At 64.8% G+C, this 42,800-nt stretch carries 38 protein-coding genes, 1 tRNA gene and 3 pseudogenes; 20 read left to right on the top strand and 22 right to left on the bottom strand.

What is annotated here, in order from left to right; all coding sequences use genetic code 11:
* The 5 genes and pseudogenes from ACPGXI_RS11600 to ACPGXI_RS11580 all read right to left on the bottom strand — a co-directional run.
* Positions 1 to 188, bottom strand: a pseudogene (locus ACPGXI_RS11600) (magnesium chelatase); the annotation flags it as partial.
* Positions 189 to 288: 100 nt separating this feature from the next.
* Positions 289 to 1,878, bottom strand: coding sequence for a bifunctional phosphoribosylaminoimidazolecarboxamide formyltransferase/IMP cyclohydrolase (gene purH / locus ACPGXI_RS11595; protein WP_526652939.1), 1,590 nt, complete (start codon positions 1,876 to 1,878; stop codon positions 289 to 291).
* The gene (gene purN / locus ACPGXI_RS11590) at positions 1,875 to 2,504 is read right to left on the bottom strand and encodes a phosphoribosylglycinamide formyltransferase (protein WP_526652937.1); all 630 of its coding nucleotides are present in this window, start codon (positions 2,502 to 2,504) and stop codon (positions 1,875 to 1,877) included. The genes purH and purN overlap by 4 nt, the downstream gene beginning before the upstream one ends.
* Positions 2,505 to 2,540: 36 nt before the next feature.
* Positions 2,541 to 4,040: a cell division protein PerM gene (locus ACPGXI_RS11585; RefSeq protein ID WP_526652935.1), complete on the bottom strand. Its 1,500-nt coding sequence runs from the start codon at positions 4,038 to 4,040 to the stop codon at positions 2,541 to 2,543.
* 60 nt (positions 4,041 to 4,100) lie between these two features.
* The gene (locus ACPGXI_RS11580) at positions 4,101 to 4,982 is read right to left on the bottom strand and encodes a DUF5336 domain-containing protein (protein ID WP_526652934.1); all 882 of its coding nucleotides are present in this window, start codon (positions 4,980 to 4,982) and stop codon (positions 4,101 to 4,103) included.
* A 235-nt stretch (positions 4,983 to 5,217) separates the two neighbouring features.
* On the opposite strand from ACPGXI_RS11580, the gene ACPGXI_RS11575 reads away from it, so the two are divergent.
* Entirely contained in the window at positions 5,218 to 6,066 is an 849-nt protein-coding gene (locus tag ACPGXI_RS11575) for an LLM class F420-dependent oxidoreductase (protein WP_526652932.1), read from the top strand.
* Between the two features lie 144 nt (positions 6,067 to 6,210).
* Positions 6,211 to 6,831, top strand: a complete 621-nt coding sequence (locus tag ACPGXI_RS11570) for a hypothetical protein (RefSeq protein ID WP_526652930.1) — start codon at positions 6,211 to 6,213, stop codon at positions 6,829 to 6,831.
* Positions 6,832 to 6,878: 47 nt separating this feature from the next.
* Here the strand turns inward: ACPGXI_RS11570 and ACPGXI_RS11565 are convergent, their stop codons facing one another.
* The 4 genes from ACPGXI_RS11565 to sucC form a co-directional block, all read right to left on the bottom strand.
* Complete coding sequence (locus ACPGXI_RS11565) at positions 6,879 to 7,709, bottom strand: lysophospholipid acyltransferase family protein (RefSeq protein ID WP_526652928.1); 831 nt, start codon at positions 7,707 to 7,709, stop codon at positions 6,879 to 6,881.
* A gap of 142 nt (positions 7,710 to 7,851) precedes the next feature.
* Positions 7,852 to 9,381 carry an acetyl-CoA acetyltransferase gene (locus ACPGXI_RS11560; protein ID WP_526652926.1) on the bottom strand — a complete coding sequence of 510 codons (1,530 nt, stop codon included), beginning with the start codon at positions 9,379 to 9,381 and terminating at the stop codon, positions 7,852 to 7,854.
* A gap of 132 nt (positions 9,382 to 9,513) precedes the next feature.
* Positions 9,514 to 10,416: a succinate--CoA ligase subunit alpha gene (gene sucD, locus ACPGXI_RS11555; RefSeq protein ID WP_526652925.1), complete on the bottom strand. Its 903-nt coding sequence runs from the start codon at positions 10,414 to 10,416 to the stop codon at positions 9,514 to 9,516.
* A gap of 18 nt (positions 10,417 to 10,434) precedes the next feature.
* A complete protein-coding gene (gene sucC, locus ACPGXI_RS11550) occupies positions 10,435 to 11,598 on the bottom strand; it encodes an ADP-forming succinate--CoA ligase subunit beta (RefSeq protein WP_526652923.1) in 1,164 nt (387 codons plus the stop codon).
* Positions 11,599 to 11,883: 285 nt separating this feature from the next.
* Between sucC and ACPGXI_RS11545 the strand changes: the two genes are divergently transcribed.
* Both ACPGXI_RS11545 and ACPGXI_RS11540 read left to right on the top strand, forming a co-directional pair.
* On the top strand, positions 11,884 to 12,972 hold the full coding sequence (locus ACPGXI_RS11545) for a M23 family metallopeptidase (protein ID WP_526652921.1): 1,089 nt from the start codon (positions 11,884 to 11,886) through the stop codon (positions 12,970 to 12,972).
* Between the two features lie 93 nt (positions 12,973 to 13,065).
* Positions 13,066 to 13,683: a hypothetical protein gene (locus ACPGXI_RS11540; RefSeq protein ID WP_526652949.1), complete on the top strand. Its 618-nt coding sequence runs from the start codon at positions 13,066 to 13,068 to the stop codon at positions 13,681 to 13,683.
* Positions 13,684 to 13,713: 30 nt separating this feature from the next.
* Here the strand turns inward: ACPGXI_RS11540 and ACPGXI_RS11535 are convergent, their stop codons facing one another.
* Entirely contained in the window at positions 13,714 to 16,092 is a 2,379-nt protein-coding gene (locus ACPGXI_RS11535) for a UvrD-helicase domain-containing protein (protein WP_526652919.1), read from the bottom strand.
* A gap of 201 nt (positions 16,093 to 16,293) precedes the next feature.
* On the opposite strand from ACPGXI_RS11535, the gene ACPGXI_RS11530 reads away from it, so the two are divergent.
* Positions 16,294 to 16,632: a chorismate mutase gene (locus tag ACPGXI_RS11530; RefSeq protein WP_526652917.1), complete on the top strand. Its 339-nt coding sequence runs from the start codon at positions 16,294 to 16,296 to the stop codon at positions 16,630 to 16,632.
* 78 nt (positions 16,633 to 16,710) lie between these two features.
* On the opposite strand, the gene ACPGXI_RS11525 is transcribed toward ACPGXI_RS11530, so the two are convergent.
* On the bottom strand, positions 16,711 to 18,735 hold the full coding sequence (locus tag ACPGXI_RS11525; protein WP_526652915.1) for an SGNH/GDSL hydrolase family protein: 2,025 nt from the start codon (positions 18,733 to 18,735) through the stop codon (positions 16,711 to 16,713).
* Between the two features lie 127 nt (positions 18,736 to 18,862).
* A complete protein-coding gene (locus ACPGXI_RS11520; RefSeq protein ID WP_526652913.1) occupies positions 18,863 to 20,311 on the bottom strand; it encodes an NAD-dependent succinate-semialdehyde dehydrogenase in 1,449 nt (482 codons plus the stop codon).
* A gap of 50 nt (positions 20,312 to 20,361) precedes the next feature.
* Between ACPGXI_RS11520 and pgi the strand changes: the two genes are divergently transcribed.
* Positions 20,362 to 22,044, top strand: a complete 1,683-nt coding sequence (gene pgi, locus ACPGXI_RS11515) for a glucose-6-phosphate isomerase (RefSeq protein ID WP_526652911.1) — start codon at positions 20,362 to 20,364, stop codon at positions 22,042 to 22,044.
* Between the two features lie 181 nt (positions 22,045 to 22,225).
* Here the strand turns inward: pgi and ACPGXI_RS11510 are convergent, their stop codons facing one another.
* The 4 genes and pseudogenes from ACPGXI_RS11510 to ACPGXI_RS11495 all read right to left on the bottom strand — a co-directional run bounded on the left by ACPGXI_RS11510 (position 22,226) and on the right by ACPGXI_RS11495 (position 24,337).
* Positions 22,226 to 22,975: an SDR family oxidoreductase gene (locus ACPGXI_RS11510; RefSeq protein ID WP_526652909.1), complete on the bottom strand. Its 750-nt coding sequence runs from the start codon at positions 22,973 to 22,975 to the stop codon at positions 22,226 to 22,228.
* Positions 22,976 to 23,054: 79 nt separating this feature from the next.
* On the bottom strand, positions 23,055 to 23,528 hold the full coding sequence (locus tag ACPGXI_RS11505) for a zinc finger domain-containing protein (RefSeq protein ID WP_526652947.1): 474 nt from the start codon (positions 23,526 to 23,528) through the stop codon (positions 23,055 to 23,057).
* A gap of 177 nt (positions 23,529 to 23,705) precedes the next feature.
* Positions 23,706 to 23,948: pseudogene (locus tag ACPGXI_RS11500) on the bottom strand (DNA-formamidopyrimidine glycosylase family protein); the annotation flags it as partial.
* Between the two features lie 5 nt (positions 23,949 to 23,953).
* Complete coding sequence (locus ACPGXI_RS11495; RefSeq protein WP_526652907.1) at positions 23,954 to 24,337, bottom strand: phage holin family protein; 384 nt, start codon at positions 24,335 to 24,337, stop codon at positions 23,954 to 23,956.
* A gap of 506 nt (positions 24,338 to 24,843) precedes the next feature.
* Here ACPGXI_RS11495 and ACPGXI_RS11490 point away from each other — a divergent pair.
* Complete coding sequence (locus ACPGXI_RS11490) at positions 24,844 to 25,719, top strand: LLM class flavin-dependent oxidoreductase (protein WP_526652905.1); 876 nt, start codon at positions 24,844 to 24,846, stop codon at positions 25,717 to 25,719.
* Positions 25,720 to 25,795: 76 nt separating this feature from the next.
* Positions 25,796 to 26,254, top strand: a complete 459-nt coding sequence (gene rnhA, locus ACPGXI_RS11485; RefSeq protein ID WP_526652945.1) for a ribonuclease HI — start codon at positions 25,796 to 25,798, stop codon at positions 26,252 to 26,254.
* On the opposite strand, the gene ACPGXI_RS11480 is transcribed toward rnhA, so the two are convergent.
* Positions 26,241 to 28,538: an ATP-dependent DNA ligase gene (locus ACPGXI_RS11480; protein WP_526652943.1), complete on the bottom strand. Its 2,298-nt coding sequence runs from the start codon at positions 28,536 to 28,538 to the stop codon at positions 26,241 to 26,243. The genes rnhA and ACPGXI_RS11480 overlap by 14 nt on opposite strands.
* Before the next feature lie 62 nt (positions 28,539 to 28,600).
* Between ACPGXI_RS11480 and ACPGXI_RS11475 the strand changes: the two genes are divergently transcribed.
* The 12 genes and pseudogenes from ACPGXI_RS11475 (at position 28,601) to ACPGXI_RS11420 (ending at position 37,363) form a co-directional block, all read left to right on the top strand.
* Positions 28,601 to 29,539, top strand: coding sequence for a carbohydrate kinase family protein (locus ACPGXI_RS11475; protein WP_526652903.1), 939 nt, complete (start codon positions 28,601 to 28,603; stop codon positions 29,537 to 29,539).
* Positions 29,539 to 30,357: a non-homologous end joining protein Ku gene (ku, locus tag ACPGXI_RS11470; RefSeq protein WP_526652901.1), complete on the top strand. Its 819-nt coding sequence runs from the start codon at positions 29,539 to 29,541 to the stop codon at positions 30,355 to 30,357. The genes ACPGXI_RS11475 and ku overlap by 1 nt, the downstream gene beginning before the upstream one ends.
* A 79-nt stretch (positions 30,358 to 30,436) precedes the next feature.
* A complete protein-coding gene (locus ACPGXI_RS11465) occupies positions 30,437 to 31,225 on the top strand; it encodes an SDR family oxidoreductase (RefSeq protein ID WP_526652899.1) in 789 nt (262 codons plus the stop codon).
* 53 nt (positions 31,226 to 31,278) lie between these two features.
* Complete coding sequence (locus tag ACPGXI_RS11460) at positions 31,279 to 32,349, top strand: NAD(P)H-dependent amine dehydrogenase family protein (RefSeq protein ID WP_526652941.1); 1,071 nt, start codon at positions 31,279 to 31,281, stop codon at positions 32,347 to 32,349.
* A gap of 21 nt (positions 32,350 to 32,370) precedes the next feature.
* Entirely contained in the window at positions 32,371 to 32,640 is a 270-nt protein-coding gene (locus ACPGXI_RS11455; RefSeq protein ID WP_526652897.1) for a hypothetical protein, read from the top strand.
* Between the two features lie 233 nt (positions 32,641 to 32,873).
* On the top strand, positions 32,874 to 33,947 hold the full coding sequence (locus ACPGXI_RS11450) for a poly-gamma-glutamate hydrolase family protein (RefSeq protein ID WP_526652895.1): 1,074 nt from the start codon (positions 32,874 to 32,876) through the stop codon (positions 33,945 to 33,947).
* A 110-nt stretch (positions 33,948 to 34,057) separates the two neighbouring features.
* Positions 34,058 to 34,165, top strand: a pseudogene (locus ACPGXI_RS11445) (hypothetical protein); the annotation flags it as partial.
* 68 nt (positions 34,166 to 34,233) lie between these two features.
* Positions 34,234 to 34,980 (top strand): DUF1365 domain-containing protein, encoded by a 747-nt coding sequence (locus ACPGXI_RS11440; RefSeq protein WP_526652893.1) that lies wholly within the window; start codon positions 34,234 to 34,236, stop codon positions 34,978 to 34,980.
* 127 nt (positions 34,981 to 35,107) lie between these two features.
* Complete coding sequence (locus ACPGXI_RS11435) at positions 35,108 to 35,893, top strand: DUF1295 domain-containing protein (RefSeq protein WP_526652891.1); 786 nt, start codon at positions 35,108 to 35,110, stop codon at positions 35,891 to 35,893.
* Entirely contained in the window at positions 35,890 to 36,471 is a 582-nt protein-coding gene (locus tag ACPGXI_RS11430) for an RNA polymerase sigma factor (protein WP_526652889.1), read from the top strand. The genes ACPGXI_RS11435 and ACPGXI_RS11430 overlap by 4 nt, the downstream gene beginning before the upstream one ends.
* Positions 36,468 to 37,214 (top strand): anti-sigma factor, encoded by a 747-nt coding sequence (locus ACPGXI_RS11425; RefSeq protein WP_526652887.1) that lies wholly within the window; start codon positions 36,468 to 36,470, stop codon positions 37,212 to 37,214. The genes ACPGXI_RS11430 and ACPGXI_RS11425 overlap by 4 nt, the downstream gene beginning before the upstream one ends.
* A gap of 73 nt (positions 37,215 to 37,287) precedes the next feature.
* Positions 37,288 to 37,363, top strand: a tRNA-Arg gene (locus ACPGXI_RS11420).
* 24 nt (positions 37,364 to 37,387) lie between these two features.
* Here ACPGXI_RS11420 and ACPGXI_RS11415 read toward each other — a convergent pair.
* The 5 genes from ACPGXI_RS11415 to ACPGXI_RS11395 form a co-directional block, all read right to left on the bottom strand.
* Positions 37,388 to 37,846, bottom strand: coding sequence for a DUF5078 domain-containing protein (locus tag ACPGXI_RS11415; RefSeq protein WP_526652885.1), 459 nt, complete (start codon positions 37,844 to 37,846; stop codon positions 37,388 to 37,390).
* Positions 37,847 to 37,859: 13 nt separating this feature from the next.
* Entirely contained in the window at positions 37,860 to 40,760 is a 2,901-nt protein-coding gene (locus tag ACPGXI_RS11410) for an MMPL/RND family transporter (RefSeq protein WP_526652883.1), read from the bottom strand.
* Positions 40,757 to 41,185, bottom strand: coding sequence for an MmpS family transport accessory protein (locus ACPGXI_RS11405; RefSeq protein WP_526652881.1), 429 nt, complete (start codon positions 41,183 to 41,185; stop codon positions 40,757 to 40,759). The genes ACPGXI_RS11410 and ACPGXI_RS11405 overlap by 4 nt, the downstream gene beginning before the upstream one ends.
* A gap of 293 nt (positions 41,186 to 41,478) precedes the next feature.
* Positions 41,479 to 42,249, bottom strand: a complete 771-nt coding sequence (locus tag ACPGXI_RS11400; RefSeq protein WP_526652879.1) for an STAS/SEC14 domain-containing protein — start codon at positions 42,247 to 42,249, stop codon at positions 41,479 to 41,481.
* A gap of 192 nt (positions 42,250 to 42,441) precedes the next feature.
* A partial coding sequence (locus tag ACPGXI_RS11395; protein ID WP_526652877.1) for an SCP2 sterol-binding domain-containing protein occupies positions 42,442 to 42,800 on the bottom strand: 359 nt, incomplete at its 5' end.

Here is a 42,800-nt window from a genome sequence, read left to right as displayed (position 1 = left end):
GCGATGAGCGCACGTTCCAGCTGTGGGATGACGGTGTCATCGAAACCCAGGATGCCGGCCCATGGACGCCGACCGTCAGCCAACGCGGCCAGCAGATTGTCGCGCATCTCGGCCTTGATGCTGCGTTCCTGATGCCCAGTCGCCCGCAGTTCGCCGATCGTACGAGGGAGGTCGTTAGGTGGAGTCACGTCTCCACGCTACGACCCCTGCCCGCGGGAGCGCGTGTCTGCACCCGACGCACCGCCACAAGCTGGCATTTTGGGCGCGCTCACCAGCGGCCCCGAACCCTCAGTGCGCGAAGTGACGCGCTCCTGTGAGATACAGCGTGATCCCGGCCGCTTCGGCAGCAGCGGTCACTTCGTCGTCGCGCACCGACCCGCCGGGATGCACCACTGCCTTCACGCCGGCTCGCATCAATGTCTCCAGGCCATCGGGGAAGGGGAAGAACGCATCGGATGCCCCGACCCCGTCCGCGCTGCGGTCACCGGCCCGATCGACCGCCAGACGAGCCGCATCCACCCGGTTGACCTGACCCATCCCGACGCCGACCGTCGCCCCGTCTTTGGCGATCACAATCGCGTTGGACTTGACCGCCCGGCAGGTCCGCCAGGCGAACACGAGATCGGCGATCGTCGACGGGTCGGCCGGCGACCCGGCGGCCAGGGTCCAGTTGTCGACATCGTCGCCGGCGGCATCGATGGCGTCGCGCTGTTGGACCAGGAGGCCACCGCTGACCTGCCGGAACTCGGTCCCACGCTGTCGCGGCTCGGAGGCGAGGAGCACGCGGATGTTCTTCTTGGCGGCCAGGACCTCCACCGCTCCTGGCTCATAGGCCGGCGCGATGATCACCTCGGTGAAGATGCCGGCGACGGTCTGGGCCATCTCGACGCTGACCTCGGTGTTCGCCGCGATCACACCGCCGAAGGCAGACAGTGGATCACAGTCGTGGGCCTTTCGATGGGCGTCGGCCACCGAAGACGACGACACCGCGATGCCGCACGGGTTGGCATGCTTGATTATCGCGACGCAGATGTCCTCGTGGTCAAACGCCGCACGCCACGCTGCGTCGGCGTCGGTGTAGTTGTTGTAGGACATCTCTTTTCCATGCAACTGCTCGGCCTGTGCCAGCCCCGGCCACCCGCCGTCGTCACAGTAGAGTGCGGCCTGCTGGTGCGGGTTCTCGCCGTAACGCAACACGGCAGCGCGCCGGAACGTCGCCCCGAGCCATGGCGGCAGCGACGCCGGCGCTTTCGCAACGCCATTCTCGGGCGCCAGTACCGACTCCATCCAGGACGCGACGGCTACGTCGTAATCGGCGCTGTGCCGGAATGCCAACGCCGCCAGTTTCTTTCGCTCTTCTAGAGTGAATCCACCGGCTCGCACCGCCGCCAACACACCGTCATAGCCCAGCGGATCGACGACCACGGCGACGCTCGGATGGTTCTTGGCGGCCGCACGCACCATGGACGGCCCACCGATGTCGATCTGTTCCACGCACTCGTCGACGCCGGCGCCAGAGTTGACGGTCTGAGCGAATGGGTAGAGGTTCACCACGACGAGCTCGAACGCCGACACGCCGAGTTCGACGAGGGCCGCAACATGCTCGGACTTGCGCTGATCGGCCAGCAGTCCGGCGTGCACGTGCGGATGCAGGGTCTTCACCCGACCATCGAGAACTTCGGGGAAGCCGGTGACCTCCTCCACCTCCGTTACCGGAATACCGGCTTCGGCAATGTTTTTCGCCGTCGATCCGGTCGACACGATATCCACACCGGCAGCGTGCAGGCCTTGGGCCAGCGGAACGAGACCGGATTTGTCGTAGACGCTGATCAGCGCACGGCGGATTCGCCGCCGGAACAGGCTGTCGTTCTCGCTCATCCTAGGTTCGCCTTTCGTCCTGTCCACGTCACGCCGCGGATTGCCAACGCCTCCAGTACATCCACCAGCATCTGGCGCTCGATCACTTTGATCCGTTCGTGCAGGGTCACCTCATCGTCGTCGTCAAGCACCGAAACAGCCTGCTGCGCGAGGATCGGGCCGGTGTCAGTCCCGGCATCGACGACGTGCACCGTGCACCCGGTGACCGTGACTCCGTAGGCCAGTGCGTCACGGACCGCGTGAGCGCCGGGGAACGCGGGCAACAACGCGGGATGGGTGTTGATGACCCGCCCGGGAAACATCGAAAGGAACTTGGGTCCAAGAATTTTCATGAACCCAGCCGACACCACCAGGTCGGGTTGGTAGATGTCTGTCGCCTCGGCGATAGCGGCGTCGAAGGCAGCACGGCTTGGGTGGTCGGCGAGCCGGACAGTGAAAACCGGTACCGACGCGGCCGCGGCAATGTCCACGGCGGCGCAAACCCGGTCGGTTCCGACCGCCACCACTCTGGCGGGGAAGTCGCCGACTGCGGATTTCAGCAACGAAGCGAGCAGCGACCCGGTACCCGAAGCGAGCACCACCACCCGCGCGGGCGCGCTCGGGGGCACACGGACCGCTGGTTGCACGCCTGAGAGCCTAATGGGTGGCTTGCCGGCGGCACCTCAACGGTCGCCGTTGCCCTCGGACTCCAGTTCCGCTGGTTCGTCTGCGACGAGGTGGTCCGCTGGTTCGTCCACGACGAAGTGCTCCTCGGGGTCAAGCTCTTCACGGGGTAGCCCGTCGCCGGTCGCCGGTTGCGAACCGAGGTCTTCGTCGACCACGGGAGCGGTTTCGATCTCCGCATCTATCGGGATCTCGGCATCCTTGGGCACGGACTCGGCATCCTCGGGGACGGACTCGACGATTTCGGGGTCGGTGTCGACCGACTCGACCTGTTCATCGGCAGCCACCGCCGCTGTCTCGGTGACCGACTCGCCGGCTGCGGTATCGGTGGCGGCTTCGACGTCAGGAACCTTGGGAACCTTGGGGCGGCGCGGCCGCGCCTGGATTCCGCCCGACATCGCGACGGTCAGCGCACCGATACCGGCGAACCACAGGAAGACGGCGGGGCCGAACGTCGTCTGATCGACGCCGACGTCACCGAAATTGCCCAGGGCCCCACTTCCGGCCAAAGCCAGCAGCGCCATCGTCACAGCCGCGATTGCCGCAGCCACGACCACCTTGGCCAGCGCGGACAACAGCGGCAGCGGACGTCGTGCGCATTGCTGCCCGACCGCGACGCCGGAAACGGCGCCCACAATCAGCAGGGCGACCCAGATCGGTCCGAGAGGCGGGGTCGGTGCCGCCGCCAATACCGGCAGTGCGGGGATGTCACCACCGAAAACCGTGAACGCGCTGAACGTCGCCAGGCCCACGTGGGCGCTGGAGCCGACCGCGACGGCCGCAGCACCAACCATCACATTGGGCAGATAGAGCACCGACAGCACCGTCAGGCTCAACTGCCCGAACATCGAATCGGTGATTGCGTACAACTCATGCATGGTCGACCAGTGCACGATCAGCGATCCTGCGACAACCGCGCCGGACAGGCCCATCAGGGCTATCACGCCAACCGCAGCCGCCCGGAGGGCATCGGGCAACCACTTCGGCAGCGGCGAGGCGACCAGCAACCGCCGGCCCACCTGCGAACCCACGCCGAGCAGCGCGCCGATCAAGTGCACGAGGAACACGCTGCCGAAGGCGAGCAGCGCGTCGGGCGTCTGAAGTTCGGTCAGCACTGACGCGGCGTCGTGGATGACTGCGAGGCAGATGGCCGCAATCAGCACCGGACCACCCAGCGCGGAGGCCACGATCCAGCGGGTGACGAACCACGATGAACTGGTGGTGGCCCTCGCCGTGGTGCGTGCGGTGCCGTAGATCATGGCCAGCACCGGGAAAAGCGGCATCACGCCGAGCGCACTGCCGGCGATCGACACCGGGACCTGATGTACACCGAGCCACAGGCTGGCGACGGCACCGAGCGCGCCGGTCATGTCGCTGTTGGCCATCAGCAACTGCAGCAGGACCACCGCGGCGATGATGATCAGCGCGACCAGGGACGGCCCGAACGCTACCCGGAGCAGGTCACGCGCTTGGCGCGTCCCGACTGGTCGGTTGTCCACGGGTTGGGCCGCTCCTCGCACACGCCTGGGCGCGCGACGTTCGCGCACGCGCGGCTCAGACTACGACGATGACTGATCCGACTGCGACTGGTGTTGCGTCGGCCCCTGGGCCGCCTGTTGGGTCGGCGTCTGGGACGTTTGTTGCGCGGAGGACGCCTGGGGAGCCGGGGCGTTGCCCGGCGACGGCCGGCTGTAGGTGGGGAAACCGGTGGGTGGGGTCGGTGACCCGGAATCTCCGGACGGCGCGGCCGCCGGGAACCCGCCGGTGGACGGCCCGTTGCCAGGACCGCCCCCGCCGTACTGCGACGGGTAGCCAGGCCGCGGCTGAAGAGGCCCCTGCTGATACGCCGGTGCGCCGGGCTGAGGCTGTCCGGGCGGCTGACCGTAATACGCAGCGGGGTATTGGCCGTACTGCTGCGGCTGCTCGTACCTGGGTCGCGGCGCCGAAGCGCTGACTACCCCCGCGCCGAGAAGCAGAGCCCCGACCCCGACTATGGCCTGGATCGCGGTGCAGGCAACAACGAGATACATGCCCCAGCCGATGGTCACAGCCCTGGGAGCGGTAAGCAGGATCGAGATGACGAGAAGGAAGCTCAGCAGTGAGAGCACCCCGACCAACGTCGGTCGCGCCGTCTGCCTCGGTAGCAATCCCGCCCCGGCGATCAGGCCAGCTAGGAGGGATGCGACCACCGCGAGGTCGATCCGAAAGGGAGTGATGAAAAACTCGGCGCCCGCGGTGAACTGCGGGCCGAAGCTCGCTAGGTAGACCAGAAGGCCGAGGGCGCAAACAGCCGCTGCGAGGTATGCCGGCAGCCTGTCCAGGCCTGCGGCGTCGCTTTCGGGGAGCTTGGCGAACTGTTGAGTCGGCGCGGCGAACTGAGGGTTCGGCTGCTGCGAGGGTGGGTAACCGGGGCCTCCGGGCACGCCTTGTGGGTACGACATGAACTCTCCTGTGCTGTCCGGACCGTCGGATCGACGGTGACATCGACTGTGACGACATCTACGACGTTGACGACATCTACGACGTGGTCTGACCGCGTTGGCCGACGGACCGCTTCAACGATTCGATGATCCACGCTAGCGCACCCTCGGATATCGCCGGCACGCCTCGGCGCCAGCCGGGCGCTGCAGGGTCCCGCCTTGCACCCGCAGATTGAAACACGTTCTAATTCTCCATATGGATTTCGGGTTGGTGTTGTTCACTTCGGATCGCGGGATAACCCCGGCAGCGGCGGCCGCGCTGGCTGACGACCACGGCTTCACGACGTTCTACGTACCCGAGCACACCCACATCCCGGTCAAACGCCAGGCCGCCCACCCCACCACCGGTGACGGGTCGCTTCCCGATGACCGCTACATGCGCACCCTGGACCCCTGGGTGTCCCTTGGCGCCGCCGCCGCGGTCACCACAAAGGTTCGGCTGTCCACCGCGGTCGCCCTGCCCGTCGAGCACGACCCCATCACCCTGGCCAAATCCATCGCCTCCCTCGACCACCTCTCCGGTGGCCGGGTCTCGCTGGGCGTCGGGTTCGGCTGGAACATCGATGAACTGGCCGACCATAACGTCCCGCCCGCGCGCCGACGCACCATGCTGCGCGAGTACCTCGAAGCCATGCGCGCCCTGTGGACCCAGGAAGAAGCCGAGTACCGCGGCGAATTCGTCAACTTCGGGCCCAGCTGGGCCTGGCCCAAACCCGTCCAAGCTCATATCCCGGTCCTCGTCGGCGCCGCAGGCACCGAAAAGAATTTCAGATGGATCGCCCGCTCGGCCGACGGCTGGATCACCACTCCCCGCGACATCACCATAGACGAACCCGTCAAACTCCTGCAGGACACCTGGGCCGCCGCCGGCCGTGACGGTGCCCCTCAGATCGTGGCCCTGGACTTCAAACCCGACCCCGACAAACTCGCCCGATGGAAGGGCCTGGGCGTCACCGAAGTCCTCTTCGGGCTGCCCGACCGCAGCCCCGACGACGTCGCCGCCTACGTCGAACGACTCGCAGCAAAACTCAAGGGACTCGACTGAAACCGGGCGACTTGGCTGTGTTGACCGGTTGGCGCTCTGAGATCGCAGCGACGGCGCCCGGAGGTCCTCTCCGGCGGAGTCTGCATGTTGGCAGGCAAACCGTTCGACAAACTGGAATGCCCACACAGTCGATAGGCTGTGGCTGTGCGGATGGCCCCGAACCGCGCGAAAGGCCTCCGAGCCCTCGCCACCACAGCGACCATTGCCTTGAGTGCCGTCGTGGGCGGCGGGTGCGGTCACCCCGAGAGCGCGCCGCAAGCCGCTACGTTGCCGACACAATCACCGTCCACACAATCACCGTCCACGCCATCACCGTCCACGGCGATACCCACACCGGCCGGGACTGACGACGACTTCCCCGACCTGTCGCCCTACAGCGAAGCCTCCTACGACGTCTACGCAGTCGTCGACAGCCCTCGGGTACAGGGTTTCGCGTTCACCACGCCAGACGGGCTCCAGTGCTCCAACAACGCCTACCCGACACCCGAATTCGAATGGGTCAGTTGCCGGGGGCCTCGGCCGGACAAGGGTCCCGGCATCTGGAGCGTCAGTGCGCAGCAGAACGGGCCGGCCACCGTCGAAAAGTCGGCGCCCGAGGATCTCGAGATGCTCGGCACAACGGCGCCGCCGCTACTGCCGCCCTTGACCAGAGTCACTGCGCAAAAAGGCAATTCGACGTGTGGGGTTGGCCCCGACGGGACCACCGCATGCCGCGTCGGCGACCATGGTTTCGTGCTGACCCCGACGTCCACGACGCTGTTCTAGCAGTCCGCCAAGCTGATTGGCGCCCAACGAACCGTTACGGGCCGACGCTAGCGCCGCTCGGGCCCCAGCAGCCGCTGCATCACAGACCGGTTGGGATCGTTCTCCCGTTCGCCGAGCAGAAATTCCATCCCCGCCTCCACCGCATTCTTGGTCTGCTCGCGCACCAGGCGCACGACCGTGTCATCGGCCTGCTGGCCCCTGAACGGCTCGGTGGGGATTGGTTCACCGAACCAGTAGTACTGGCGTTCCGGTCGGGGAAAGGGTGTCATCCCGATACCGCGCGTTATCGGCATCACGTTCGGACTGCCCAGTACCTTCTCGACGAACAGCCGCGTCGGGGCCAGTAGCGGGTTGTCTCCGTCGATCATGATGTCGACAGCATCCTCTGCACCCACTGCCGCGAACGGCACGATCGTATAGCCGTGCTCAATGGCCAGCCGGGCGAAGCCCATGCGTTCCTTCCAGATGAGCCGGTATTTCTCACCCTTACGCTTGGCGACCTCACGACCACCCCCGGGATAGACAAGGATCACCTCCCCGCGGCGCATGAGCTCCGAAGTGATTGCCCGAGTTCCGTCCACCACCCCGCACGCCGTGAGAACCTCGCGCCAAACGGGAACCTTGAAGTGGGCGTGGTCACCCAGAGAACGAACAACTATCCCGCGTTCCCACAACTCCGCGCACATCAGCGGGGAGTCGAGCATGCCCATCACGGTGTGGTTGCCAACGAGTAGCGCGCGTTGTCGCGGCACGTTCTCGATGTCGTACACCTTCGGATTGATTACCTTGCGGATCGGCTCGATCAGCCGGAGTGCTCGCCCCAACTCTTCGTCAGACGGGGGCCCGGGAACTCTGGCAGTGGTATCGCTGTCCGTCACGAAGACAGTATGCGGTAAACCGATTGCCAGCAGTCGCGAACGAGCGCCCTTGCACCGCCAGGTCGCCGCTGACCGGGTATCGCAGCACTGCTGCGGCTGAGGAGATCCCGCCCACCACCGCCTCTATGGGTCTGAGTAGCTTCTAGCGAAGCACTGCGCGGTTGCCGTTCGCAGTCGGCGTCACGGTGATCTTCGCTCCCAGCGGATCACCCTCTGACATATACGAAACCAGGTCGACATCCGCACTGGTCGCCATGAACCGGCTGCCGTCGGCGTCCAGGCGGCCGACGATGATTCCGGTCCGCACCGGCCAGTCATGCCGCACCGAGTAGGTCTCGATCACACCCGCACCGTCGGCGGCCTTCGTCACCGGGATCGCCGGCAAGGCGGCAACCCGCGTCGCCAGTTCCGCACTGCCGGACGTCCGCCATTCGGTCGGTTCAGTGGAGTAGATTCCGACCGAATACTTGCTCATTATCCCACCATTGGCGCCAACGAAGCCGAATTGCTTTGGTCTGGAACGCATCTGGGTAACCGTCTCGGCGATTCCGTGCAGCGAATAGCTATTTCCGGGACCGCCGAAGTAAGGGAGCCCACCGGTCAGCGTCAAACCGCGCGGGTCGTGGGCCGATAGGCCGAGCGCATCGCAGATCAGAAACACCGGAAACGGGAAGCAACTGTAGAGGTCGAATGTCGCGATGTCGTCGACACCGATTCCGGCGACCCGTAGACCCTCATGCGCCGCGAGCACCGAGGCCGGGCTGGCGCCTAGGTCAACGCGCTCCAGTAGAGCCTGTTCAACCAAGTCGGAATGCCCGTGTAGGAACACCCATTTCTCTTCCGACACATTGAGTCTGCGTGCTGCGGCGACGGACATGAGCACAGTCGCGCAGCCTTGGTTGACCGTATCGCGGGCGACCAGCAGACGAGGGTATGGGTCGCAGATCATCCGGTTCGCGTCGGTGATCGTCTCGATCTCTGCGACCGAGCGCTCCACCCGAGACGACGAGAACGGATTCTTTGCGGCGATTAGCGACATCGGAGCAAACAGCTCCGCCATCTGGTGTCGGTATTCGCCGACGCCAAGGCTGAGGCGCGCCCGCCGCGCGTTGTCAAGCAGACCGTACTGAACCGGAGCACCGGTGAGCCCGTGCTGCACGGTGTACTCGTCGACATAGCTGAAAATCTGATGACCGCGGTCCTCGATCTGACCGTCGACATGTTCAGTGAAGTCGGGTTTGTCATCTCTGTCGGCGAAGTGTTTTGCCGTCGAGCCGGCCTCCGAGCCCATGATGATGACAACGTCGGCGCCCCCCGCGACGATCAGGCTGCCGACCTCGGTGACGAGCTTCTGCGGACCATTCCCGCCGACGGGTTCCAGAACGACGCGGGCGGGGTCGCCGCCGAGGCGATTCATCACCGACCGGGGGTAGTTGTTCGACTTGCCCAGCGTCGCCGGCATCGGCCCGGAGATTTCGAACTGCCGCAGCCCGAACACGGTGTCGACGGCCTCGGCGACTCTGGCTTCGTTCGCGCCGGTGTCGGTCAACGCCGCCCGGGCTGCGGCCGTCGCGAGGTCCACAGCCGACATGCCGCGATAGCTCGGTTCGTCGATCCGTTCGGTGAACTGACCGACACCTACGATGACTGGCGTCCGTGGATCAACTGCCATGCTGCCGCCCTCCCGGGTACTTCGAACAACGGCCGAAAAGGCCCGCGAGGGTGCGCAATTGCACGGCAGGCCTCGGCGTGCCGCGGCGCAGACACGCGCGCTCGCGGGAAAGAGTACCTAGCCGGGAAAGGACTAGAGGCTTTCGAAGATCTCGCGGGCGAGATTGGCGGCTGCCGACGGCGTCTTTCCGACCTTGACACCCGCGGCCTCCAGGGCCTCCTGCTTGGCGGCGGCGGTGCCCGATGAGCCCGACACGATGGCGCCGGCGTGGCCCATGGTCTTGCCCTCCGGCGCGGTGAAGCCCGCAACGTATCCGACCACCGGCTTGGAAACGTTTGCCTTGATGTAGTCGGCCGCGCGCTCCTCGGCGTCGCCGCCGATCTCGCCGATCATCACGATGACCTTGGTCTCGGGATCCTTCTCGAACGCCGCAATGGCGTCGATGTGGGTGGTGCCGATGACCGGGTCGCCGCCGATGCCGATGGCGGTGGAGAAGCCGAGATCGCGCAGTTCGAACATCATCTGGTAGGTCAGCGTGCCGGACTTCGACACCAGCCCGATCGGGCCCTTGCCGGTGATGTTGTTCGGCGTGATGCCGACCAGCGACTCGTCCGGGGTGATGATGCCGGGGCAGTTCGGGCCGATGATGCGGGTCTTCTCTCCCTTGTCGACGTTATAGGCCCACACATAGGCGCTGTCCTGCACCGGAATTCCCTCGGTAATCACCACCAGCAGCGGGATCTCGGCGTCGATCGCCTCGATGATGGCGTCCTTGGAGAAGGCCGGCGGCACGAACGCGATCGACACGTCGGCGCCGGTCTCCTTCATCGCCTCGGCGACGCTGCCGAACACGGGAAGCTTGATTTCCTCGCCGGCCTTGTTCACGTGGGTCACCTCGGTTCCGGCTTTGCGGGCGTTCACGCCACCCACCACCTGGGTGCCCGCCTTGAGCATCAGCGCGGTGTGCTTGGTGCCCTCTCCGCCGGTGATGCCCTGGACGATGACCTTGGACTTTGAGTTAAGAAAGATAGACACGAGGCGTTGAGTCCTTTTCTACTTGTTCGCCAGCTCGGCGGCTTTGTCGGCGCCAGAGTCCATGGTGTCGGCCTGGATCACCAGCGGGTGGTTGGCCTCGGCCAAGATTCGGCGACCCTCCTCGACGTTGTTGCCGTCGAGCCGCACAACCAGCGGCTTGTTGGCGTCGTCCCCGAGGGTCTGCAGCGCTCCAACGATTCCGCTGGCCACCGCGTCGCACGAAGTGATGCCGCCGAATACGTTGACGAACACACTCTTGACCTGGCTGTCGCCCAGGATGACGTCAAGGCCGGCGGCCATCACCTCGGCCGAGGCGCCGCCGCCGATGTCGAGAAAGTTGGCGGGCTTGACGCCGCCGTGCTGCTCACCGGCGTAGGCCACCACGTCCAGGGTGGACATGACCAGACCGGCGCCGTTACCGATAATGCCGACCGCACCGTCGAGTTTGACGTAGTTGAGGTCGTTCTCCTTGGCCTTCAGCTCGAGCGGATCGGTGGCGGCCTTGTCCTCGAACTCGACGTGTCCGGGCTGGCGGAAGTCAGCGTTCGCGTCGAGGGTGACCTTGCCGTCCAGCGCCAGAATCTGGTCGTCCGGAGTGCGCACCAACGGGTTGACTTCGACGAGAGTGGCGTCCTCTCCGACGAAGACATCCCACAGCTTGGCGATGGTCACCGCTGCGGCGTCGAGCACTTCGGCAGGCAGATGGCCCTGCTCGGCGATTGACCGCGCGGTGGCCAGGTCGACACCTTTGACCGCATCCACCGGCACCTTGGCGAGCCGCTCGGGCTTGGTGGCGGCCACTTCCTCGATCTCCACGCCGCCCTCGACCGAGCACATTGCCAGATAGGTGCGGTTGGCGCGGTCCAGCAGGAAGGAGATGTAGTACTCCTCGGCGATGTCACTGGCCTCGGCGACCAGCAGCTTCTTGACGATGTGGCCCTTGATGTCCAGGCCGAGAATGTTCTGCGCGTGAGTGAACGCGTCCTCGGGGGTCGCGGCGTACTTGACCCCACCTGCCTTGCCGCGCCCACCGACCTTGACCTGCGCCTTCACCATTACCGGCTTGCCGATCTCCTCGGCGATGGCCTTGGCGTCCTGGGCGGAATCTGTGACCCGGCCGGGCGTCGTCGGGACGTTGTGCTTGGCGAACAGTTCCTTCGCCTGATACTCGAAGAGATCCATGGACCCACCGTCTGTCTGTCGTTGTTATCCGCAGTCGCTGCGACTATCCCGCCCACCGAACCTCCACGGAGGTGTTTGGTCCAATTGGGTCAGGAAAACTTTATCGACTCGGGCACATGCCCTCTCCACCGCCTACCGTCATGACGCAAGTCTCCGCGCCGCAGCACCGTGATTAAAATCACATTCTCTGCCGGAATAGTCACCCGGGTTGGCACTTTCATTGGAATTTGGTTAACGTCCTCTGGTCAAGATAACGGTCTGATCACGACGACAAGGATTTTCAGGTTGACTCAGCATCGTTCACCTCGGTCCGCCGATGGATTCTCGACAAACGCTCCTGACACACGATCCGGCGTTCGGCCGTCTGTCACGGCTCCCGGACCCGCTGAGGTCACCGACATCATTCCGTTCAACGAGTTCGGTGACCTCGAAGATCTCACCGATGTCGACCTGCTGCCGCACGCTGCGTTCGACCGCGATGCGCGGGTCGTCCATGCCCCCGAACTCGACGACATGCACCACACCGACGACCTCGTGCCGCTACGCCTCGAAGTGCCCACGCAGTTCCGCACGCGGCGTCGCGCGACGACACGGGGGTACCAGGGAAGCCACACCGACGTCAGCGACGGAACAGCCGCAACCGACGTCATCGACATGCGCGGCCACCAAGGGCTGCATCGCAAAGCCGAGGTGCCCGTCAAGGGTCGCCTGATGGTCGCCGCCATGGCCGTCGGAGCCACCGCGGCGGGCGCCTACACGATGACCAACCAGGTGCAGAACGCCCCCGTGGAGACGGTGCTCGCTGCCGAAGAGACGGCGACCGGCGACGGCGGAGTCGTCACCGGATCGTTGGACGGCATGCAGATCGTGACGGTCGCTCAGGCCGCGAATTCGGCCGTTCATGCCGAGGAGATCATCAAAGCCGCGGCGTTCGCCCAGGAACGCGCCGAACGTGAGGCCCAGCTGACCCGCCCACAGTTCGCGATGCCGACGCGGGGCTTGTGGACTTCCGGTTTCGGGTACCGCTGGGGCGTGCTGCACGGCGGGATCGACATCGCCAACTCGATCGGCACCCCGATCCTGGCCGCGGCCGACGGTGTGGTTGTCTCCGCTGGATACGAAGGCGGGTACGGCAACATCGTCAAAATGCGCCATTCCGACGGTACGGCGACGCTATACGGACACAACAGTTCCGTGCTCGTCAACGTCGGCCAACGGGTGATGGCCGGTGACCAGATCGCCCGAATGGGCAATACCGGCAACTCGACCGGGCCGCACCTGCATTTCGAAGTGCACCTCAACGGCACTGACCGGGTCGATCCGGTCGGCTGGCTGGCCGAGCGGGGAATCACCGCCGGCGGCTACGTTGGCTGAGTGGCCCGAGACGACGATCTCTGTCCCGAGCCAACCTCTTCATCGGGAACACACTCTTCGGGCGAGCGCTCATCGGGAGACACCACGCGGCTCATTCGTCGCGCTCCGCTGAACGCCCCGTCCCAACCACTGCCGGCCTCTTCGGACCCGAAGACCGAGGCGCACCCCCCGCGCAAGCTGGAGCCCCACCCGAGTTCGGGGGACATCATCCGGCGGCACCCTACGGGCGAGATTCCCACCGCAGCGTCCGAACCCCCGACGTCTGCTGCTCGTCCTCCCAGCGTGGAGTCCGCGGTTCCCCGCGCGAAGCCAGTCGCGGTCGGAACGCCTCGTACCCGCGCTGCCGACCCGAAGCCGGCCATCGTCACCGCCATCGTGAGCATTCTGTCCGGGTGGGCAACGGCCGTCATCGCGACGGACCTGATCACCGGGTGGTGGGGGACGGACCCGTTGTTCTGCGTGGCGGTCGGGTTCCTGGCCGCAATCTCGGCGGCAGGCACAATCGCAGGAGTGATCGCGTTGTTACTGCGCCGTCGTATCGGTCAGCTTCTGATCGGCGTCGGGTCGGTCGTCGCCATCCTGATCTTCGCAAGCCTGTTCGTCGCAGGCGCGAAGCTACCAACGGTGGTATACGCCATGCCGCTGCTGCCGTTGGCTTCGATCGGGCTGGCGATGCTGCCCGACACCACACTCTGGAGCCGGACAGGCTAGCCCTGACAACGCTGACCCACCGGGACCGAACTAGAGCTTTGAGACCGGCGCATGGTTGTGCATGAGCTTCACTCGGCCGGAACTGCCGAAGTCGATCAACGACATGGCGGATTCGCCCATGCCCGACACCTCTTCGACCCTGCCTAGCCCGTACTTGTCGTGGGTGACGCGGTCCCCGGGTTCCAGCACCAGCAGCGGACGCTTGCCCGTCGATGACCGGGTGGGCGAGGGTCGGCCAGCACCGAACCGACCCGCTCCGCTCACCGGCGCGGAGTACGCGGAAGCCTGCTCTGTGCGGCGCCAGTCGATGAGTTCCTGCGGAATCTCGCGAAGGAAGCGCGATTCGGGGTTGAGCATCGGTTGGCCCCATGAAGAGCGGATCTTGGCACGGCTGAGATAGAGACGCTGCCGAGCGCGGGTGATTCCGACGTAGGCCAGTCGACGCTCCTCGGACAGCTCGACCGGATCGCCCAACGCCCGCATGTGTGGAAACATTCCGTCTTCCCATCCGGTGACGAAGACCGTCGGGAACTCCAGACCCTTGGCCGTGTGGAGTGTCATCATCGTCACGACACCCGACCCATGCTCTGGAATATCGTCTGCGTCGGCAACCAGTGACACCCGCTCCAGAAAAGCTGCCAGGACCCCGATGTCCGGAACGTCCTCATCCTCCGGTTCGGCGTCGGCCAAAGCCCTCGCGTTGGCCAGGTCGGTGCTGAATTCATGTGCGACGCTAACTAATTCATTGAGGTTGTCCAGCCTGGCAAGATCCTGCGGATCACTCGAGGCCTCAAGTTCGGCGCGGTAGCCGGTACGCTCCAGCACGGCCTCGACGAGATCACCGAGTTCTCCGTGGACTTCGGCCCGCAGCCCCTCGACTAGCCTGACGAATCCGGCGACCGCCTTCTCCGATCGGGTGTTGAGCATCGGCACCTTGCCTTCGGCCGCCGCCACCAACGCATCATTGAAGTTCACGCCGGCGGTCTCGGCATGCACCGCGACGCACGCCTCAGCCCGATCGCCGATGCCGCGGCGCGGGGTGTTGAGGATGCGCCGCATGCTCACCGAATCGCCAGGGTTGTCCAGCACCCGCAGGTAGGCGACGACGTCCCGAATCTCTCTGCGCTCGTAGAAGCGCACTCCCCCAACGACTTTGTACGGAATGCCGGCCCTGATGAATACCTCTTCGATGGCGCGAGAGGAGTTGTTGGTGCGGTAGAACACCGCCACGTCGTTGTAGGAGAACCCGCTGGCCGACGAATCAGCGCTGTCAAACAGCGAGTCGATCTCCTGAGCGACAAACCTGGCCTCATCGTGCTCGTTGTCGGCGACGTAGCCGACGATCAGTTCGCCGTCTCCAGCGTCGGTCCACAGCCGTTTCTCACGGCGCCCGGCGTTCCGCGCGATCACGGAGTTAGCCGCGTTCAGGATCGTCTGGGTCGAGCGATAGTTCTGCTCCAGAACAATCGTCGTGGCGCTCGGGAAATCGCGTTCGAAGTCCTCGATGTTGCGGATCGTCGCACCGCGGAACGCATAGATGGACTGGTCGGCATCACCGACCACACAGAGCTCAGCCAGAGCGACCGCTTCGGTGTCTGTTTCGCCGAGCTCTCTGACTCCTACGAGCTCACGCACCAACACGTACTGGGCGTGGTTGGTGTCCTGATACTCGTCGACGAGGATGTGCCGGAACCTCCGCCGATAGTACTGGGCGATCTGCGGAAAGGCCTGCAGCACAGTGACTGTCTCGCCGATCAGGTCATCGAAGTCCAGGGCATTCGCCGCGCGCAACCTGCGCTGGTACTCCCCGTATACCTCGGCGATGGTGCGGGCCAGATCGTCGGCGGCCGCAGGGGCTTCCTGGGCCACATCGGCCTGAGCCTGCTCAGGGCTTATCAGTTCGTTCTTGAGGTTGGAGATGCCGTTGGCGAGCAATCGCGGCGAGTTCCGCTTGGTGTCCAGACCCTTATCCTTGGCGATCATCAGCAGCAGGCGTCGTGAGTCGTCGGCGTCGTAGATGGAGAAGTTGGAGTTGAGCCCCGGCAGCAGCGAGGCCTGGTTGCGCAGGATCCGCACACACGTCGAGTGGAAGGTCGACACCCACATGTTTCGGGCCCGCGGGCCCACCAACTGCCCGATTCGTTCACGCATCTCGGCAGCCGCTTTGTTGGTGAACGTGATGGCAAGCACCTGCCCCACGCCCACGCCGCGAGCAGCCAGCAGATAGGCGATCCGGCGGGTGAGGACCGCGGTCTTACCGGAGCCGGCGCCGGCGACGATCAGCAGCGGGGAACCCTCATGCAGCACGGCGAGGCGTTGCTGCGGGTTCAGGCCGTCGAGGAGGTCCGAGTGAAGGTGATCTGTTTGGGTAGGCACTGGAGTTTCGGTAGGCACTGAGGGGGCAAACATGTCGTCTCAAACCTACCGCTGCCCTGCGACACTCTTTGCGCTGGCACGGTCGGTAGTGGCACACTCAATGCGTGCTAACTGCGCAGTGGCGATTTTTTTACGGGTACCGGCCAGCGGTGCTCGTGGTTTAGCTGCTTCCTTCCAGCCCCGCGGTCCGCTTCCGGATCCGGGGCTCGTCTCTTGTGTGAGGCCCGAAACCGGATGAGACCAGACCCTTCACACAACGAGTATTCGGAGAACCAAGAAATGACGACGATGGCAATCACGGGAGCCTCAGAAACTATGAGATCGTCGGATGCACCCGATATCGACGAACTTCGTCTGGAGATCGATCGCCTCGACGCGACGATCCTCGAAGCGGTCCAGCGCCGCACCGAGGTATCTCAGCTGATCGGCAAGGCCCGCATGGCCTCCGGCGGCACCCGACTGGTGCACAGCCGGGAAATGAAAGTCATCGGGCGCTACAGCGTGCTCGGTGCCGAGGGTAAGAACCTGGCGATGCTGCTGCTCCGCCTGGGCCGGGGTCGCCTCGGCCACTGAGCCCCTCTCCCGCCGCGATTTCGGTGCATTTTGTCACCGTGCGCGTGACAAAGTGCACCCAAAATCAGTGCACCGAAATCACTGGGGACCGAGCGCCTCGACCAGCCACGGCGTCAACCATTCGACCGCCTCCGGCGTCGGATGCACACCGTCGCTGCGCATCTTGATGCCGTTGACCCTGGTCTGGTAGTACCCGTTGGGGCTCATCTTGCGGTTCAGGTCCAGCAGCGAGGCGTTCGGCCTGGCAGAGACGACGCTGCGCACTAGCGCGTTCCAGCGGTCGACCCGTTTCGGCTGGTCTTCGGGGTAGAGGCTGCCGTCCGCTTTCTCCGCACGCCGGTTGTACGGCTCCGTCGTCACGACGATCCGCGCACCGGTCGACCCCAGGATGTCCAGCGCGCGATTTAACTCAGCGCGCAGGTAAGCGTCGTAGCCCGACTCGCCGATATGCGTCCAGCGGCCATCCTTCATCCGGTCGACGACCTCCCAGCGCCCAATGGTCAACAGCACCACATCGGGCCGCTCATGATTGATCCGCTGCGCCCACCGACTGGGCCAGGCATCGCACGCAGGTTTTTGATCCAGCTCCCGTCCGACGTATTCATACGGTCCACCGCGGGCGATACCGCATCCGATGGTGGTGTAGTCGGCGAAATCGAGCCCCGGCGTCTCGGGCAGATAGCGCATCAGAGTCCACGCAATGGAGTCCCCGAACACCACCACCCTGGTGTCTCCGGGGGCGCCCTGTCGCGCCGATCTGGCCACCTCGACCGGAATCTCAGGGCCGATCAATGCCGCGGAGTCGACCTGCGGCCCGAGCCCCGACTCGCCGGGTTTCACCCCCACCGGTAGCACGGTCATCGCCACCACCGCGGCGGTCGCCGCCGTTGCGGCGGCCAGCGGCAGCATCGGCACGGTCACCGGCCGCCACCGGCGGACGGGTTGTTCGACCAGCCACCACACCACCGTCGCGACCGCGATGGTCGCCGCGCATCGCAACGCGAACAGTTCCCAGCCGGTCGCACCGGTCCGTTCCCCGTTGACCACCAGGAAGATGGGCCAATGCCACAGGTAAACGCCGTAGGAGATCACGCCGAGCCCGACCAGTGGCGGTAGCGCAAGCACGCGCGCGACCGGCCCATCCTGCTCAAGCGCCACCGAAGCGACGACAAGGATCGCCGCCACCGCAACCACGATCAGCAGCCCGCGACGGAACTCCTCCGCGCTGCCGGTGGCGAGATGGGCGGCCGCCGCCAGCAGCGCCAACCCGACAAACGGCAGTGCGCGAGCAATCCACCGGGCCCACCGAGAGCGCAGGATCGTCCCGCCTGCGGTCAATCCACGCCAGTCACGCACCAGCAATGCCGCTGCGGCCGCGCCGACGAGAAGCGCCTGCATACGGGTGTCGGTGCCGAAATAGATCCGATTGAGCGTCGCTTGAGAGGCCCCGGAACTGAACACTATCGTCGCGCCCGCGGACCCGATCACCCCTACCGACGCGATGACGAATACCGCAATACGGACCACTCGCACCGTCAACGGTCGGCCTCGGCGATATGCCAGTGCGGCGAGACCCGCGACCACCGCGGCCAGCAGCAACGGCCAGAGGATGTAGTACTGCTCCTCGACTCCGAGTGACCAGGTGTGCTGAAGGGGCGACGGCGGGGCACCCTGAGAGAAGTAGTCACTCTTCTCGGCGACGAAGACCCAGTTCGACATCCAGAACAAGGTGGCGACTGCGTGGTCGCGAAGGGCCGCGGTGGACTCGGCCGCAAACAATTCGCGGGCCGCCACGACGGCGGCAACCATGATGATCAGCGCCGGTAGCAACCTTCGGGCGCGGCGAATCCAGAAGTCCTTCAGCCCGATCCGTCCGGTGCGGCCGATCTCGTCGATCAACAGCGAGGTAATCAGAAACCCGCTGAGGACGAAGAAGACGTCGACGCCCAGGAAGCCACCGGACAGTCCGGGAATGCCGCCGTGGTCGGCCAGCACGAGCGCGACGGCGATTGCCCGGACGCCGTCCAGGGCCGCGATTCCGCGACCCGGGCTCACATATTTGCGTTGACCCACACGGATCGGCGCCGCACTGACGGCAGTCACGGTCCAGGGTCCTCCTTGCTGCTCCGAGCAAGGAATTTTATGGGCTGCGCCGTTCCGGATCCGGCAGGCGCGCTGCCTTACGTCGAACTAGTTGGCCACCGGTGTGAATTCGATTGCTCGCACAGCGCTATCCCGTGAGCGCAATATATTTGGTGTCGAGGTACTCCTCGATCCCCTCGGACCCGCCTTCGCGGCCGATGCCCGATTCCTTGACGCCACCGAACGGCGCAGCGGGATCGGAGATCACCCCGCGGTTGACACCGACCATGCCCGCTCGAATGCCTTCGGCGGCGCGCAGACCCCTGTCCAGCGACTCGGTGTAGATGTAGGCCGCCAACCCGAACTCGGTGTCGTTCGCGGCAGCGATGCCCTCCTCCTCGGAGTCGAAGCCGATGATGGGCGCGACCGGGCCGAACACCTCCTCCTTGAGGATCCTGGCGTCGCGGGGGACGTCGGTCAGCACGGTGGCGGGATAGAAGTTGCCGGGCCCGCCGGGGGCAACGCCGCCTACCGCCACGGTCGCTCCTCGAGACACCGCATCGGACACCAGATCCTCGACCGAGGACACCTGCTTTCCGCTGACCAGCGGACCCAGCGTCGCTGCCGGATCCAATCCGTTGCCGAGGGTGAACTCGCTCATCCGCTTGACCAGTTTCTCGGTGAACTCCTCGCGGACGGCGTTGGCCACGTGGAACCGGTTGGCCGCGGTGCAGGCTTCCCCACCATTGCGCATCTTGGCAAGGACCGCCCCATCGACGGCCGCGTCGACATCGGCGTCGTCGAACACGACGAATGGCGCGTTCCCGCCAAGCTCGAGGGACTGGCGCAACAACGCGTCGGACGCCTGTTTGGCCAGCGCCTTGCCCACCCCGGTAGACCCGGTGAAGGTGAGCTTACGTATCCGGCCGTCGTCGATAAGCGCCGCGGTCACGTCCCGCGGTTTCGTGGTCGGCAGCACCGAGAGCACGCCTTTGGGCAACCCCGCCTCGTCAATGAGCTTGGCGAGCAGCAACATAGACAGCGGGGTCTCATGCGCGGGCTTGACGATCATGGTGCAGCCGGCCGCCAGCGCGGGCCCGATCTTGCGGGTCCCCATGGCCAGCGGGAAGTTCCACGGTGTCACCGCATAGCAGGGACCGACGGGGGCCTTCGTGACGATGATGCGCCCCGTGCCCGATGGGGCCTGCGTGTAGCGGCCTCCGATGCGCACCGCCTCTTCGGCGAACCAGCGAAAGAACTCCGAACCGTATTTCACCTCGCCCTTGCTTTCGGCGAATACCTTGCCCATTTCGAGCGTCATCAGCGTCGCGATCTCATCGGTGCGTTGGGTGAGGGACTCGAACACCGCGCGCAAGATCTCGCCCCGCTCGCGCGGCGGAGTTGCCGCCCATTGGTCCTGAACGGCGCACGCGGCGTCGAGCGCGGCCATGGCATCCTCGGCGGTGGCGTCGGCGACGGTGGTCAGCACTTCATCGTTCGCCGGATTGAGCACGTCGAATGTCGATGATCCGGCGTGTTCCTCACCCCCGATCCACAGTCCCGTGGGTACCGATGCCAACAGCGAGGAAGTATCCATACCCCCATCATTTACACCGTTGTTCGCCGAGCCGCACTAGGGTTCTCCACATGGCTGCCGAGGAGTCTCCTGTAATTCCCGATATCACCGCCACGCCGGCTTGGCAGGCGCTGTCACGGCATCATGACGAGATCGGCGCCGAACAGCTGCGCGAGTTGTTCGCGCAGGATCCCGCCCGCGGCCAGGAGTTGACGCTGACGGTCGGCGACCTCTACATCGACTACAGCAAGCACCGAGTCACCCGGCAGACCCTGACGCTACTGCTCGACCTCGCTCGAGAAGCGAACCTCACGCAGCGACGCGACGCGATGTTCTCGGGCGCCCACATCAACACCTCGGAGAACCGGGCCGTGCTGCACACCGCGCTGCGGCTACCGCGCGAGGCCTCGCTGACCGTCGACGGTCAGGATGTCGCCGCTGATGTGCACGAGGTTCTGGACCGGATGGGCGATTTCACCGACCGCCTGCGCAGCGGGGAGTGGCGCGGCGCAACCGGGGAGCGGATCACAACCGTGGTCAACATCGGTATCGGCGGATCGGATCTGGGGCCGGTGATGGTGGACCAGGCGTTGCGTCACTACGCCGACGCCGGCATCTCGGCGCGGTTCGTGTCCAACGTCGATCCGGCCGACCTGGTCGCTACTCTCACCGGACTAGACCCGGCCACAACACTTTTCGTCATCGCGTCTAAGACCTTTTCCACGCTTGAGACGCTGACCAACGCGACCGCCGCGCGGCGTTGGCTGGTTGACGGACTCGGCGGCAGTGGCGGACCGGACGCGGTGTCCAAACATTTCGTCGCGGTGTCGACGAACAGCAGGCTGGTTGACGATTTCGGCATCAACACCGACAACATGTTCGGCTTCTGGGACTGGGTCGGGGGGCGCTACTCGGTGGACTCGGCGATCGGACTGTCTGTGATGGCGGTCATCGGCAGGGAACGCTTCGCTGAATTTCTTGCCGGGTTCCACCTCGTCGACGAGCACTTTCGGACAGCGCCGCTAGAGGCCAACGCGCCGGTGCTGCTCGGCTTGATCGGGCTCTGGTACAACAACTTCTTCCACGCCGGAACCCGCGCGGTGCTGCCGTATTCGAATGACTTGTCGCGGTTCGCGGCCTATCTCCAGCAGCTGACGATGGAGTCCAACGGCAAGTCGGTGCGCGCCGACGGCACGCCCGTTTCCACCGACACCGGCGAGATCTTCTGGGGCGAGCCGGGCACCAACGGACAGCACGCCTTTTACCAGTTGCTACACCAGGGCACCCGGCTCGTTCCTGCCGACTTCATCGGGTTCAGCGAGCCCACCGACGACCTGCCCGCCGCCGACGGCACGGGCAGCATGCACGACCTGCTCATGAGCAACTTCTTCGCCCAGACTCAGGTGCTCGCGTTCGGCAAGACGGCCCAGGAGATATCTGCCGAAGGCACCGCACCCCAGGTTGTGCCGCACAAAGTGATGCCCGGCAATCGGCCGACCACATCGATTCTGGCGACCAAACTGACGCCGTCTACGGTCGGCCAGCTGATCGCGCTCTACGAACACCAGGTGTTCGTCGAGGGCGTCATCTGGGGCATCGACTCTTTCGACCAGTGGGGCGTTGAGCTCGGCAAGACTCAGGCCAAGGCCTTGCTGCCGGTGATCACCAGCGCCGCCTCGCCGATCAAACAGTCGGATTCGTCGACCGACGCGTTAGTGCGTCGGTACCGCGCCGAACGCGGCCGAACCTCTTAGCCCCGGCAGGCGCTGTAACGCCCCGGCTTCCGTAACGCCCCGGCTTCCGTAACGCCCGAATTCGGCAACGCTCGGCTTCGGTAACGCCCGGCTTCCGTAACGCCATGGCGATTCGCCCGCCGATTCTCCGCCATCACGTTACGTAGCTGGGATGCCTACCGCTCAGTTGGACGCCGACCACTCAGGCCAAGCGCTTGGTGAGCCGCGGCGGCAGCAGCTTCATCACCTCAACGAGCGGCCACCACGGCCAACCAGGGACAACGGACCGGCCCTTCTCCTTCTCGATCGCCTCGACCATCGCCCGCACGCCGGTCTCGTTGTCGACCATCAGAATGGGATTACCGGCCTTGGCAGTCATCTCGGACTCGATGTAGCCCGGCTCGAGCACGGTGATCCTGATCGGGCCGGATGGGTATTCGGCGCGCAAAGATTCTCCCAGCGATGTGAGGCCCGCCTTGCTCGCGGAGTATGCGGCCTTGTGCCCCGGCACGCCCACATTGCCGAGCACCGAAGACACCAGGACCAGATGTCCCGTGCCCGCCGCCCTGAACATCTCCATCGCCGTCTCGATCTGCACCAGGGCCGCAACGAGATTCGTCTCGATCGTGGCTTTGTTGGCCCAGAGCTTGCCGCCGCCGAGAGGGTAACCCTTGCCGATTCCCGCGTTGACGACGACGCGGTCGATGCCGCCGAGTTCGTCGCTGAGTTCGGCGAAGACCTTGGACACCTGGTCGTGATCGTTGACGTCAAGGGCCGCCACAGCCACGGTGATGCCGGGGTGACGCTCGAGCAGCTCGGTTTTCAAGTCATCGAGCCGGTCGAGGCGGCGCGCGCACAGTGCCAGGTCTCGCCCTTTTGCGGCGAACGCACGGGCCATCCCCTCTCCCAGGCCGGAACTCGCGCCAGTGATCAAGATCTTCTGCCGGGTCATGCAGGCAGGATAATCGAGCTGGACAAGCGCGATCTAATCGTCGCACCGGCCAGGGCATTCGGCACCGACCCAAACCGGCTCACTTGAGCAGTCGCGACAGCCGTCGGTCCGCGAGCGCCTTCCCACCGGTCTGGCAGGTGGGGCAGTACTGAAAGGACTTGTCGGTGAGGGACACCTCTCGCACCGTGTCACCGCACGCCGGGCACGGCAGCCCCGTTCGGGCGTGCACTCGCAGTCCGGAGCGCTTCTCCCCCTTCAGCGTGGCCGCCTGCTGGCCCACCGACCTCGTCACGGCGTCGGTGAGCACAGCCACGATCGCGTCATACAGCACCGCGAGCTTTACCTCGGTCAGCTTGTTCGCGGTCGCGAACGGGGACAGCTTGGCGACGTGCAGGATCTCATCGCTGTAGGCGTTCCCGATGCCTGCAATGACCTTCTGGTCGGTGATGACGTTCTTGATCCGCCCCGAATTGCCCTGCAGCGCCGCTTCAAAACCCTCACGACTCAACGCCAACGCGTCCGGCCCGAGTGCGGCGATCTGGGGCACCGCCAGCGGGTCGGCGACCAGCCACACCGCCAGACGCTTTTGGGTGCCGGCTTCGGTCAAGTCGAAGCCCGGAGCCGCCCCGGCGGCGACATTGAACCCCGGAGCCGCCCCGGTTGTGCCCAAATGCACCCGCAGCGCGATCGGCCCCTTGCCCGGCTTGAGCGGCGCGTCGGCGAGCTTGTCGGACCAGCGCAGCCAGCCGGCACGGGAAAGATGGGTGATCAGGTACAAATCTCCGGCCCGCAACCCGAGGTACTTGCCCCACCGGTGAGCGCTGATCACCCGTTGACCGTTTAGCACGGATAGCGACGGTTCGAACGTCTTGAGCACCGACAAGGCCGACACATCGATGCGGCCGACGGTCAGTCCGACCGCGTGGCGGCGCAGGTGATCCGCGAGTGCTTCGACCTCCGGCAGTTCGGGCATGTTGCTCAGTCTGCCTGGACGACCAGCGAGGCCAGCCACGTCACCAGCGACAACACGATGGCCGCCCAGATCGCCGTCCACCAGAAGTGGTCGATGAACAGCCCCCAATGTGTCGTGTGCTCGGTGATCCACGACGTGATCCACAGCATGAACGCGTTGATGACGACGTGCACCAAGCCGAGCGTCAAAATGTAGAGAGGGATCGAGATGATCTGCACGACCGGTTTGATGATGGCGTTGACCAGGCCGAAGATGACCGCAACGACGAAGATGATGCCCACCCTGGCCACCGTCGAGTCGCCGCCGACGAAGTGGATGCCGGGCACAACGAGCGTCACCACCCACAGCGCCAGTCCGGTCAGCGCCGCACGCATCAGAAACGGTCCCATAGCTCCCATGATCCACCCGTACGGCCGGCCGTGGGTCCAACACAATGGCATTACCAATGGCACTACCGCGAGTGCGCGACCCCCGGCGCGGCCGCTACTGACGCAGAGTTGGTCGACGACTCCCGTCCGCATTCCAGATCAGCGCACCTGACGGCGATTACCAGGTTGACAATGCCGTCTACAACGAAGCCGCCACCGTCCGCATCGACGCCCAGACTTTGGACACGCAGGTACGGCTGTCCGGCACCTCGATCCGATCGATGGTCATTAGTACTGGCAGGAAACAATTTTCGATGCACACTTCGAGGCAAAGCCGCCCCAGCGGGCGACCATCGCTATCGGTGAGCGCATGGCCGCGACGCGCCTGACTGAACGCGGGCCTGGCTCGGCGTACTCGGTGATCGACGCAGGGGCGCCACCGTTCGGCCTGAGTCGGATCGGTGTCGAGGTTCGGCTACTGTAAACATTCCCCAATCACTTTCACGCTGCTACGAGCAGGAGGCGATGTGCGGTTCACCTACGCCGAAGCGATGACCGACCCCAAGTTCTACATACCACTGGCAAAGTCGGCCGAAGCCGCCGGCTTTCACGCGATGACGATCCCCGACAGCATCGCCTACCCCTTTGAATCGGACTCGACGTACCCCTACACCCCCGACGGGAACCGCGAGTTCCTGGACGGCAAGGCGTTCATCGAATCCTTTGTTCTGACCGCCGCGCTGTGCGCCGTGACGACGACGCTGAAGTTCAACCACTTCGTGCTCAAGCTGCCGATCCGCCCGCCCGCCCTGGTCGCGAAACAGGCCGGCTCGCTGGCAGCGCTCTTCGACAACCGACTCAGCCTGGGCGTCGGAACCAGCCCCTGGCGCGAGGACTACGAGTTGATGAACGTGCCGTTCGCCAAACGCGGCAAGCGGATGGACGAGTGCATCGAGATCATCAGGGGCCTGACCACTGGCGAGTACTTCGAGTTCCACGGCGAGTTCTACGACATCCCGAAGACCAAGATGACGCCCGCACCGTCGAAACCGGTGCCCATTCTCATCGGCGGCCATGCCGATGCCGCGCTGAAGCGGGCCGCCCGCAATGACGGCTGGATGCACGGCGGCGGCGAACCCGAGGAACTCGACGCACTCATCAAGAAGCTCAACGAGTTCCGCGGGCAGCACGAGCGGACGGGCCGTACCGAAGATTTTGAGATCCATGTCATCTCCATCGACGCCTACACGCCCGACGGCATCAAGCGACTCGAGGACAAAGGCGTGACCGACGTCATCGTCGGCTTCCGCATCCCCTACATCATGGGCCAGGACACCGAGCCACTCGACGCCAAGATCCGCAACCTGGAGATGTTCGCCGAGAACGTCATCGCGAAGGTGTAGCCATCAGCATCTCAGTCGACGGGTTCGAGTTCGGGCAGGGACGGGCGGTGATGCGATGAGTGAGTCCATCGAGTCCGTGAAGGATGTCGTGGTCATCCATACCGACGGCGGATGCCGCCCCAACCCCGGCCCTGGCGGCTGGGGCGCGGTGCTACGCCTGCATCAACACGTTCGCGAGATGTGCGGTGGCGATCCCGGCAAGACCAGCAACAACCGGATGGAGCTGACCGCGCCGATCATGGCGCTGGAGGCACTCACCAGACCAGTGGTGGTGCACCTCTATACCGACAGCACTTACGTCCGCAGCGGCATTACCAAGTGGGTGCGGGGCTGGGAGCGCAACGGCTGGAAGACGGCCGCGAAGCAGCCCGTGAAGAATGTCGACCTATGGCAGCGGCTCCAGACTGCCTGTGCGCGACACCACATCGAGTGGTTCTGGGTTAAGGGGCACTCGGGAGTCGCTGACAATGAGCTGGCCGACGAGCTGGCGACCCGGGGTATGCAGGAAGCGATCGCCGCGGCTACTCCCACCTGACCTCGCTGGGTTTCTTGTCGGTGCGTAGTCCACGCCAACTCGGCTGCCGCAACCGGTCATCGGAGGTGCGCTCGCTGTAGCGGACCTCCCCCACCAACTCCGGGCGCACGAACGTCACACCTTTGACATCCTGCCTCGGAAGCTCTGCGGCGAAGGGTGATTCGTCGGTGTGTAGCGGGGCGAGCGCCTTCCTCAGCGCGCCGAGTTCCTTCTCGGTGAAGCCGGTACCCACCCGACCGACGAACTTCAATCCGGCCTCGTCCGGAATGCCCAGCACCAGGGCGCCGAGCCCGCTGGTGCGGCCGCCGGCGGCCTCGCGCCAGCCGCCGATCACCACCTCCTGGAGGCTCCAGATCTTGTCCTTGATCCACGAGGACGACCGTCGGCCGGGTTGATAGGTGGAGTCGCGCCGCTTGGCGACGACGCCCTCCCACCGCTTCTCCCGGGCGAACTCCAGGGCTTCGGGTCCGTCGCCGTCCAGTGCGTCGGGGACGATAAGACCACCGGCTTCAGCGAGCGCTTCGAGCAGTCGCCGACGATCAGTGTACTTGGCCCGCAACAAGAATCGGCCGTCGAGGAACAACATGTCGAACGCCCAGAACTCCACCCGGGTGGACCGCGCCCGGTTCTGCATCTCGCGAAAGCTGGGCACACCGGACTCGTCGAGCGCAACCGCCTCCCCGTCGAGGATCACGTGATGGTCTGCCAGATCGGCGGCCAACGCCCGTAGTTGCGGGTACTCATCGGTGACGTCCCGCCCACGCCGTGACCGCAGCGAGAGCTTGCCCCGATCGGCCTCCACGATCAACCGGTATCCATCCCACTTACCCTCGAAGGCCCACTGCCCACTGGTGAGTCGCTGAACCGAACCCTCCGTCGACAGCATCGGCGCGAGATCCGCCGCGTTCGGCCGCTGCTGGTCCTTCATCCGGTGAGCCAACCAGTTCTTGCCGTCGGTCTGGATCAGTGCGTAGCGGCCGTCGATCTTCTCGCCGTGCAGCGTGACAATCACCTCACCGCCCTTGTCAGGACCGTCCGGGGGGTTGTCGATGAACTTCTCGGTCTCGTAGGTGCCGCTGTCCCAGACCGTGACCTGGCCGCCCCCGTACTCATTTCTTGGGATCTCCCCGGCAAATGTCAGGTACTCCATCGGATGATCCTCGGTATGCACCGCGAGGTGGTTCACCGACGCTGTGTCCGGCAGGTTCTTCGGTACCGCCCAGCTCACCAGCACCCCATCGCGTTCCAGGCGGAAGTCGTAATGCAGGCGGCGGGCATGGTGTTCCTGGATCACGAACTTGTCGTTCTTTCCCGCCGTTGGCGCCTTTGACGGCATCGGCTCGGTGGTCCTGGACCTGTCCCGCATGCCTCGGTAGGTGCTCAGACGGTCTGCCACCGATGACGTGCCGTCCAACTCGGCGAGCAGATCACCATCCCGCTCCAACCGGTCAAGCACCTCGTCAAAGGTCAGGTGACGCAGGCCCGGATCGTCGAGCTCGTCCCACGTCCGGGGCGCCGCCACCGTCGGATACTCCCGCCCCCGAAGCGAATACGGCGCGATCGTGGTCTTGCTGCCATTGTTCTGGCTCCAGTCCACAAACACCCTGCCGGCGCGCAGACTCCTGGTCATCTTTGCGGTGACCTGCTCGGGCATGGCCTGCTCCAGCTGTTCGGCCACCCTCTTGGCCAGCACCGAAGCACCCGGCGAGCTGATCGGATTCTGCAGCGGCACATAGAGATGCAGGCCCTTGCTTCCGCTGGTCAGCGGGAAAGTCGGTAGACCGATGCTGGTCATGAGGTCACGCACCTCGAAGGCCACCCGGCAAAGCTGAACCATCGTGACGCCGTCGCCAGGATCGAGATCGAAGACTATGCGGGTGGCCGGGCCCACGGCGCCGCTATCCCTGCCCTCCCCGGTCCGCCCACCCCTGTCAAGGAACCTCCACTGCGGCACGTGCACTTCCAGCGCGGCCTGCTGAGCGATCCACGCCAGGCCCTCCACGGTGTCGATGACCGGATAGGTGGTGGTGCCTGACTTGTGCGTGATGGTGCCGCGGTCCAACCAACATGGAGCCGACGAGGCCAACTGCTTCTCGAAGAACGAGGCCGCCGCCACCCCGTTGGGCCAGCGCTTGCGGGTGACGGGGCGACCCGCGATATGGGGCAGCATCGCCTCTGCCACGTTGATGTAGTAGTCGAAGACCGCCGCTTTCGTGGTCCCGGCCGCCGGGTACAGGACTTTGTCCGGGTTCGTCAGCGTCACCCGGTCGTAGCGGTCCACCATTTCCGGCATAAGTCCAAGGTATAAGCCGTGCACGCCCCTTGCGTGGCGGTAGCGTCAACACGGTGCGGGCATTGGTCATCGGGGAAGCGCTGATCGACGTCCTCGAGAAACGTGATGCGCGAGTGTCAGGTACCGAGCACGTCGGCGGCAGTCCTCTCAACGTCGCGGTCGGCCTGGCCCGGCTCGGCAGAGGCGTCGACTTCCTCACCCACATCGGCACCGACACCCGCGGCCAACGCATCAGAGCCTACGTCGAATCCTCAGGCGCACAGCTGGTTCGGGGCAGCCAGGACGCCGACCGGACGCCCACCGCGCGGGCCACCCTCGACGATGCCGGTTCGGCGACCTACACGTTCGACATCGACTGGCATTTGACCGGCACACCCGAGGTCGCGCCGCCTGTGGTCGTCCACACCGGATCCATCGCCGCCGTATTGGAACCCGGATGCCTGGCCACGGCCGCTCTGGTCGACGCCTACCACCTCTCGGCGACCCTGACGTTCGACCCCAACATCCGGTCGGCATTGATCGTCGACGCCGACGCGGCCGGCGCCCGCATCGACGGACTGCTCGAGCGCGCGGACGTGGTCAAGGCCAGTGCCGAGGACCTGCATTGGATCGATCCGACGCGGTCACCCGAGGAGATCGCCACCGGATGGCTCACACTGGGCCCATCGATCGTCGTGGTGACGATGGGCGGCGACGGGGCGTTCGCTGTGTGTGCGGCAGGAACCGTGCGGGTGCCCGCGTTCACTGTGGACGTGGTGGACACCGTGGGCGCCGGTGACGCGTTCATGTCGGGATTGATCGACTCACTGTGGTCGCTGAATGTCCTGGGCTCGCAGCGCCGAACCCAACTGGCCGCGATCGGACCGGACGAACTCACCGAAGCGGTGAAAGCGGCCGCATTGACCGCCGCTTTGACCGTGGCGCGAGCCGGTGCCGACCTGCCCCATCGCGCCGACAGGGATGCCGCAGCATCATCGGCCATACTGGATTGATGCGATCCATCTGGAAGGGTTCGATCGCCTTCGGGCTGGTGAATGTGCCGATCAAGGTCTACAGCGCCACCGAAGACCATGACATCAAATTCCACCAGGTGCACGCCGAGGACAGCGGGCGCATCCGTTACAAGCGGGTGTGCGAGGTCTGCGGCGAGGTCGTCGAGTACCGCGATATCGCACGGGCCTACGACTCCGACGACGGCCAGACCGTGATCATCACCGACGACGACATCTCCACCCTGCCCGAGGAGCGCAGCCGCGAGATCGAGGTCCTCGAGTTCGTGCCGGCCGGCGACATCGATCCGTTGATGTATGACCGCAGCTATTTCCTGGAGCCGGATGGCAAATCTTCGAAATCCTATGTGCTGCTGGCGAAGACACTTAAAGAGACCGATCGGGTCGCGATCGTGAACTTCGCGCTGCGCAACAAGACCCGGCTGGCCGCACTGCGGGTCAAAGATTTCGGCAAGCGCGACGTGATGGTCATTCACACACTGTTGTGGCCGGACGAGATCCGCGATCCGGACTTCCCCGTGCTTGACAAGGAAGTCGGGATCAAGCCCGCCGAGTTGAAGATGGCCGGCCAGGTGGTCGACTCGATGACCGACGATTTCAACGCCGACCGCTATCGCGACGACTACCAGGAACATCTGCATGAGCTGATCCAGGCGAAGCTCGACGGCGGCGAAGCGTTCACCACCGACGGCCCGGCTCAGGAGCTTGACGAAACCGAGGAAGTCTCCGACCTTCTGGCCAAGCTCGAAGCCAGCGTGGCGGCCCGCAAAGCAGAGCTAGTGGATCCACCTGTGACGTAATGAGAACGTGTTCCAGAAATTCGACCCGCGTGGCCCCGCGCTTGTTAACGTGACCCGCGGCAAGGGAAGGCAGGGACACGTGATTCTCGACCGGTTCCGGCTCGACGACCGGGTGGCGGTGGTAACCGGAGCGGGCAGAGGCCTCGGCGCCGCCATGGCGCTCGCGTTCGCCGAAGCCGGCGCTGACGTGGTGATCGCGGCTCGAACACGCTCCCAACTCGAGGAGGTCGCCGAGCAGATCGGCGACACAGGTCGGCGCGCCCACATCGTCGTCGCCGACCTCGCCCATCCCGATGACACGGCCGGACTCGCGGCCGAGGCAGTCGAAGCGTTCGGCCGACTAGACATCGTCGTCAACAACGTCGGTGGCAGCATGCCCAGCCCCCTGTTGAACACCTCGGCCAAGGATCTGCGGGACGCCTTCACCTTCAATGTCGCCACCGCACATGCGCTGACGACAGCGGCGGCGCCGCTGATGCTGGATTCCGGTGGTGGCAGCGTCATCAACATCACCTCGACGATGGGCCGGCTCGCCGGACGAGGTTTCGCCGCCTACGGCGCCGCCAAGGCCGCACTCGAGCACTACACGAGGCTGTCGGCGCTGGACCTTGCACCGCGCATCCGGGTGAACGCGATAGCCCCGGGATCGATTCTCACATCGGCCCTCGACATCGTGGCCAGCAACAAAGACTTACGAACCTCGATGGAGCAGGCCACCCCGCTGCGCAGGCTCGGGGACCCGGCGGACATCGCAGCCGCCGCGGTCTATCTCGCCTCACCGGCGGGCAGCTACCTGACCGGCAAGACACTCGAGGTGGACGGCGGGATCACCTTCCCGAACCTCGAGCTCCCGATTCCCGATCTGTAAGGAAATCAATTGTGACCGTTCCCGTGCCCGCCGCCAGCCCCATCCCCAGCCCCATTCCGGTAGCCGCCATCGGCACCGGAAATGTGGGCAGGCATGCGCTGACCCAGCTGATCACCGACCCGAGGTTCGAGCTCACCGCGGTGTGGGTCTCCTCGGAGTCCAAGGCCGGCAAGGACGCGGCAGAGCTTGCCGGACTGCAGGATTCGACGGGCGTCGCGGCGACTACCGATCTCGATGCCGTCTTGGCGACCAACCCTGCATGCGTCGTTTACACCGCCATGGCCGATAACCGGCTACCGGAAGCGCTCGAGGACTACCGCCGCATCCTGGCCGCGGGCGTCAATGTCGTCGGCAGCAGCGCGGTGTTCCTGCAATACCCGTGGCAGGTGCTTCCCGACGAACTCGTGGCGCCCATCGAGACCGCCGCGAAAGAGGGCTCTTCGACCATCTTTGTCAATGGCATCGATCCGGGCTTCGCCAACGACCTGCTGCCGCTGGCACTGGCCGGGACCTGTCAGAGCATTCAGCAGATCCGCTGCATGGAAATCATCAACTACGACACCTACGACAGTGCTGCGGTGATGTTCGACGTCATGGGTTTCGGTCGGCCACTCGATGACACCCCGATGCTGCTTCAGCCCGGCGTGCTGAGCCTGGCGTGGGGTTCGGTGGTTCGACAGCTGGCCGCCGGCCTGGGCATCGAGCTCGACGAGGTAACCGAGACTCATGTCCGCATCCCCGCTCCCGAGGCTTTCGACATCGCCTCCGGCCACATCGAGAAAGGCACCACTGCCGCGATGCGATTCGAGGTTCGCGGAATGAAGGATGGCGAGGTCGCTGTCGTGCTCGAACATGTCACCCGGTTGCGTGATGATCTGTGTCCGGACTGGCCACAGCCCGCTCAGTCCGGCGGCGCCTATCGGATCGAGATCACCGGCGAACCCTGCTATGCCGTCGACCTGTGCCTGAGCAGCCCCAACGGCGATCACAACCATGCGGGCCTGGTGGCGACGGCGGCCCGCGTCGTGAACGCCATCCCCGCTGTCGTCGATGCCCAGCCGGGCATCCTCACCGCACTGGACATGCCTGCAATAACCAGCAAAGGTCTGTACGCTCGATCCTAACCACGCTGGAAGGATTCTGAGATGAAGGCTCGATCGACTACTCTCGCGGCTCTCCTGGTTGCTGGCGGCGCCTCGCTCGCGATCGCCGCGGCACCCTCCGCACTCGCTGAACCGTCGCTCGTGCCGAGCTGCGTCGAGACCGAACAAGGTGGCGGCTTCGAGGGCGGTGCGACCACTCTTTGCGAGTCTCCCGGCAACGCGCAGCTCGACGCGCGACCCAGCGTGCTTGCGCCCGGGGCGATGGGCGGCATGGGCGGCTGGGGCATGGGAGGCGGGATGTTCATCCTCTGATGAACATCGGCAGCAAACGAAGGTCTTGAGCGATACCTGCAGCGCCACGCACCAGCCCGCCGGGCGGGTCTCGTCAAGCCTGCGCTGATCCCACGGGTGCGACCGACCGGCGATGCTGGGCTCATGGGTAGCGACACCAGCCATCGCGCTCACCACTGTTCTGGGCTGGGCGGTTGCGGGGGTCATTAGTGTGCTGAACGTGGAGTTGATCTATCTGGTTGTGACGGGCTGAAATGACAGACCGGCACATTTACTTCGCATACGGGTCGAACCTGTGCGCCAGGCAGATGGCGCAGCGATGCCCCGATGCCACCGATCCACAGCGTGCGACGCTGGCCGACCACGACTGGCTCATCAACGAGCGGGGGGTCGCCACCGTCGAACCGTGGACCGGCAGCGAGGTACACGGCGTGGTGTGGCAACTGTCAGACCGCGACCTGGCCACCCTGGACAGTGCCGAAGGAGTCCCGGCGCGCTACCGCCGGGACCGACTCACGGTTCGCACCGAAAACGGCCCCTCTGTGGCCTGGGTCTACATCGACCATCGGGTCGAACCGGGGCCGCCGCGGACCGGATACCTGGAGCGCATCCTCGATGGCGCGCGCCACCACGGCCTGCCGCACCGGTGGATCGAGTTTCTTGAGCGCTGGGATTCGGCCCGCTGGCCGCAACGCCCATTGCACTCTGGTTCGACTGCCCCACAAACGCTTTCAGAATTGCTCGCCGATCCGGCCGTCGTCGAGGACAGCGCGCTTCGGTCGCGGTTCGGATTCCTGGCCATTCACGGCGGCGGTCTTGAGCAGATGACCGATGAGATCGCCGAACGGGCCGCCGAAGCCTGCGGTGCATCGCTGTACGTCGTGCGACACCCCGACCACTACCCGCACCACCTTCCGTCTGCACGCTACGACCCAAGCCACTCACCGCGGCTGGCCGAGTTCCTCGACCACGTGGACGTGGCGGTATCTCTGCACGGCTACGGGCGTCTGGGGCGCAGCACCCAGATCTTGGCGGGCGGCCGCCACCGCGCCTTGGCTGAGCATCTCGCCGGGCACGTCGACATCCCGGGCTATCACGTGGTCACTGACCTGGCGGCGATTCCCCGCGAACTACGCGGCCTGCACCCCGACAACCCGGTCAATCGCGTTCGTTGCTGCGGCGCACAACTGGAACTGTCGGCGCGGGTGCGGGGCATCAGTCCCCGTAGCGGGGTCTTCGGCCACGACGGCCTCTGCGCAGCCACCTCTGCGCTGGTGCGCGGATTGGCGACCGCGGCGCGGTCGTGGAATCCGGACGCGCCCCGATAACCATCGCCGCCCTCACTGTCGCGGGCTGAGTACCGGGCCTCGGCCTCACCTGTGGTCCGCACGCACCCATCCGTTGGTCGCGCCGCTCCGAATATGGATATGTGGAAGCTTTGGGCACCGGAAACCGGTCGATCGCCGTCATCGCCAGTGGCGTGGCCGGCCTGAAGTCGGCCTACCCGTTGTCAGCTCGCGACCGCGTCCGCTTGTTCAAGGCCGATCAGCTGCGAGCGGCTCGTCACCTCGGTGCCGACCGGCCCCGTCACCGACCTGCAACCGAAGCGGTGGCATGTTGAACACCGACTCGGGCACGTCGCTGTATCGCACCCGCATCACCCATTTGCGTCGCGCACCGGTGCACCACTACTTCGAGCACCGCAGCTACAGCTGGTTCATCGACCTCGATGCCTTGCCCCGGTTGCCCCGGTGGCTGCGACCCTTCGCCGTCTTCGATGCCCGCGACCATCTTTGGGGTGTCGATGGCGACACCCTGCGTGATCGTGTCGATGCGTTCCTCGCCGACAAGGGCATTGAGCTCAACGGCGGACGCGTGACCGCTCTGATGCACGCCAGGGTCCTCGGCTATGTGTTCAATCCGCTGAGCGTGTACTGGTGCCACGATGCGCGCGGCGTGCTGCGCTGCGTCATCGCCGAGGTACACAACACCTACGGCGGACGCCACGCCTACCTGCTCCCGCCATCCGGTGACCGGCCCGCGATGGTGGACAAAAAGCTGTACGCCTCCCCGTTCAACGGCGTCGACGGCCACTACCTGGTGTCGGCACCAGTGCCAGATGAACAGTTGAACATCCGCATCTCGCTGCACCGAGACGGCCAGCCCGCCTTCGTCGCAACGCTGTGCGGCACCAGAAGGTCGGCTGGAATCGGCCAGATTCTGACGATGCAGATCATCGCTCCACTGGCTCCTCTGATGAACGCCCTGAGCATCAGGGTGCAGGGAATGCTGTTGTGGCTGCGACGGGTGCCGGTGGTGCCGCGCCCGACTGTGGAACGAAAGAAGGTGGATCAGCTGTGACCCCCGATGTCATCGGAACCCCCACCGCAATAGTCGATTCGGATCGCCGGCCGTCGTTGGCCCGGGTTCCGCACGCTCCGGTCAGTGGTGCCACCGGCGCTATCGCTTCCACAGGACGGCCCTGACTATGTCATTTGTCATTGTCTCCGTTGCGTCACTGGGCATCCTGGTGGTCGCGCACGGAATCACGTTTCTGGTCGGCCGGAAGCTCGGCCGATACAACGTCGTCGACGTCACGTGGGGCATCGGGTTCGTCGCCGTGGCCGCCGTTTGCGCGGTCGTGGGAACAGGCGACCTGTTCCGACGGCTGCTGCTGCTGGGGCTCGTGGCAGCGTGGGGGCTGCGACTGGCCTGGCACATGGTCGTCAAGTCGGCAGGCCAGGGTGAGGACCCCCGCTACCGGGCATTGCTGCGTGACGATTTCTCGGTCGGCAATGTCATCCGGCGCGTCTTCCTCCTGCAGGCCGCGGCGGGGTGGTTCATTTCCTTGCCGCTGCAGGTGTCGGCAGTCCTGGGGCCGACGCCGCGCGCCCTGCTACCGGTCCTGGCCGCCGGGGTAGCGCTCTGGCTGCTCGGTGTGGTGTTCGAGTCGGTCGGCGACCAGCAACTGCGCCGCTTCAAAGCGGATTCGGCGCACCGGGGAGCGATCATGGATCGCGGCCTGTGGGCATGGACCCGGCATCCCAACTATTTCGGAGACGCCTGCGTGTGGTGGGGGCTGTGGCTGATCACCGTGGCGGGATGGGTTTCGCTGCTTACAGTCGCTTCACCAGCACTGATGACCTACTTCCTGGTTTACGCGTCCGGGGCGCGGCTGACCGAGAAGCAGATGGCCGGCCGTCCTGGATTCGATGAATATCGTTCGCGTACATCATTTTTCATCCCGAAACCGCCGAAGTCGCGATTGACATGACGATATTGGCGCCGGTCGCTAGGCTACGGCTCGTGACCACCGAACTCGACACGCTGCTGCGACAGGTGGCTCGCCGCGATGTCGACGCGTTCGCCGCCTTCTACGATCAGACCCGTTCCCGGGTGTTTGGACTGGTCACAAGGGTTCTTCGGGATCCGGGCTACAGCGAGGAGACCACCCAGGCTGTTTATCTGCAGGTGTGGCGCAGCGCCGAAAACTATGACCCCTCGGCAGGGTCGCCGATGGCCTGGCTGATGACGTTGGCTCACCGGCGGGCAGTAGACCGGGTGCGGTCCGAGCAGGCCGCCAGCACCCGTGAATCCCGATACGGCGCCGCCAACGCGGAACCGCCGTCGGATCATGTTGCCGATTCCGTCATCCGCGGTGACGAGCGCCGGCAGGTCACCGAGTGCCTGGGGTCTTTGACCGATACCCAGCGGGAGTGCATCCAACTCGCCTACTACGACGGTTTGACCTATTCCCAGGTCTCCGAGCGGCTGTCGGCAAACCTGGCGACCATCAAGTCCCGGATGCGTGACGGCATCCGCAACCTGCGCAGATGCCTGGGGGTGCCATGACCACACCTATCATCCCGATCGGGCCCAATGGACCCGACGGAGCTGACCTGCTCTCGCTGGCGACGCCCTATGCGCTGAACGCGCTCACCGACGCCGATACCACCGACATCGACCGGCGCCTCAGCGATGCACCACCTGACGTTGTCGAAGCATTCGTCTCCGAGGTGCGGGCTACGCGGGAGACGATGGCCGTCATCTCCGCAGCCACCGCTGTCGAGCCACCCGCACATCTTCGCGATCAGCTACTCGGCCAGGCCACCGGCGATCCGGTGCGCTCGATCAGGGCCGTCCGGCAGCCCAGACGCTGGTCCACGGTGGTGCTGGCCGCCGCGGCATCCCTGGTGGTCGGTCTTGGCGCACTCGGCGTCGGCCTGTCCCTGCGAACCACTCCGACGCCGTCCCCCGCGGAGCAGGTGTTCGCCGCTCCCGACGTCCGCACCGTCTCCGGCGAGATTCCCGGTGGCGGCATCGCCACCGTCGTGTTTTCCCGCGACCACGACACCGGCGTGCTGGTCATGAACAACGTGCCTGATCCAGAGCCGGGCACGGTCTACCAGATGTGGCTGGTCGATGCCGACGGTGCAGAATCGGTCGGCATGATGGATGCCGAGGCGGTTACGCCGTCGACCACTGCGATGATCCCCGATCTCGGTTCCTCGAGTGCGCTGGCATTTACCGTCGAGCCGGCCGGCGGTTCGTCACAACCGACCAGTCCGATGTTCGCCGAGCTACCGCTGACCTAGTTTTTTCCGGGCCCTCGGACCCCGCCGCCGCTATGGCGAGAATCCTTCGACCGGGTAAGCTCCCACCGGTCAGGCCCCCGTAGCTCAGGGGATAGAGCACGGCTCTCCTAAAGCCGGTGTCGCATGTTCGAATCATGCCGGGGGCACCACGATCGAACTGCACCACGATCGAACTACCAGTTCCACACCGACATATCTCCCCGTGGGTAGTTCAGGCAAGCTTCGGTGCCGTGGGCGACAACACCCTTGTTGTTGAAGAACACCTTCGCCCAGTTGCCCCACCGCTGGGCCATCGGCTCTCCGTAGATGTTGGTGGCAATCTCCTCGGAGTACGCACGCCTACCTGCGGGGTCCAGCGAGAAAAACCAGTGGATCCGGTCGACGGCGCCCTGTTGGACGTCGAGGGGCCGGTTGCCCTTGTCGATCATGTACCGCTCGAAGTACACCGGGCTAGTGTCGCGTACCGCGGCAAGGTACTGCTCGGCGTCGCACGTGGTCCGGATCATGTGCCTGGGGATCGGGTAATCCTCGGTGGCGTCGGCGGCCGCCGTCCCGGCGAACGCTCCGGCACACACTGCCGCCGCAATAGTGCCGACACCGATGTGTAGCAACACCCTTCGCAAGCTATCCATGGCAACTCCTTCGTCAGGCGGGTGCGGGTTCAGGTTCCTTGGGCGGGGCAGGAGGAGAGGGCCATGGCTGCGGGACGGGTCGAGGACGGACTCTCTGCGGCCACCAGAACCATTTGCCCATGAGCGCCGCAATGGAAGGCGTCATGAACGACCGGACGATCAGGGTGTCGAACAACAGTCCCAGGCCTATCGTGCTGCCGACCTGTGCCATCACGGTCAGTTCGCTGACTATGAACGACATCATTGTGAAGGCGAACACCAGGCCGGCGGCGGTCACCACCGACCCACTGCCGCCCATCGCCCGGATCATCCCGGTGTTCAGCCCGGCGTGAATCTCTTCCTTGATCCTGGACACCAGGAGCAGGTTGTAGTCGGCGCCGACGGCAAGCAGGATGATCACCGACATCGCGAGCACCATCCAGTGCAGTTCGATCCCGATGATGTGCTGCCAAATCAGCACCGAAAGGCCGAAGGAAGCTCCCAGCGACAACACCACGGTGCCGACGATGACGGCGGCCGCGACGACGCTTCGGGTGATGATCAGCATGATGATGAAGATCAGGCAGAGCGCGGAGATGCCGGCGATCATCAAGTCGTAGGCATTACCCTCCGACAGGTCCTTGAACATCGCCGCCGTACCACCCAGGTAGACCGTGGAGCCCTCGAGTGGGGTGCCCTTGATGGCTTCCTCGGTGGCGGTCTTGATCTTGTCGATTTTCGTGATGCCATCGGCACTCAACGGATCACCGGCGTGCGAGATGATGAAGCGCACCGCGTGCCCGTCGGGGGAAATGAACTGTTCGAGGCCGCGTTGGAAGTCGGCGTTGTCGAAGATCTCCGGAGGCAGGTAGAACGAGTCATCGTTCATCGACGCGTCGAAGGCTTCGCCCATCGCGGATGAGTCCTCTTGCATGGCCGACATCTGCTCCTGCAGGCCCTTCTGCGTGGAATGCATTCTCAGCATCTGTTCCTGCATGTTCTTCATGGTCTGGATCATCTCGGGCATCATCGCCACCAATTGGGGCATCAGCGTGTCCAGGCGTTCCATGAGTGGCAGAAGGGTCTTGATGTCGTCGGTCATGATGTTGATGCCGTCGAGGGTGTCGAACACCGAGCGGATGGCCCAGCACACCGGGATGTTGTAGCAGTGCGGTTCCCAGTAGAAGTAATTGCGGATCGGGCGGAAGAAATCGTCGAAGTTGGCGATGCTGTCGCGGAGCTGCTCGATGTCGGTAACCATCACCCTCATCTGGGCAACCATGCCGTGGGTGACCTCCGCCATCTGAGCGGTGAGTCTTCCCATCCGTTCCATGTGGTCGATGTTTTCCTGCATGTCATCGACCTGGCCGAGCATGTTGGCCGTGATGTCCTGGTTGTACTTCTCGGTCAGCTTCTGAGCAGTGCCCTGCATACTGATCTGGAACGGAATCGAGGTGTGCTGGATGGGTTTACCGTCCGGGCGGGTGATCGCCTGCACCCGGGAGATTCCCTCGACTGCGAAGATCGCCTTGGCGATCTTGTTGATCACCAGAAAATCAGCCGAATTGCGCAAGTCGTGGTCGCTTTCGACCATCAGCACCTCGGGGTTCATCCGAGCCTGCGAGAAATGTCGATCGGCGGCCGCATAACCCTCGTTCGCCGGCAGATCCTTGGGTAGATAGTTGCGGTCGTTGTAATTGGTCTGATAGCCCGGCAGGGTCAGTAGCCCCACCAGAGACAATGCCACCGTGGCGAGCAGGATCGGACCGGGCCACCTGACGATGGCAGCCCCGATCCGACGCCAGAGCCGTACGCGCGCCGCTCGTTTGGGCTCGAGCAGCTTGCCGAACCCGCTGGCCACGGCGATGACCGCGGGACCCAGAGTGAGGGCGGCGAACACCACGACCACCATGCCGATCGCCAACGGCACACCGAGGGTCTGGAAGTACGGCAGCCGGGTGAAGCTCAGGCAGAATGTGGCGCCGGCGATCGTCAGACCCGACCCCAGCACTACGTGAGCCGTACCGCCGAACATGGTGTAGTAGGACGATTCTCGGTCCTCGGACGCTCGGGCCTCCTGATAGCGACCGATCAGAAAGATGGCATAGTCGGTAGAAGCCGCTACCGCCAAAACGACCAGCAGGTTGGTCGCGAACGTCGACAGCCCAATGATCTCGTGATAGCCGAGGAACGCCACGCTTCCGCGGGCGGCGGCCAGCGAGAGCACCACCATGGCCAGCATGATTAACGCGGTAATGATGGACCGGTAGGTCAGCAGCAACATCGTGATGATCACCGTGAACGTGACAATCTCGATCATCCGCAAGCTGCGGTCGCCGGCCAGTTGCTGGTCGGCGCTCATCGCCGAGGCGCCGGTGACGAACACCTCGACTCCGGGCGGTGGCTGGAGGCTGTCGACGATGTTCGTCACCGCCTCCACCGACTCGTTGGCCAGCGTCTCGCCCATATTCCCGGCCAGCTTCACCTGGACATAGGCGGCCTTGCCGTCGCCACTCTGTGCGCCGGTGGCGGTCAGTGGATCGCCCCAGAAATCCTGCAGTGACTGGACGTGCTTATCGTCGGCTTCCAGCTTGTCGATCATCTGGTCGTAGAACGCGTGGGCGGCATCACCGAGGGGTTCTTGGCCCTCCAGCACGATCATCGCCGAACTGTCGGAGTCGCCCTCCTCGAACACCTCGCCCATGTATTTCATCGAAATCATCGCCGGCGCGTCGTCGGGACTCATCGACACCGCCGACATCTGACCGACGGTCTCCAACTGCGGCACAGTGACGTTGACAACCGCGATCAGGCCGATCCATCCCAGAATGATCGGCAGCGCAAAGGTGCGAATCATCCGCGGGATGAACGGTCGCGCTACGTGCCGTGACGGCGGGATGGCGTCTGTCGGAGCCTCGGTCGTCGGGGCGCTCATGCCGACTTCAGGAAGCAGTAAGTCAGGGCGTCCACACCGGTCGTGGTCCTCTCGTCCTTCACTTCGTCATCGACCGAGATTCGGCAGGTGATGGAATCGCCGTCGCCCTGCGCAAGAATGTTGGGGGCCGCCGACGGCGCCGTCGTACTCAGGACCAGTGTCCACGGCAATGCGGCACCGTCGACGCGTTGCGGTTTGGCATCGAGGTCCAAGTAGTTGATATTCGCGTAGCTTCCCGGGCCCGAAATTTCGTATTTCACTACTTTGGGGTCGAACGGTTCGGGGTCATTGCCGAACACCACGGGCGTTGGCGAGATGCCATCGGCACCGAAGAAGGTGCGGATCCGACCAACCGTCATCGCGCCAATCGCGACGACGACGACGACGAGCAACGGAATCCAGGCGCGCTTGAGAACCGCGATCATCGCAATTCCGACCCTCCATCGGCGGTCGGGCACCCGAGGTCCCAGTCCGGCACACCCAGGGTCATGTTGATCACTGGCGTCCTCGCTGTCGTCTGAAGTCCACAATCAGCACTGGTAGGCGGAGTCCCCACCCGGCAGACTTTCACAGTACAGTGAAACTTGTGAGCGTCAAATCGACTCGCTCACTCCGGTTGTGCCGCAGGAGAAATCCGTTGTTGCGCAGCCGCGATCTGGTATCACCCGACACTGCGCCGGGCAATCTGGATCGTTGTGGGGCGCCAACCGGTATTCCGTCACTCGCTGTCTGGATTTGCAGACTTCAGCCACGTCCAGGCTTCAGCGACGTCTTCGCTGTCGAAAGCCCGCATGTCTACCGGGAGCGCCGAAGCCATCGCCAGGGCCATATTCTTGAGCCAGTGCGGACCGCCGACGACGGCGTAACGACGAATGTGACCGATTGAGGACAATTTCATCGAGATAACGGACGCGTCAGCAATGATTGACGGATCGAAGCGAAACCCGCTTTTCCACCACACGAACAAGTCGATTTTTTCATCGCTCTCGAACGCGTGCTGCAACGGCTCGACCACTCGTTGCATGTCTTCCTTGCTCAGCTTGCCCTCAATCTCAAACCCCAGGAGTCGCGGGTTCCCGGTGTCGAGCACAGTCACACCATGCTTTTGCGTCGTCGGTTCGGGAAGCTCGGACGCGAACGCCATGGCCTGGTCCCGTTCGCTTGAGCTGAAGGTACGGATCTCCACGGCAGGGACGAGCGGATCGAAGAACTTCGCCATCGCGCGCGGGAACTTCTTGTCAGAGATCAGCGCCATCCGTGGAAATCGGTTCAGCTTGCTCAGCAGCCCGAACTCGAACTTGGCGTCCTCCTTGAGCGCGTCGACCGTGATGTCGGTCCAGCCGGACATATCAACGACCAAGCCAAAACGGTCATCGGTGTCCAGTTTGCCCTCGAACGCTTCCTCCATCGTTTCGACGTCGGATTCCTCGACAGTTCCCGACAGCTCGACGACGAGGACATCGGCCGGTGAGGTCGCGACCTTTATCATGTTAATTCCTCTCTCGTACAGGCCAACTGCACGTAGCAGTTAGCTGCACTATCAACTCTATTCGCCGGCTTTAGGGCATACGAGGGCACTAGGTCCTCAGTTACGGCCTCTTGTGCCGCCGGGCCGAAAAGCTCGCCCCACACAGAGTCCCGGCCCCGAACCACAGGTTGGCCGGTAGTCCAAGCTCGCCGCTCACATCGTGAATGCGAGTTTGCGAGCGGCGGTGTCGCCCCACTGGTCATCGCCAGTCCAGGTGATCTCCCCGGCATCGATTTTGCTCTGGGGATCGACGCGACCAGCGGCCAACATCATGAAGGTCTCGAGGTCGGCCGTCACCTCGACGTCCGGCGAATCCACCGCGTCCACTACCCGCGCACGACCGTCGACCAGCACCGCGAGGTCGCGTTTCGCTCCGCCCTCTGTGCCTTCTTTCGAGCCGCCCTCTTTCGAGCCGCCCTCTTTCGAGCCGCCCTCTTTCGAGCCGCCCTCTTTCAAGCCACTGCCGACGTGGAACACAATCGACATACCGTCGGGCAGTCCGATCTTCTTCC

This window comes from Mycobacterium sp., from assembly GCF_049608025.1.
Classification (GTDB): Bacteria; Actinomycetota; Actinomycetes; order Mycobacteriales; family Mycobacteriaceae; genus Mycobacterium.
The sequence above is the reverse complement of the archived record's forward strand: the minus strand, read 5'-3'. Positions and strand labels throughout refer to the sequence as shown.

What these genes read in the sequence shown, in the direction of transcription:
- ACPGXI_RS11415 (WP_526652885.1), bottom strand. Translation starts at nt 37,846, where the DNA reads ATGGATAGCTTGCGAAGGGTGTTGCTACACATCGGTGTCGGCACTATT.
- ACPGXI_RS11440 (WP_526652893.1), top strand. Translation starts at nt 34,234, where the DNA reads ATGTTGAACACCGACTCGGGCACGTCGCTGTATCGCACCCGCATCACC.
- pgi (WP_526652911.1), top strand. Translation starts at nt 20,362, where the DNA reads ATGGCTGCCGAGGAGTCTCCTGTAATTCCCGATATCACCGCCACGCCG.
- ACPGXI_RS11435 (WP_526652891.1), top strand. Translation starts at nt 35,108, where the DNA reads ATGTCATTTGTCATTGTCTCCGTTGCGTCACTGGGCATCCTGGTGGTC.
- ACPGXI_RS11400 (WP_526652879.1), bottom strand. Translation starts at nt 42,249, where the DNA reads ATGATAAAGGTCGCGACCTCACCGGCCGATGTCCTCGTCGTCGAGCTG.
- ACPGXI_RS11520 (WP_526652913.1), bottom strand. Translation starts at nt 20,311, where the DNA reads ATGGATACTTCCTCGCTGTTGGCATCGGTACCCACGGGACTGTGGATC.
- sucC (WP_526652923.1), bottom strand. Translation starts at nt 11,598, where the DNA reads ATGGATCTCTTCGAGTATCAGGCGAAGGAACTGTTCGCCAAGCACAAC.
- ku (WP_526652901.1), top strand. Translation starts at nt 29,539, where the DNA reads ATGCGATCCATCTGGAAGGGTTCGATCGCCTTCGGGCTGGTGAATGTG.
- ACPGXI_RS11410 (WP_526652883.1), bottom strand. Translation starts at nt 40,760, where the DNA reads ATGAGCGCCCCGACGACCGAGGCTCCGACAGACGCCATCCCGCCGTCA.
- ACPGXI_RS11480 (WP_526652943.1), bottom strand. Translation starts at nt 28,538, where the DNA reads ATGGTGGACCGCTACGACCGGGTGACGCTGACGAACCCGGACAAAGTC.
- ACPGXI_RS11560 (WP_526652926.1), bottom strand. Translation starts at nt 9,381, where the DNA reads ATGGCAGTTGATCCACGGACGCCAGTCATCGTAGGTGTCGGTCAGTTC.
- ACPGXI_RS11430 (WP_526652889.1), top strand. Translation starts at nt 35,890, where the DNA reads ATGACGATATTGGCGCCGGTCGCTAGGCTACGGCTCGTGACCACCGAA.
- ACPGXI_RS11535 (WP_526652919.1), bottom strand. Translation starts at nt 16,092, where the DNA reads ATGTTTGCCCCCTCAGTGCCTACCGAAACTCCAGTGCCTACCCAAACA.
- purH (WP_526652939.1), bottom strand. Translation starts at nt 1,878, where the DNA reads ATGAGCGAGAACGACAGCCTGTTCCGGCGGCGAATCCGCCGTGCGCTG.
- ACPGXI_RS11580 (WP_526652934.1), bottom strand. Translation starts at nt 4,982, where the DNA reads ATGTCGTACCCACAAGGCGTGCCCGGAGGCCCCGGTTACCCACCCTCG.
- ACPGXI_RS11450 (WP_526652895.1), top strand. Translation starts at nt 32,874, where the DNA reads ATGACAGACCGGCACATTTACTTCGCATACGGGTCGAACCTGTGCGCC.
- ACPGXI_RS11405 (WP_526652881.1), bottom strand. Translation starts at nt 41,185, where the DNA reads ATGATCGCGGTTCTCAAGCGCGCCTGGATTCCGTTGCTCGTCGTCGTC.
- ACPGXI_RS11425 (WP_526652887.1), top strand. Translation starts at nt 36,468, where the DNA reads ATGACCACACCTATCATCCCGATCGGGCCCAATGGACCCGACGGAGCT.
- ACPGXI_RS11455 (WP_526652897.1), top strand. Translation starts at nt 32,371, where the DNA reads ATGAAGGCTCGATCGACTACTCTCGCGGCTCTCCTGGTTGCTGGCGGC.
- ACPGXI_RS11575 (WP_526652932.1), top strand. Translation starts at nt 5,218, where the DNA reads ATGGATTTCGGGTTGGTGTTGTTCACTTCGGATCGCGGGATAACCCCG.
- ACPGXI_RS11495 (WP_526652907.1), bottom strand. Translation starts at nt 24,337, where the DNA reads ATGGGACCGTTTCTGATGCGTGCGGCGCTGACCGGACTGGCGCTGTGG.
- ACPGXI_RS11530 (WP_526652917.1), top strand. Translation starts at nt 16,294, where the DNA reads ATGAGACCAGACCCTTCACACAACGAGTATTCGGAGAACCAAGAAATG.
- ACPGXI_RS11510 (WP_526652909.1), bottom strand. Translation starts at nt 22,975, where the DNA reads ATGACCCGGCAGAAGATCTTGATCACTGGCGCGAGTTCCGGCCTGGGA.